Origin of the sequence: Streptomyces sp. NPDC006925 (assembly GCF_042869575.1) — a bacterium.
In the GTDB taxonomy this organism is placed as follows: domain Bacteria; phylum Actinomycetota; class Actinomycetes; order Streptomycetales; family Streptomycetaceae; genus Streptomyces.
The window spans coordinates 89175-146845 of sequence record NZ_JBIAGB010000018.1 but is presented as its reverse complement, the minus strand read 5'-3'; the positions used below and the strand labels follow the sequence as shown (position 1 = coordinate 146845).

At 72.3% G+C, this 57671-nt stretch carries 43 protein-coding genes and 1 pseudogene (2 of these 44 cut by a window edge); 29 read left to right on the top strand and 15 right to left on the bottom strand.

All coding sequences use genetic code 11. From position 1 onward, the window contains the following. The 6 genes from ACFYNS_RS23045 to ACFYNS_RS23020 all read left to right on the top strand — a co-directional run. Positions 1-2689 carry the 3' portion of a DNA translocase FtsK gene (locus tag ACFYNS_RS23045; RefSeq protein ID WP_360297522.1) on the top strand. The gene continues 74 nt to the left of window position 1, outside the view, so 2689 of the gene's 2763 nt are visible here — the last part of the coding sequence; the start codon falls outside the window, past its left edge; it ends in the stop codon at positions 2687-2689. Between the two features lie 361 nt (positions 2690-3050). Beyond that, positions 3051-3857, top strand: coding sequence for a RodZ domain-containing protein (locus ACFYNS_RS23040; RefSeq protein ID WP_360297520.1), 807 nt, complete (start codon positions 3051-3053; stop codon positions 3855-3857). Between the two features lie 126 nt (positions 3858-3983). Continuing rightward, entirely contained in the window at positions 3984-5606 is a 1623-nt protein-coding gene (rimO, locus tag ACFYNS_RS23035) for a 30S ribosomal protein S12 methylthiotransferase RimO (RefSeq protein WP_360297517.1), read from the top strand. Then, on the top strand, positions 5603-6424 hold the full coding sequence (gene pgsA, locus ACFYNS_RS23030) for a CDP-diacylglycerol--glycerol-3-phosphate 3-phosphatidyltransferase (RefSeq protein WP_360297514.1): 822 nt from the start codon (positions 5603-5605) through the stop codon (positions 6422-6424). Before rimO ends, pgsA begins: the two co-directional genes overlap by 4 nt. Before the next feature lie 26 nt (positions 6425-6450). Continuing rightward, positions 6451-7005, top strand: coding sequence for a CinA family protein (locus ACFYNS_RS23025; protein WP_388604831.1), 555 nt, complete (start codon positions 6451-6453; stop codon positions 7003-7005). A 130-nt stretch (positions 7006-7135) separates the two neighbouring features. After that, entirely contained in the window at positions 7136-7516 is a 381-nt protein-coding gene (locus ACFYNS_RS23020) for a helix-turn-helix domain-containing protein (RefSeq protein WP_019360111.1), read from the top strand. A 1157-nt stretch (positions 7517-8673) separates the two neighbouring features. Here the strand turns inward: ACFYNS_RS23020 and ACFYNS_RS23015 are convergent. Beyond that, positions 8674-9519 carry an Fpg/Nei family DNA glycosylase gene (locus tag ACFYNS_RS23015; RefSeq protein ID WP_388604829.1) on the bottom strand — a complete coding sequence of 282 codons (846 nt, stop codon included), beginning with the start codon at positions 9517-9519 and terminating at the stop codon, positions 8674-8676. A 162-nt stretch (positions 9520-9681) separates the two neighbouring features. Between ACFYNS_RS23015 and ACFYNS_RS23010 the strand changes: the two genes are divergently transcribed. Next, positions 9682-10278 carry a MarR family winged helix-turn-helix transcriptional regulator gene (locus ACFYNS_RS23010; RefSeq protein WP_388604827.1) on the top strand — a complete coding sequence of 199 codons (597 nt, stop codon included), beginning with the start codon at positions 9682-9684 and terminating at the stop codon, positions 10276-10278. Positions 10279-10360: 82 nt separating this feature from the next. On the opposite strand, the gene ACFYNS_RS23005 is transcribed toward ACFYNS_RS23010, so the two are convergent. Next, on the bottom strand, positions 10361-15163 hold the full coding sequence (locus ACFYNS_RS23005; protein WP_388604825.1) for a DEAD/DEAH box helicase: 4803 nt from the start codon (positions 15161-15163) through the stop codon (positions 10361-10363). 127 nt (positions 15164-15290) lie between these two features. Here ACFYNS_RS23005 and ACFYNS_RS23000 point away from each other — a divergent pair, with 127 nt between their 5' ends. Genes ACFYNS_RS23000 through ACFYNS_RS22990 form a run of 3 tightly spaced genes read left to right on the top strand, consistent with a single transcriptional unit; the run spans position 15291 to position 17284 of the window. Continuing rightward, a complete protein-coding gene (locus ACFYNS_RS23000; RefSeq protein ID WP_360301009.1) occupies positions 15291-16127 on the top strand; it encodes an AraC family transcriptional regulator in 837 nt (278 codons plus the stop codon). 24 nt (positions 16128-16151) lie between these two features. Then, positions 16152-16982, top strand: coding sequence for an AzlC family ABC transporter permease (locus tag ACFYNS_RS22995; protein WP_388604823.1), 831 nt, complete (start codon positions 16152-16154; stop codon positions 16980-16982). Further along, positions 16979-17284, top strand: a complete 306-nt coding sequence (locus ACFYNS_RS22990; RefSeq protein ID WP_360301007.1) for an AzlD domain-containing protein — start codon at positions 16979-16981, stop codon at positions 17282-17284. Before ACFYNS_RS22995 ends, ACFYNS_RS22990 begins: the two co-directional genes overlap by 4 nt. Positions 17285-17438: 154 nt before the next feature. On the opposite strand, the gene ACFYNS_RS22985 is transcribed toward ACFYNS_RS22990, so the two are convergent. Continuing rightward, positions 17439-18344: a hypothetical protein gene (locus ACFYNS_RS22985; protein ID WP_360301004.1), complete on the bottom strand. Its 906-nt coding sequence runs from the start codon at positions 18342-18344 to the stop codon at positions 17439-17441. A 78-nt stretch (positions 18345-18422) separates the two neighbouring features. Here ACFYNS_RS22985 and ACFYNS_RS22980 point away from each other — a divergent pair, with 78 nt between their 5' ends. From ACFYNS_RS22980 to recX, 4 genes are all read left to right on the top strand, one after another. After that, positions 18423-18617, top strand: coding sequence for a DUF3046 domain-containing protein (locus ACFYNS_RS22980; RefSeq protein ID WP_360301001.1), 195 nt, complete (start codon positions 18423-18425; stop codon positions 18615-18617). 178 nt (positions 18618-18795) lie between these two features. After that, entirely contained in the window at positions 18796-19953 is a 1158-nt protein-coding gene (locus ACFYNS_RS22975) for an AI-2E family transporter (RefSeq protein ID WP_360300999.1), read from the top strand. Between the two features lie 256 nt (positions 19954-20209). Further along, positions 20210-21367, top strand: coding sequence for a recombinase RecA (gene recA, locus ACFYNS_RS22970; protein ID WP_360300996.1), 1158 nt, complete (start codon positions 20210-20212; stop codon positions 21365-21367). Positions 21368-21370: 3 nt separating this feature from the next. Beyond that, entirely contained in the window at positions 21371-22096 is a 726-nt protein-coding gene (recX, locus tag ACFYNS_RS22965; protein ID WP_360300993.1) for a recombination regulator RecX, read from the top strand. Between the two features lie 139 nt (positions 22097-22235). Here recX and ACFYNS_RS22960 read toward each other — a convergent pair whose 3' ends face one another. The 5 genes from ACFYNS_RS22960 to ACFYNS_RS22940 form a co-directional block, all read right to left on the bottom strand. Then, positions 22236-23918: an FAD-dependent monooxygenase gene (locus ACFYNS_RS22960; RefSeq protein ID WP_388604819.1), complete on the bottom strand. Its 1683-nt coding sequence runs from the start codon at positions 23916-23918 to the stop codon at positions 22236-22238. Between the two features lie 214 nt (positions 23919-24132). After that, positions 24133-25038 (bottom strand): amino acid ABC transporter permease, encoded by a 906-nt coding sequence (locus ACFYNS_RS22955; protein WP_388604817.1) that lies wholly within the window; start codon positions 25036-25038, stop codon positions 24133-24135. Further along, positions 25035-25682 carry an amino acid ABC transporter permease gene (locus ACFYNS_RS22950; RefSeq protein WP_360298738.1) on the bottom strand — a complete coding sequence of 216 codons (648 nt, stop codon included), beginning with the start codon at positions 25680-25682 and terminating at the stop codon, positions 25035-25037. The genes ACFYNS_RS22955 and ACFYNS_RS22950 overlap by 4 nt, the downstream gene beginning before the upstream one ends. A 159-nt stretch (positions 25683-25841) precedes the next feature. Beyond that, positions 25842-26753: a glutamate ABC transporter substrate-binding protein gene (locus ACFYNS_RS22945; RefSeq protein WP_360298735.1), complete on the bottom strand. Its 912-nt coding sequence runs from the start codon at positions 26751-26753 to the stop codon at positions 25842-25844. Between the two features lie 129 nt (positions 26754-26882). Then, a complete protein-coding gene (locus ACFYNS_RS22940; RefSeq protein WP_360298732.1) occupies positions 26883-27668 on the bottom strand; it encodes an amino acid ABC transporter ATP-binding protein in 786 nt (261 codons plus the stop codon). Positions 27669-28049: 381 nt separating this feature from the next. On the opposite strand from ACFYNS_RS22940, the gene ACFYNS_RS22935 reads away from it, so the two are divergent. After that, positions 28050-28775 carry a response regulator transcription factor gene (locus ACFYNS_RS22935; RefSeq protein WP_360298729.1) on the top strand — a complete coding sequence of 242 codons (726 nt, stop codon included), beginning with the start codon at positions 28050-28052 and terminating at the stop codon, positions 28773-28775. 22 nt (positions 28776-28797) lie between these two features. Beyond that, the gene (locus ACFYNS_RS22930) at positions 28798-30225 is read left to right on the top strand and encodes a HAMP domain-containing sensor histidine kinase (protein WP_360298727.1); all 1428 of its coding nucleotides are present in this window, start codon (positions 28798-28800) and stop codon (positions 30223-30225) included. Here ACFYNS_RS22930 and ACFYNS_RS22925 read toward each other — a convergent pair. Further along, positions 30191-33262, bottom strand: coding sequence for an alpha-mannosidase (locus ACFYNS_RS22925; RefSeq protein ID WP_388604814.1), 3072 nt, complete (start codon positions 33260-33262; stop codon positions 30191-30193). The two genes, ACFYNS_RS22930 and ACFYNS_RS22925, sit on opposite strands and share 35 nt — an antisense overlap. A gap of 52 nt (positions 33263-33314) precedes the next feature. After that, a complete protein-coding gene (locus ACFYNS_RS22920; RefSeq protein ID WP_388604812.1) occupies positions 33315-34349 on the bottom strand; it encodes a TAXI family TRAP transporter solute-binding subunit in 1035 nt (344 codons plus the stop codon). 321 nt (positions 34350-34670) lie between these two features. Between ACFYNS_RS22920 and ACFYNS_RS22915 the strand changes: the two genes are divergently transcribed. From ACFYNS_RS22915 to ACFYNS_RS22905, 3 genes are all read left to right on the top strand, one after another. Continuing rightward, positions 34671-35120, top strand: coding sequence for an ATP-binding protein (locus ACFYNS_RS22915; protein WP_388604810.1), 450 nt, complete (start codon positions 34671-34673; stop codon positions 35118-35120). A gap of 82 nt (positions 35121-35202) precedes the next feature. Beyond that, positions 35203-36720 (top strand): tRNA (N6-isopentenyl adenosine(37)-C2)-methylthiotransferase MiaB, encoded by a 1518-nt coding sequence (miaB, locus tag ACFYNS_RS22910; protein ID WP_388604808.1) that lies wholly within the window; start codon positions 35203-35205, stop codon positions 36718-36720. Positions 36721-36917: 197 nt separating this feature from the next. Next, complete coding sequence (locus tag ACFYNS_RS22905; RefSeq protein ID WP_388604805.1) at positions 36918-37625, top strand: class III extradiol dioxygenase subunit B-like domain-containing protein; 708 nt, start codon at positions 36918-36920, stop codon at positions 37623-37625. A gap of 379 nt (positions 37626-38004) precedes the next feature. Here ACFYNS_RS22905 and ACFYNS_RS22900 read toward each other — a convergent pair whose 3' ends face one another. Both ACFYNS_RS22900 and ACFYNS_RS22895 read right to left on the bottom strand, forming a co-directional pair. Beyond that, positions 38005-38253 (bottom strand): antitoxin, encoded by a 249-nt coding sequence (locus ACFYNS_RS22900; protein ID WP_360298714.1) that lies wholly within the window; start codon positions 38251-38253, stop codon positions 38005-38007. Positions 38254-38299: 46 nt separating this feature from the next. Further along, positions 38300-38626, bottom strand: a complete 327-nt coding sequence (locus tag ACFYNS_RS22895; protein WP_360298711.1) for a hypothetical protein — start codon at positions 38624-38626, stop codon at positions 38300-38302. A 253-nt stretch (positions 38627-38879) separates the two neighbouring features. Between ACFYNS_RS22895 and miaA the strand changes: the two genes are divergently transcribed. The 6 genes from miaA to hflX all read left to right on the top strand — a co-directional run bounded on the left by miaA (position 38880) and on the right by hflX (position 47218). Continuing rightward, positions 38880-39839 (top strand): tRNA (adenosine(37)-N6)-dimethylallyltransferase MiaA, encoded by a 960-nt coding sequence (miaA, locus tag ACFYNS_RS22890; RefSeq protein WP_360298708.1) that lies wholly within the window; start codon positions 38880-38882, stop codon positions 39837-39839. Positions 39840-39947: 108 nt separating this feature from the next. Then, positions 39948-40466 (top strand): hypothetical protein, encoded by a 519-nt coding sequence (locus ACFYNS_RS22885; RefSeq protein ID WP_388604802.1) that lies wholly within the window; start codon positions 39948-39950, stop codon positions 40464-40466. 67 nt (positions 40467-40533) lie between these two features. After that, positions 40534-41424 carry a diaminopimelate epimerase gene (gene dapF, locus ACFYNS_RS22880; protein ID WP_388604840.1) on the top strand — a complete coding sequence of 297 codons (891 nt, stop codon included), beginning with the start codon at positions 40534-40536 and terminating at the stop codon, positions 41422-41424. Positions 41425-41571: 147 nt separating this feature from the next. Then, positions 41572-43845: an HD domain-containing protein gene (locus ACFYNS_RS22875; protein ID WP_360303326.1), complete on the top strand. Its 2274-nt coding sequence runs from the start codon at positions 41572-41574 to the stop codon at positions 43843-43845. Positions 43846-43963: 118 nt separating this feature from the next. Next, positions 43964-45499 carry a M1 family metallopeptidase gene (locus tag ACFYNS_RS22870; RefSeq protein WP_388604799.1) on the top strand — a complete coding sequence of 512 codons (1536 nt, stop codon included), beginning with the start codon at positions 43964-43966 and terminating at the stop codon, positions 45497-45499. A gap of 219 nt (positions 45500-45718) precedes the next feature. Further along, a complete protein-coding gene (gene hflX, locus ACFYNS_RS22865; protein ID WP_360303272.1) occupies positions 45719-47218 on the top strand; it encodes a GTPase HflX in 1500 nt (499 codons plus the stop codon). A gap of 105 nt (positions 47219-47323) precedes the next feature. Here the strand turns inward: hflX and ACFYNS_RS22860 are convergent, their stop codons facing one another. Next, positions 47324-48526 carry a trypsin-like serine peptidase gene (locus tag ACFYNS_RS22860; RefSeq protein WP_388604797.1) on the bottom strand — a complete coding sequence of 401 codons (1203 nt, stop codon included), beginning with the start codon at positions 48524-48526 and terminating at the stop codon, positions 47324-47326. Between the two features lie 75 nt (positions 48527-48601). Then, the gene (locus ACFYNS_RS22855; protein ID WP_360303276.1) at positions 48602-49819 is read right to left on the bottom strand and encodes a trypsin-like peptidase domain-containing protein; all 1218 of its coding nucleotides are present in this window, start codon (positions 49817-49819) and stop codon (positions 48602-48604) included. Between the two features lie 290 nt (positions 49820-50109). On the opposite strand from ACFYNS_RS22855, the gene ACFYNS_RS22850 reads away from it, so the two are divergent. From ACFYNS_RS22850 to ACFYNS_RS22835, 4 genes are all read left to right on the top strand, one after another. Further along, positions 50110-52068: an IucA/IucC family protein gene (locus tag ACFYNS_RS22850; RefSeq protein WP_388604795.1), complete on the top strand. Its 1959-nt coding sequence runs from the start codon at positions 50110-50112 to the stop codon at positions 52066-52068. 343 nt (positions 52069-52411) lie between these two features. Then, entirely contained in the window at positions 52412-53053 is a 642-nt protein-coding gene (locus ACFYNS_RS22845) for a GNAT family N-acetyltransferase (protein ID WP_388604838.1), read from the top strand. Between the two features lie 72 nt (positions 53054-53125). Next, positions 53126-54928 carry an IucA/IucC family protein gene (locus ACFYNS_RS22840; RefSeq protein WP_388604793.1) on the top strand — a complete coding sequence of 601 codons (1803 nt, stop codon included), beginning with the start codon at positions 53126-53128 and terminating at the stop codon, positions 54926-54928. Positions 54929-55078: 150 nt separating this feature from the next. Beyond that, positions 55079-57067 (top strand): ATP-dependent DNA helicase, encoded by a 1989-nt coding sequence (locus tag ACFYNS_RS22835; RefSeq protein WP_360290247.1) that lies wholly within the window; start codon positions 55079-55081, stop codon positions 57065-57067. 212 nt (positions 57068-57279) lie between these two features. On the opposite strand, the pseudogene lexA reads toward ACFYNS_RS22835, so the two are convergent. Beyond that, positions 57280-57671: pseudogene (gene lexA / locus ACFYNS_RS22830) on the bottom strand (transcriptional repressor LexA); its annotated part runs 286 nt beyond the window's last position; the annotation flags it as partial.

Here is a 57671-nt window from a genome sequence, read left to right as displayed (position 1 = left end):
GAAGGCGGCCCCGGCGAAGAAGGCGCCGCCCAAGAAGGCGCCCGCCAAGAAGCCCGCGGCCAAGGGTGGCAAGGGCACGGCGGCGCCGTCCCCGACCAGCGGCGTGCTCAAGGTGCTGAAGGCGTGCTGGCTCGGCCTGGCGCACACTCTCGGCGCGCTCCTGCGGGGCATAGGGCGCAGCGGGAAGGCGCTGGACCCGGCCCATCGCAAGGACGGTCTCGCGCTGCTGCTGATCGGTCTCGCACTGATCGTCGCGGCCGGTACCTGGTCCAACCTCCAGGGACCGGTCGGAGATCTGGTGGAGATGCTGGTGACCGGCGCGTTCGGCAGGCTGGATCTGCTGGTACCGATACTGCTGGCCGTCATCGCCGTGCGGCTGATCCGCCACCCGGAGAAGCCCGAGGCCAACGGCCGGATCGTGATCGGGCTTTCGGCCCTCCTGGTCGGGGTGCTGGGGCTCGTCCACATCGGTTGCGGCGCGCCCGGCAGGGGCGAGGGCGACGACGCGCTGCGGGACGCGGGCGGCCTGGTCGGGTGGGGCGTCTCCCGGCCGCTGATCTTCACGTTGGGGGACATGCTCGCGGTGGCGCTGCTCGCCCTCGTCACCGTCTTCGGGCTGCTGGTGGTGACGGCCACCCCGGTCAACGCCATCCCGCAGCGGCTCCGGGCCGCCGGGGTCAGGCTGGGCGTCGTCCAGCCGGTGGCCGGCTACGACTACGACCTGGAGCCGGACCAGGAGGAGCCGGTCGCCGGACGCCGTGCGCACAGTATGCGCAAGGACCGGATCGCTCCCGCGCTCGCCGAGAAGGAGGCCCTGGACCGCCGTCGGCGGACCGGGGCCCGGGAGGCGCTGCCGGCGGACGGTGAGATCGGCGCGCTCGGCGCGAGTGCCGGGGAGAGCGAGCGGACGCGGGACGCGGTGGATGTGGCCGCTGCCGCTGCCGCCTCGCTGGACGGGGCCGTCGTCAACGGGGTCCAGCCGTCGCCGGTGGTCGCCGATCTGACCACCTCGGTCGCCAGGTCGCGCGGCGGGAAGCGCAAGGGTGATGCGAGCGGGTCGGCCGTGCCGGGCGCGCGGGGCCGGGGCGGTGCGCAGGGAGGGCCCCAGGGGGACGAGGCCACCGAGCGCACCCCGGTCCCCGACCTGACCAAGGCCGCGGCGCCGCCGGAACCCGCCGACCTGCCCGCGCGTGCCGAACAACTCACCCTCTCCGGAGACATCACCTACGCGCTGCCGTCGCTGGACCTGATGGAACGCGGCGGTCCCGGGCGTTCCCGCAGCGCCGCCAACGATCAGGTGGTGCAGTCGCTGACCACCGTTTTCACCGAGTTCAAGGTGAACGCCGCCGTCACCGGCTTCACCCGCGGTCCGACGGTCACCCGCTACGAGGTCGAGCTGGGGCCGGGGGTGAAGGTCGAGAAGATCACGGCTCTGGCCAAGAACATCGCCTACGCCGTGGCCAGTCCCGACGTCCGCATCATCAATCCGATCCCCGGCAAGTCCGCGGTGGGGATCGAGATCCCCAACAGCGACCGGGAGATGGTCAATCTCGGTGACGTGCTGCGGTCCGCCGACGCCGCCGGCGAGGAGCATCCGCTGCTGGTCGGGCTCGGCAAGGACGTCGAGGGGGGGTACGTCTCGGCCAACCTCGCGAAGATGCCGCACATCCTCGTCGCGGGCGCCACCGGCTCCGGCAAGTCCTCCTGCATCAACTGCCTCATCACCTCGGTGATGGCCCGTGCCACGCCGGAGGAGGTGCGGATGGTGCTCGTCGACCCCAAGCGGGTCGAGCTGACCGCCTATGAGGGCATCCCGCATCTGATCACCCCGATCATCACCAACCCCAAGAAGGCGGCCGAAGCCCTCCAGTGGGTCGTGCGCGAGATGGATCTGCGCTATGACGACCTGGCGGCGTTCGGGTTCCGCCACATCGACGACTTCAACGAGGCGGTACGGGCCGGACGGGTGTCCGCTCCCGAGGGCAGCGAGCGGGAGCTGACGCCGTACCCCTATCTGCTGGTGATCGTGGACGAGCTGGCCGACCTGATGATGGTGGCGCCGCGCGACGTGGAGGACGCCATCGTGCGGATCACCCAGCTCGCGCGGGCCGCCGGCATCCATTTGGTGCTGGCGACCCAGCGGCCGTCGGTGGACGTCGTCACCGGTCTCATCAAGGCGAATGTCCCCTCCCGGCTCGGCTTCTCCACCTCGTCTTTGGCCGACAGCCGCGTCATCCTCGACCAGGGCGGTGCCGAGAAGCTCATCGGCAAGGGCGACGGGCTGTTCCTGCCGATGGGCGCGGGAAAACCGACCCGGATGCAGGGTGCCTACGTCAATGAGCAGGAGGTCCAGGCGGTCGTCGCGCACTGCAAGGCGCAGATGACGCCCGTCTTCCGGGAGGACGTGACCGGGGCGCAGGGCAAGAAGAAGGAGATCGACGAGGAGATCGGCGACGACATGGATCTGCTCTGCCAGGCGGCGGAGCTGGTCGTCTCCACCCAGTTCGGGTCGACCTCGATGCTCCAGCGGAAGCTGCGGGTCGGGTTCGCCAAGGCGGGGCGGCTGATGGACCTGATGGAGTCGCGCGGCGTGGTGGGTCCCAGCGAGGGCTCCAAGGCACGGGATGTCCTGGTCAAGCCCGACGAGCTGGACGAGGTGCTCACGGTCATCAGAGGCGGCGGACAGTAGTCCCCGTGCGGAGGCCCGGGCGCCGCTCTCGCCGGCCCCGCTTCGGGGAGGGACGGCCCGGTGCCGGCCGCCGGACGGCGTCCAGGGTGCCTGCGGGGCGCCCCGCACCGGCTGCACGGCGGTACGGCTCACTCGAAAGGGCGGTCGAGGCAACCGTTTCCGTGGTCTGTACGTCAAGTTGAGGGAAGGGACGGCAGAGACGTCGGCGTACTCGACTCCGCGCGGGCGCCCCCGGCGCAGCTCGGTCATACGTACGACATACATATGGCGTACAAACTTGCTCCGCCCGCTTGCCCCACCCTTTTGCTCCGCCCCTAGACTGAACCTCCAGCAGGTGGCTACACGCTCGAAAGGCGCCCCCGTGTCCATCGGCAACTCCCCCGAAGAGGACCGGCCCCCGGTCGGTCGAGCCCTCCAGCAGGCCCGTATCGACGCACGGCTGACCGTGGAAGAGGTCAGTACCGCCACCCGGGTGCGCGTCCCGATCGTCCAGGCGATCGAACAGGACGACTACTCCCGATGCGGCGGAGACGTGTACGCGCGCGGCCACCTCCGCACTCTGGCACGGGCGGTCGGCCTCGACGGCGACGCGCTGGTCGCGCAGTACGACGAGGAACACGGCGGCCGTCCCGAGCCCACGCCGCCCGCCACCTTGTTCGAGGCGGAGCGCATCCGCCCCGAGCCCCGCAGACCGAACTGGACGGCCGCGATGGTCGCCGCCATCGTCGCGGTGATCGGTTTCGTCGGTTTCACTCTCGTCGGTGGCGGCGGTGCCGAGGACTCCGGCAAGCAGGCCGCGGAGGAGGCCCCGTCGGGGAAGCCCTCGACGGAGACATCCGCCGACCCCTCGCCCTCCAGGAAGAGTGACCCCAAGCCGTCCGAGAGCGCCATCGCCGGAGCACCCGCCGACAAGGTCACCGTCCGGATGACCGCGGAGAAGGGCAACAGCTGGGTCTCCGCGAAGGACCACAACGGACGGCTGATCCACGAAGGCGTGCTCAAGGAGGGGCAGTCCAAGACCCTCACCGACGACAAGCGGCTCGACCTCGTGCTGGGCAACGCCGGGGGCGTGAAGCTGTACGTCAACGGCAAGCAGGTGGAGCACGCGGGCGAGGTCGGCCAGGTGCAGCGGCTCAGCTACACCCGGGGCGATCCCGAAGCGGGCTGACCAGCACCCGCGTACCGGGGCCCGGCGCGGGCCCGCCGCCGAGTGGGGCGCCGCGCCCGTATCGGTGAGCTGCGCGGTCGCAACCTGGCGGCGGATGGTGCCGGAGGGACGAAGTAGGCTGAGCCCATGCCCGAACGCCGTACCGTCGCCCTTGTCACTCTCGGCTGCGCCCGTAACGAGGTGGACTCGGAAGAGCTCGCAGGCCGCCTGGCGGCGGATGGCTGGGATCTCGTCGAGGATGCCGCCGCCGCCGATGTCGCCGTCGTCAACACCTGCGGTTTCGTCGAAGCCGCCAAGAAGGATTCCGTCGACGCACTGCTGGAGGCCAACGACCTCAAGAACGCAGCCAAGGAGGGCGAGGGCAGAACCCAGGCCGTGGTGGCCGTCGGCTGTATGGCCGAGCGGTACGGCAAGGAACTGGCCGAGGCGCTCCCCGAGGCGGACGGGGTCCTCGGGTTCGACGACTACACGGACATCTCCGACCGGCTCAGCACCATCCTGGGCGGCGGGGTGCACGCGCCGCACGTCCCGCGCGACCGGCGCAAGCTGCTGCCCGTGAGCCCGGCCGAGCGCCAGGGCGCCGCGGTCGCACTGCCCGGACACGGGGCCGCGGGTGCCGCCGGGGCGACCGCGGAGCAGGGCGCCGCCGAGGCGGCCGAGTCCGCTCCCGCGGACCTTCCTGAGGGCGTCGCGCCGGCCTCGGGACCGCGCGCGCCGCTCCGGCGGCGGCTGGGCAGCAGCCCCGTCGCCTCCGTCAAGCTCGCTTCCGGCTGCGACCGCCGGTGCTCCTTCTGCGCCATTCCGTCCTTCCGCGGCTCGTTCATCTCGCGCCGCCCGGCGGACGTGCTCACCGAGACCAGATGGCTCGCCGAGCAGGGCGTTCGGGAGATCATGCTCGTCTCCGAGAACAACACCTCCTACGGGAAGGACCTGGGGGACATCAGGCTGCTGGAGACGCTGCTGCCCGAGCTGGCCGCCGTCGACGGCATCGAGCGGGTGCGGGTGAGCTACCTCCAGCCGGCCGAGATGCGGCCCGGGCTGATCGACGTGCTCACCGGCACCGAGAAGGTCGCTCCCTACTTCGACCTGTCCTTCCAGCACTCGGCACCGGGTGTGCTGCGCGCGATGCGGCGCTTCGGCGACACCGAGCGCTTCCTCGGGCTGCTGGAGGAGATCCGCACGAGGGCTCCGCAGGCGGGCGCCCGGTCGAACTTCATCGTCGGCTTCCCCGGCGAGAGCGAGCAGGACGTGGCGGAGCTGGAGCGCTTTCTGACCGAAGCGCGCCTCGACGCGATCGGGGTGTTCGGGTACTCGGACGAGGACGGCACCGAGGCCGCCGGGTACGCGGACAAGGTGGATCCGGACGAGGTCGCCGAGCGGCTCGCACGCATGTCCAGGCTCGCCGAGGAGCTGACCGCCCAGCGCGCCGAGGAGCGGGTGGGCGAGACCGTCCGGGTGCTGGTCGAGACCCACGACGAGGAGGACGGGCCGCTCGGGCGCGGCGCCCACCAGGCGCCGGAGACCGACGGCCAGGTGCGGCTGGTGCAGCCGGAGGCCTCCGGGTCGGCTCGGGAAGCGGGCCAGGTCCTGCCGGTGGGCCGGATGGTCGAGGCGCGGGTCGTGGCGGCCGAGGGCGTGGATCTGATCGCGGAGCCCCGCAGCGCTGCCTCCGCGGGGAACGGCACCGCCCCGGCCGCCCGCACGGTGGGCGACGACCTGCTCCGCGTACGGGAGGAGGCCGGCAGATGACCGGAGTCCCGGCCTCCGCGGCCCGGCGTGGCACCGTACCCAAACCGGCGGCGGCGAGCACGGTACGCCCTGTGAGCCTGTGGAACATCGCGAACATCCTGACCATGGTGCGGCTCCTGCTGGTGCCCGCTTTCGTGCTGCTCATGGTCGCGAACGGCGGTCACGACCCGGTCTGGCGCTCGTTCGCCTGGGCCGCGTTCACCATCGCCATGATCACTGACCTGTTCGACGGGGAGCTGGCGCGCCGCTACAACCTCGTCACCGACTTCGGGAAGATCGCCGACCCCATAGCGGACAAGGCGATCATGGGAGCGGCGCTCATCTGCCTCTCCGCTCTTTCGGACCTGCCGTGGTGGGTCACCGGGGTGATCCTCTTCCGTGAGCTGGGCATCACCCTGATGCGCTTCTGGGTGATCAGACACGGGGTCATCCCGGCCAGCCGCGGCGGGAAGGTGAAGACGCTCGCCCAGGGCGTCGCCGTCGGCATGTACGTGCTGGCACTGACCGGTCCGCTGGCCACTGCGCGCTGGTGGGTGATGGGGGTGGCCGTGGTCCTCACCGTCGTCACCGGTCTCGACTACGTACGCCAGGCCGTCGTGCTGCGCCGGTCCGGACTGGCCGCGGAGGCGGCCGGGGCCGCGCCGCCCCCGGCGGGCGGTGGACCGTCCTCGGCCGGGGGCGGGCCGGAGGCCCGCGGCGACGCCGCGCATGGCGAGAGTGCGGCGAGCGCCGACGCGGATGACGGGCGTAGCCTCGGGAACCCGGGGAAGGCGCAGGCCACCGGGAGCGACGAGGACACAGGGGGTGAGCGGCCCTGACACAGGCGGATTCCACGGCCGGCGGCGTGCTGGCACTGCTCGCCGAGCGGGGCCAGACGCTCGCTGTGGCGGAGTCGCTGACCGGAGGACTGGTCGCGGCCGAGATCACTGGTGTCCCGGGCGCCTCACGAGTCTTCCGTGGTTCTGTGACTGCGTATGCGACCGCACTCAAGAGGGATGTACTCGGTGTGGACGGGGCACTCCTTGAGGAGCGGGGTGCTGTCGACGCGGAGGTCGCGCGTCGGATGGCGCAGGGTGTACGCACGGTGCTCGGTGCCGACTGGGGCCTCGCCACCACGGGCGTGGCCGGGCCCGAGCCCCAGGACGGGCACCCGGTCGGAACGGTGTACGTCGCCGTCGCCGCTCCCGGGGCGACGCCGGTGGCGCGGAAGCTGCGGTCGGCGGTCGGCCGGAGCGGTGAGTCGGCCGGTAACGGTGCGGCAGCCGGGGAACGTGAGCGTGCCGAGATCCGTACGGAGAGTGTTCGAGGAGCGCTGGAGCTGCTCCACGACGAACTGATCGAAAATGCCGGAGGACAGGATAGGGAACAGACCGGGGGGAATGGATGTTTGCAGCCCTGAGTGAACACGACATCGCTCCCCGCACGGCCGCCTGCCGAGGCGGTACGGTGGAGCCTGAAGGAGTCGGGGCCAACTGGCCGTCCCGATACAGGCTGTGGAAGACGCCGCGCGTTGAGAGGGAGGAGCACCGATGATTCTGCTCCGTCGCCTGTTGGGTGACGTGCTGCGTCGGCAGCGCCAACGCCAGGGTCGCACCCTGCGCGAAGTCTCATCGTCCGCCCGGGTCTCGCTCGGATACCTCTCCGAGGTAGAGCGCGGCCAGAAGGAAGCCTCGTCCGAGCTGCTCTCATCGATCTGTGACGCCCTCGATGTGCGGATGTCCGAGCTGATGCGGGAGGTCAGCGACGAGCTGGCGCTCGCCGAGCTGGCCGAGTCCGCTGCGAGCGACGCCGTGCCCGCCCCGATGCGGCCGGTGCTCAATCCGCTGTCCGTCACCTCGGTCACCGGAGTGCCCGAGGAGCGCGTCACCATCAAGGCACCGACGGAGGCTGTGGACGTGGTCGCGGCCTGACGCCGGGAGGCGATCGTGGCCGCGTACGCCGCTGCTGCGGTTCCGCGCGGTGCGCGGGACGCGGCAGCCGGGTGAGATGTGGACGACAGGCCCCGCCGGACCCTTCCGGCGGGGCCTTCGTGTATGTGGAGCCGGCCGCGTCCGGCACCATTCCCCGGTACTCCGCCACCGGCGGGAGAGAGCCGGGGCCGGAGATGCTCCCGGGCCCGTGTGCTGCCGGAGCGGGGCCGCGCGAGAGGCTCTCGTGGCGAGCGCGACGGAAGTCCCCGTGCGTCCCGGCGCGACGTGCTGTGGTCGCGGGGTCGCCCGGGGTGCGGGACGATGACGATGTTCTCGATTTCGTCGACGGCCGGTCCTCTCCGCCGCACGCGGTGCTCCGCCCGATGCGGCCAGGGCTCCGTCGCGGGAGGTGGCGGCATGTCGGCTGTGCGCCCGTTGCTGCGGTGCCGGTGGGCACTCGGGAGTGCCTGTGCCCTCGGCTGGCTGTGCGCGATATGGCGGGTGGCCGCAGGGGAGGGCGGTCCGGTGGAGGCGTCGGTGACAGCGGGGGGATGGGGGTTGAGCGTACTGCCCGTGCACGTGGCGCGAGGACGCCCGGCACGGAAGGGGGAGGGCACCCGGCGGGCTGCCATGGCAGGGCGACCCGGCCGTGGGAACGGGCAATCCGACCGGTCGTGAGAGGCGGGAAGCCGGATAAGCCGGCTACCGGAAGAAGGACCCTGCGCGGCAGAGTCCGATCACCCGGCCCGCTTCGCGGCCGGAGCACGGAGGTCGGTGCAGCCGCGGCGCGGAGGTGGCCGACGCGGTCCGGTTCCTCCGCGGTCTCCCGATGGTGTCGCACCGTGTCCTCGGCGTGGCGGTGCGAAGCCGTTCCGGCCTCCGGAGGACAGGGCTGTCGCCGCGGCTTCGGCGCTCTCTCGACGGTCCGCGGCGAACAGGAAGGTGTGCCACGGGGGACCGCCCTCTCGCGTGACCTGTTCCGCTGGGTGCGCGCGCTGTTTCTCGCCGCGGCCGCACGGTGCGCTGAGGCGCCGGTGCGGCGCTGCAGCCGGAACGGAGGTCACCCGGGGCAGTCCTGCAGTCCTGGTCCTCCGTCAGGGACCGTGCGACGCCGGACGTGCTCAGTCCGACGCCGCCGCCCGCGAGCTGATGGCATGTCAAGTCTCGGTGGGTTGCGCTCCTTCTCCGGCGCCCCCGCGCGTCGGCTGGCAGTGCGGGCAGTACCAGACGGTGCGGACGCGTTCGGGCGGCCCGTGGGATCCGGTGCGAATCGGGGTGCCGCAGCGGTGGCACGGGCGGTTCCCGCGGCCGTAGACCGCCAGACCGCGGTCCGGCCGCGGGCTGTTGGTGGTACGGCGGCGGGACCGGTCCTTGTTCGCCTCCAGCAGCCGCTTGGCCGCGCCGACCAAGCGGGTCGCCAGCCCGGCGGGGAGCGAGCCCACCGGAGTCCAGGGCGAAGTGCGGGCCAGAAAGCACAACTCGGTTGCGTAGACGTTGCCGATACCGGCCAGGTTGCGCTGGTCGAGCAGAGCCTCGACCAGCGGCCGAGCCGGATCCTGGAGCAACCGCCGTTCGGCTTCGGCCGCGTCCCAGTCGGGGCCGAGCAGGTCGGGACCCAGGTGGCCGACCACGGTGAACTCCGCCGAGGTGCGCACCAGTTCCAATACGGGGAGCCGGATCCCGGCAGCGGTGTGCGACCCGGTGGACAGGAGCGCGCGGATCTGATGGCCGGGCCCGAAGCCCCGGAGCGGGTCGGTGTTCCCCGGCGGGTCCGCCCTGATCCGCCACGCACCCTCCATGCCCAGGTGGGAGTGCACCGTCAAGCCGCCCTCGACACGCATCAGCAGGTGTTTGCCGCGCGGAGAGACATCCAGCAGTATCCGGCCCGACAGATCGACCGTTGCCATCCTGGGCACCCGGAAGTCCGTGCGGACCAGCGCCTGCCCGGCCAGCGCCGAGTGCAGTGCGTGCGCGGTACGCCAGACGGTGTCCCCCTCGGGCATCGGCCGTCACCCCTTCCCCGACTTGCGCGACATCCCCGGCCTTCCGGCATCCTGCGCCATCCCGGCTCCCCGGGACATATGCCCATGGTTGCAGGAGCCACCGACGGAAGCGGGGGAGAGCGGCGGGAAGTGCCGGACGATCACGGGATACGATCCGGAGCCATGGGGCAGTGGGGATACCAACGACAGCACGACGCGCTCGACGTGGACGGAGAGGCCGAGGCCGAGCAGAGGGACGCGCTCGAAGGCGCGCGGGACTGGGTCGAGGACCATCTGGACCGCTGGCAGCCGGTGCTGCCCGCACTCAACCGCCACGTCGAAGGCGCCGTCACCCGGATGCAGTACCTCGCCGACCACCTGCGGCGGTCGGGGGAGCGGGCGCTGGCGGAGTGCGGACTGCGGCGGGAAGAGCACGAAGTCCTGCACCTGCTGACCGGGAACGGCGGGCGGGCGGACCTCACCGGGCTCGCCGTCGAACTCGGAACGGCGCCCAACGCCCTGTCCGAGCTGTTGGACGTGCTGGAGCAGCGGGACCTCGTGGCATGCACGGCCACCGGCGGCGCCTCCCCGGAAATCGTCCTCACCGACGAGGGGCGCTCCGTGTGGCTGGCCGCCATCGAGACGGCCGCCGAAGAAGAGCGTCGCCTGTTCGGCGTCCTGGACTGGCACGAACAGCGGCTGCTCGCCGGCCTTCTCCGGCAGATCATGCTGGCGACCAGCTCCGACAGCGAGTCCTCCGGGGCGTCCGGGCAGGAGTGACCGCCACCGCGCGGCTTCCGGGGCGGCCGGCGGCCGCACAGGGGGCCGGGGTGGACAGCGTCGTCCTGCCGAGGGCACTCGGCTATCTCGCGCGCAGCCGCAGCCCACGCGGGGTCGGATGGAACCCCGCGGCCTCCAGGGTGGCGCTCAACGGTGACGACAGCGCCGCAGTGCCGTTGACCCGCTCCACCGTGACGGTACCGAGCGCGCCCCGGCGTGCTGCCTCGGCGAGCGCCTCGACGGCCGCGACCACCTGCGCCGAGTCCGGCCGGTCCGCGGCTCCCGCGGCCGACGCGCCCTCGGGTTCCCCCGCGGCGCCCTCCGGTGCCGCGGGAGCCCGCGCCCAGGCCAGCAGCGTCTTCCCGCCCCGCTCGACATAGAGCGTCAGCGCGCCGTCGACCAGCACCACCAGCGCGCCCGCCTTTCGCCCCGGCTTGTGGGTGGCGCCGGGCGGAGGCGGCGGCCAGGGCAGGGCGGCACCATAGGCGTTCGCCGGGTCGGCGGCCGCCAGCACCAGCGCACCCGATCCCGCAGGGGCACCGCTCCTGTGCGGCCCGCCGTACGCGCCGGGGACGCCGCCCTCCCGCTCGCGGGCCGTGCTGACCGCGCGCAGTCTGTCCACCGCGCCGTCCATGGCGAACTGCGCGGCCCCCAGTCCCTCGACCACGTAGCCCCGCCGTGCCTGCCCGCTCTCCTCGAAGGCGGACAACACCCGGTAGGCGGCCGAGAATCCGCCCTCCACGCCTTCGGCGGCCACCGCGCCACGCGTCACCACGCCGTGCCGGTCCAGCAGGGTGCGGGCCAGCGCGTGCGCCCGGTGCGTCGGTTCGCCCTCCGCGGCGGGCAGCAGCGACCAGCGTCCGGCAACGGTCGGTGGCGCGGCGGCCGGCGCGCGCCCCGGACCGCGGCGGCCCGCACCGCTGCCCGCGGCGACTGCCGCCGCCGTGAACGAGCCGTAGCGCCCCCGCGGGGCGGGCCGCTTCGCGCGGTGCGCCGTCGAGCCCGCCGTACGCCCCGAGCCCAGCAGCGCGCGCAGCGGCGCGAGTGTGTCCCCGGTGACCCTGCCCGACCACACGAGATCCCACAGCGCCTCGGTGAGCTGCGGGTCGGTCGACTCCGGATACGCGGCCCGCGCGCGCTCGGCGATCTGCCGGAAGAACAGCCCGTAGCCCCCTTCCAGCGCTGTCAGCACCGCCTGGTGCACCGGAGTCAGTTCCAGCGGATGCGGAGAGGGCAGCAGCAGCGGGGCGGCGTCGGCCAACAGGAGTGAGATCCAGCCGTCCTTGCCGGGCAGCGCCCCGGCGCCCGCCCAGACGACCTCGCCCGAGGCGGTCAGCTCATCCAGCATGGGCGGCGCGTAGTCCGCGACTCTGCCGGGCAGTACCAGCTTCTCCAGCGCGGACGCCGGAACGGGCGCCCCCTGCAACTGCTCCACCGTGCGCAGCAGCCCTTCCACACCCCGCAGGCTGTTGGTGCGCACATGCTGCCACTGCGGCAGAAAGGCGGCCAGCGACTGCGGGGCGACCGGTTCCAACTCCTGGCGCAGCGCGGCCAGCGATCGGCGCCGCAGCCTGCGCAGCACCCCCGCGTCACACCACTCCTGGCCGATTCCCGAGGGGTGGAACTCGCCCTGTACCAGCCGCCCACCGGCCGCCAGCCGGTGCAGCGCACCGTCCGCGACAGCGGTCCCGAGCCCGAAGCGGTCCGCCGCCTCGGTGGAGGTGAACGGGCCGTGCGTGCGGGCGTAGCGCGAGAGCAGGTCGCCCAGCGGGTCCGCCACCGGCTCGGTGAAGGCTTCGGGAACCCCGACGGGCAGCGCCACCCCGAGCGCGTCCCGCAGCCGCCCAGCGTCCTCGATCGCCGCCCAGTGGTCCCGGCCCGCGATCCGCACCCGGACGGCGCGGCGAGCCGCCTCCAGCTCTGCCGCCCAGCCCGGCTCGGCGCCGCGCTCCGCCAACTCGTCCGGAGTGAGCGGGCCCAGCAGCCGCAGCAGGTCGGCCACGCCCTCCACGTCCTTGAGGCGGCGGTCCTCGGTACGCCACTGGAGTTCGCGCTCCAGCTCCGTCAGCACGTCGGCGTCCAGCAACTCCCGCAGCTCGGCCTGGCCCAGCAGCTCCGACAGCAGCCGCGAGTCCAGGGAGAGCGCGGCGGCCCGCCGCTCGGCCAGGGGCGAGTCGCCCTCGTACAGATACTGCGCGACGTAGCCGAACAGCAGCGACCGGGCGAACGGCGACGGCTCCGGCGTGGTGACCTCGACCACGCGCACCCGGCGGGACTCGATGTCGCCCATCAGCTCCGTGAGCCCCGGCACGTCGAACACGTCCTGCAGGCACTCGCGCACGGCCTCCAGAACGATCGGGAACGAGCCGAACTCGCTGGCCACCTGGAGGAGCTGGGACGCCCGCTGGCGCTGCTGCCACAACGGGGTGCGCTTGCCCGGGCTGCGGCGCGGCAGCAGCAGCGCGCGCGAGGCGCACTCCCGGAAGCGAGCCGCGAACAGTGCCGAATTGCCCACCTGGTCGGTGACGGTCTGCTCGACCTCGCCCTTGTCGAAGAGGACGTCGCCGACGCCCAGCGGAGGCTCGTCCCGGTCGCCCGGGGCCTCCTGCGCGGGTGTGCGCGGCGGGCGCGCCTCCCCGTCGAACAGGTCGAGGTCCATCAGCTCCGCGTCCGGCAGCCGCAGCACCAGGCCGTCGTCGGCGTGCATCACCTGCGCGTCCATGCCGTATCGCTCTGTCAGCCGGGCGCCGATGGCCAGCGCCCAGGGCGCGTGTACCTGGGCGCCGAACGGGGAGTGCACCACGATCCGCCAGTCGCCCAGCTCGTCGCGGAAGCGTTCGACGACGATCGTCCTGTCGTCCGGGACGTGCCCGGCGGCCTCGCGCTGCTCGCTCAGATAGGCCAGCAGATTGCCGATCGCCAGCGCGTCCATCCCGGAGGCCGCCAGTCGCTGCTCCGCCTGCTCGCGGGAGAGCGAGCCGATCTCCCGCAGAAAGGCGCCCAGCGCCCGGCCCAGCTCCAGCGGTCTGCCCAGCTGATCGCCCCGCCAGAACGGCAGCCGGCCCGGCACCCCGGGCGCGGGAGTGACCAGGACACGGTCCCGGGTGATGTCCTCGATCCGCCATGTCGTGGTCCCCAGAGTGAAGACATCACCCACCCGGGACTCGTAGACCATCTCCTCGTCCAGTTCCCCGACGCGGCCGCCGCCCTTCTTCGGGTCGGCTCCGGCCAGGAACACCCCGAACAGCCCCCGGTCCGGGATGGTGCCGCCGGAGGTGACGGCCAGCCGCTGCGCGCCGGGGCGGCCGCTGAGCGTCTCGGCCACCCGGTCCCACACCAGCCGCGGGCGCAGCTCCGCGAAGGCGTCCGAGGGATACCGCCCGGCCAGCATGTCCAGCACCGAGGTGTAGGCGGACTCCGGAAGCGCGGCGAACGGCGCCGCCCGCCGCACCAGGGCCAGCAGCTCGTCCACGTTCCAGGTGTCCACCGAGGCCATCGCGACGATCTGCTGGGCGAGGACGTCCAGGGGATTGGCGGGGATGCGCAGCGCCTCGATGGCGCCCTCGCGCATCCGCTCGGTGACCACGGCGGACTGCACCAGATCGCCCCGGTACTTGGGGAAGACCACTCCCGCCGAGACCGCGCCCACCTGGTGGCCAGCCCGGCCCACACGCTGCAGTCCCGAAGCCACCGAGGGCGGCGACTCCACCTGGATCACGAGATCGACGGCTCCCATGTCGATCCCCAGCTCCAGACTGGAGGTGGCCACCACGGCCGGCAGCCTGCCCGCCTTCAGGTCCTCCTCGACCTGGGAGCGCTGCTCCTTGGAGACCGAGCCGTGGTGCGCCCGGGCGAGCAGCGCTGGTGCCCCGGTGACCGCGCCCGCGTTGCCCATCAGCTCGGCCGGCGAGTGGTCCTCGGGCATGGGCTCGCCCGTGGCACGTTCGTAGGCGATCTCGTTCAGCCGGTTGCACAGCCGCTCGGCCAGCCGCCGGGAGTTGGCGAAGACGATGGTCGAGCGGTGCTCCTGGATGAGGTCGGTGATCCGCTCCTCCACCGAGGGCCAGATCGACGGCGTGTCCCCACCGCCCGGACCACCGCCCGCGGCCCCCGAGGCGTCCTGCGCTGGGGAGCCGCCCAGCTCGCCCATGTCCTCGACGGGCACCACGACCGAGAGATCGAACCGCTTGCCCGAGGGCGGCTGCACGATCGCGGCGTTCCTGCGGGGCGAGAGGAAGCGGGCCACCTCGTCCACCGGCCGCACGGTGGCCGACAGACCGATCCGGCGCGCCGGGCCGTCCAGCAGCTCGTCCAGCCGCTCCAGCGAGAGCGCCAGATGTGCGCCCCGCTTCGTGCCCGCCACGGCGTGCACCTCGTCGAGGATCACCGTCTCGACGCCGGAGAGCGCCTCCCGGGCGCCGGAGGTCAGCATCAGGAAAAGCGACTCGGGGGTGGTGATCAGGATGTCCGGCGGGCGCCGGGCGATCGACCTGCGCTCGGTCGCGGGGGTGTCGCCGGAGCGGATCCCGACCCTGATCTCCGGCTCGGGCAGCCCCAGCCGCAGCGACTCCTGCCGGATACCCGTGAGGGGGCTGCGCAGGTTGCGTTCGACATCGACGGCGAGCGCCTTCAGCGGCGACACGTACAGCACACGGCAGCGCTTGAGCGGGTCGGCGGGTGGCGGGGCGGCGGCCAGCGCGTCCAGCGAGGCGAGGAAGGCGGCCAGCGTCTTGCCCGAGCCGGTCGGTGCCACCACGAGCGCGTCCGACTCCTCCGCCAGCGCGCGCCAGGCGCCCTCCTGCGCGGCCGTGGGCTCGCTGAAGGCACCCGTGAACCATGCACGGGTCGCCGGTGAGAAGGCGTCCAGCGCCGATGTCCGACCCATGGTTCCCATCGTGCAGCACGGCACTGACACCGGCCCGGGACCGCGACCGGCGCGGCACGCGAGAGCGGCGGCCGAGTCGACACAGCCCCCGCTCGTCGGATCATCGGAGCGGAGGATACTGGGGGACATGACGCGGGAGGAGAGGGCGCACTACTGGCAGTCGCCGAAGCTGCCGGGAGTGGACCTGCTGCGAGCCCGCTACATCCGCAAGACCTTCGCCCGGCACACACACGAGACGTATGTGCTCGCCGCGATCACCGACGGGGTGGAGGCCTTCCACCACGGCGGCCGCATACACCGGGTGGGCGCCGGAGGAATGGCGCTGATCAACCCGGACACGATGCACACCGGGCACGCCGGGACGCCCGAGGGCTGGACCTACGAAGTGCTCTACCCCGACACCGCCCTGGTCGCCCGGATCGCGGCCGAGACCACCAGCCTCCGGGGCACCCCCGGGTTCACCGTCGCGGCTGCCGACGACCCGGTCTCCGCCCGCCAGGTGCGGGCCGTGCACCGGGCGCTCGACGAGGGCAACGCGCTCGCCGCCGACACCCACCTGCACGCGGTGGTCGCCCGGCTGCTGAAGCTGCACGGCGGCGTGCTGCCCGAACGCCCCGTCCGCCTCGCGGGTGCCCGGTACGCGCTGCGGGCCCGCGCGATGCTGGAGGAGCGGATGGCCGATCCGCCTTCCCTGGAGAGCCTCGCCGCCGAACTGGGGACCAGCCCCTTCGCCCTGCTGCGCGCCTTCCGCCGGATGTACGGGATGCCGCCGCACACCTGGCTGACGGACGCGCGCGTGCACCGGGCGCGCGCCCTGCTGGACGCGGGGCTGCCGGTCGCGGAAACGGCCACGGCCGTCGGCTTCACCGACCAGTCCCACCTGACGCGGCACTTCGGCCGGATCGTCGGCGTACCGCCCGGCGCCTACCGGCGGGGACGTGCAAGAACGTACAAGAACGGATGAGATCCGGTTCCCTAACGTGACCGCGTGCCACAGCGGAGAGAAACCCTCGAGCAACCGGAGGCGCAGAGCGCCTCCGCGCCCCCGGAAACCACCGGCAGACCCAGTGCGCCGGGCGATGCCGCAGCGGAGAGCCCGCCGCGCGACGACCGCGCCGTCATACGCGACGCACTGGGCGTCGGCGTCGCTGTCGGACTCTCCGGCTTCGCCTTCGGCGTGACGGCCGCCGGTGCGGGCGTCTCCCTCGCCCAGACCTGCGCCCTGAGCCTGTTCGTCTTCACCGGCGCTTCGCAGTTCGCCCTCGTCGGCGCGCTCGCTGCCGGGGGCGGTCCCCTGACCGCCGCTGCCGGTGCCTTCTTCCTGAGCTTCCGGAACGCCTTCTACGGGCTGCGGCTCTCCCGGCTGCTCGGGCTGCGCGGCAGTGTGCGGCTGGCCGCCGCACACTGGGTGATCGACGAGACCTCGGCCGTCGCCCTGGCGCAGCGCGGACAGCACGCCGTCCGGCTCGGTTTCACCGTCACCGGAGCGACGCTGTTCGTGCTGTGGAACCTCACCACCCTGATCGGCGCGCTGGGCGCCGGAGCCCTGGGGGACACGGACACCTGGGGCCTGGACGCGGCCGGCCCCGCGGCCTTTCTCGCCCTGCTGGCGCCCATGCTCCGCACCGGTCAGGAGCGAACGACAGCAGCTGTGGCCGTCGTCCTGGGGCTCGGGCTGCTGCCGCTGCTGCCGGCCGGGGTGCCGGTGCTGGCGGCCGCACTGGCGGCACCTCTCGTGCTGCTGGTGCACGGCAGAGTGCTGCCCCGTCGGCGGGCGGCAGGGGAAGCGGAGCGGACCGCGAGCGAGGAGACACGATGAGCGTGTGGATCGCCATAGGGACCACAGCCCTCGGCTGCTACCTGGTGAAGCTGCTCGGCCTCTCGGTACCCGCGGGGGTGCTGGAGCGGCCCCTGGTCCAGCGGCTGGCCGCGCTGCTGCCCGTCGCGCTGCTCGCGGCACTGATCGCGCAGCAGACTTTCGCCGACGAGGTGTCGCTGGTGCTCGACGCCCGCGCCGCGGGGCTTGCCGCAGCCGCCGCAACGCTGGCGCTGCGGGCGCCGTTCCTGGTGGTCGTCGCCGCCGCGGTGCTGGTCACGGCCGGCGTACGGGCGCTGGGCTAGGGCCCCGTCCGTATCCCGCCGGGCTCGTGTGGTCCGGGCAGCACTCGGGGCGCCGTCGCCGGTCGTCCGCTCCGCGGAGCGGACGACCGTGCGGCCCCGCACGGACCGGCCGCAGGTGCCGCTTCGGAGGACGTCTGCCCGGAGCGCAGTGTGCTCACAGCCGGCCGTAGGCCCGCAGCGTGTGCAGGGCCTCCAGCGTGACCTGCGGACGCCCCTCCAGCGCTGTTCCCGGTGCCCAGTGGCGCCGGTTGACGTCCCAGCCGCCGTCGTCCCGCTGTCGGCTGACCAGGTGGTCGAGTGCGCGCTCCAGCTCCACGTCGGAGAACCAGCGCCGGGCTGGCGAGCTGGGGGCACGCGCGAAGTCGGTCGGGTAGTGGTACTCGGCCGGTGCGTACCCTTCGGGAAGCGGGACGTCCCTCCTGCGGGCCGGGTCCGTCACGACGAGGCGCTGCTCGCGCACCAGCGTCCCCAGGCGCTCCGCGGCGGCCTCGGCGCGAGGCCGGTCGGGGACGCCTTCCAGGAAGGCGAGCGCCGCCCGCACCTCGTACGGATGGGTCTTGCCCAGGGACTCGATGACGCTCCAGCAGTAGTCCGTCGCGCGGAACAGCCAGGCGTGCCACACGTTGTTGCGGTGCAGGGCGCCGACCACCGGGCCGGTGGCCAGCAGGTCACCCGGCGGCGTGTCCACGACCGGGAACCAGGGCGCTGCCGGGCAGCCGCGCAGCGAGGGATGCACGGCGGGCAGCGCGCCCTCCGGGGTGGAGACTGCTGTCAGATAGCGGCCGATGCGCTCCACCCGCTGCCCGGCGCAGCGCCCGATGCTGTCCAGGACCCGCACGGCGGCGGCAGTGTGCAGCGGCTGGCTCACCGGGCCGCGCAGATCGGGGTCGAGAGCGTGGCCGTAGCCGCCGTCGCTGTTGCGGTAGGCGTCGAGAGCCGTCTCGACGGCGCCCGGATCGCCGTCCAGGAAGTCGTGCGCGAATCGGCGCTGCTCCAGGACGCGCGCCGTCAGCCAGATGAAGTTCTCCGCACGGGAGAGGACCGATCCACAGGGAGCCATTCCCCGACGGTAGGCCCGCGCGCCCCCGGGGGTCGGCCGGTCGGGGAGAGCCGCCCCCGAGGGCTGGATACTGGAGTCATGCGGTTGACGGATTTCTGGCAGCGGATGGCGGAGCACTTCGGTGAGTCCTACGCCGACTCCTTCGCGCACGACCATGTGATGTCCGGTCTGGGCGGCCGGACGGTGCACGGCGCACTCGCCGCGGGCTGGGACGCGAAGGACATCTGGCGCGTGGTGTGCGACGTCATGGAGGTCCCCGCGCACAAGAGGTGAGTCGTTTACCTGACGGCGTCTCCGCGGGCGCGAAACTTGCCCGGTGGGTGCACCAGGCGACGGCGACGGGCAGCGGGACGGTCGCGCCGGAGGCGGAGTCGGCCGTGGCGGTCCGGCGGCCGGGGGAGCCGGCTCTGGGGAGCCGCCCGGACCGCGTCCCGGGGCGCGGGCCTCCGGCATGCCGCGCTGGCTGCCCCGGGCCTTCGTGCTCGCCTTCGGCCTCCTCGCCGCGTACCAGATCCTCACCTGGGCCTTCCTGCGTGTTCTCGGTCTGCTGCTGAACGTGCTGATCGCGTTCTTCCTGGCGCTGGCCATGGAACCCGCGGTCGCCGGTCTGTCCCGGCGCGGTGTGCGCCGCGGCCCGGCCACGGCGCTGGTCTCCGTCGTCCTCCTGGCCGCCGCGGCGGGGTTCTTCGGGGCGCTCGGCTCGCTCTTCGTCGAGCAGGTCAGCCGCATTGTGGAGAACCTGCCCCGGTACGTCTCCGACGTGCTCAGCTGGAGCAACGCCCACTTCCACACCGACCTGGACGTCGACAGGCTCCGCTCGCGGGTCGTCCACTCCGACTGGGCGCGCGGATTCCTGCGCAGCGGGGCGCGGAACGTGTGGGGGATCTCCGCCACCCTGCTGGGCGGGGTCTTCCAGCTCCTGACGGTTGCCCTGTTCACCTTCTATTTCGCCGCCGAGGCGCCCCGGCTGCGGGTGGCACTGTGCTCGGTGCTGCCGCCCGCGCGGCAGGCGGAGGTGCTGCGGGCTTGGGAGATCGCCGTGGCCAAGACCGGGGGGTACCTCTACTCGCGGGCCCTGATGGCGCTGATCTCCGGGGGTGCGCACTACGTCTTCCTCGAACTGCTCGGCGTGCCCTACGCCGCCGCGCTGGCGATCTGGGTCGGGGTGGTCTCGCAGTTCGTGCCCACCGTCGGCACCTACATCGGCGGAGCGCTGCCGCTGCTGATCGCGTTCACCGTGGACCCCTGGACGGCCCTGTGGGTCCTGGTGTTCATCGTCCTCTACCAGCAGCTGGAGAACTACGTCCTGCAGCCGCGGATCACGGCGCGGACCGTGGACATCCACCCGGCCGTCGCCTTCGGCTCGGTGGTCGCCGGGACCTCGCTGCTGGGGGTCGTGGGTGCGCTGGTCGCGATCCCCGCCACGGCGACACTCCAGGGGTTCCTCAGCGCGTACGTGAAGCGCTACGACGTACCGGGCGACGCTGACGGGCCCCGTCCGCGGCGGTGGAAGGGCCGCGGGGGACGTGAGGGGCGTGAGAGACACGCAGGGCGTAAGAGCCGCGAGGGTCGTGACGGAAGCAGCCAGTGGTGGCGCCGCGGCCGGTGAACGCGGCGGATCCTCGACGGCGCCTGGCTCGGTTCACCTTCGTCTCGACGTCCTCATCTGCGGTTCTGCGGGTTTTCCACAGGCATGCGGGGCGACTTGACGCAAAAATCGAACATCGATTCTTATGGAGGCTCCGGCGAGCACGCCCGCTCAGGCCATGGCCCAGTGAGCGCGGGTCCGGACCGATTGTCAGTGGCAGCCGCTAGCGTCGTGAGACGTGAAGCGATCGACTCAAGCAAACAACCGGGTGGCACCCATGGCAGGAACCGACCGCGAGAAGGCGCTCGACGCCGCGCTCGCACAGATTGAACGGCAATTCGGCAAGGGCGCCGTGATGCGCATGGGCGAGCGGCCGAACGAGCCGATCGAGGTCATCCCCACCGGGTCGACCGCCCTGGACGTGGCCCTCGGCGTCGGCGGCCTGCCGCGCGGTCGTGTGGTCGAGGTCTACGGCCCGGAGTCCTCCGGCAAGACGACCCTGACCCTGCACGCGGTGGCCAACGCGCAGAAGGCGGGCGGCACGGTGGCCTTCGTGGACGCCGAGCACGCGCTGGACCCCGAGTACGCCAAGCGCCTCGGCGTCGACACCGACGCGCTGATCCTCTCGCAGCCGGACAACGGCGAGCAGGCCCTCGAGATCACCGACATGCTGATCCGCTCCGGCGCGCTGGACCTGATCATCGTGGACTCGGTCGCGGCGCTGGTGCCCCGGGCCGAGATCGAGGGCGAGATGGGCGACTCCCACGTAGGCCTCCAGGCCCGGCTGATGAGCCAGGCGCTGCGGAAGATCGCCGGTGCGCTGAACCAGTCCAAGACCACCGCGATCTTCATCAACCAGCTCCGCGAGAAGGTCGGCGTGATGTTCGGTTCGCCGGAGACCACCACGGGCGGCCGCGCACTGAAGTTCTACGCCTCGGTGCGGCTCGACATCCGCCGCATCGAGACCCTGAAGGACGGCACCGACGCCGTCGGCAACCGCACCCGCGTCAAGGTCGTCAAGAACAAGGTCGCGCCGCCCTTCAAGCAGGCCGAGTTCGACATCCTCTACGGCATGGGCATCAGCCGCGAGGGCGGCCTGATCGACATGGGCGTGGAGAACGGCTTCATCCGCAAGTCCGGAGCCTGGTACACCTACGAGGGCGATCAGCTCGGCCAGGGCAAGGAGAACGCCCGCAACTTCCTGCGGGACAATCCCGACCTCGCCAACGAGATCGAGAAGAAGATCAAGGAGAAGCTGGGCATCGGCGTACAGCCGCAGGACCCGGCCGGCGAGCCCGGCACCGATGCTGCGGACAGCAGTCCGGCAGCCCCCGCGGCGGACAGCGGCACGGACCCGGCCAAGAGCGTTCCGGCTCCGGCGGCCAAGGCGGCCAGGACGAGTAAGGCGTCCAAGGCCGCTGCGGCCAAGAGCTAGTCCGTGACACGGCGCAGTGACTGGCCGGAGTACACACCTTCCACACCTTCCCCGGAGCCGCCCCCGGCCTCCGCCCGCTGGGGCGAGGGCCTGTCGGCGGACATCCAGGACAGCGATGGTCCCGCTCCGTCGAGGGCCGAAGCGGGACCATCGCGTGCGTCGTCCCGGAACCGGGGGCGAGGCTCGGACGGGGAGCGGGGACCCGGGGCGGAGGCCGAGCCGAAGGACCCGGTGGAGCGGGCCAGGGCCATCTGTCTCCGACTGCTCACCGGCACGCCCAGGACGCGACGGCAGCTCGCCGACGCGCTCCGCAAGCGAGAGGTGCCCGAGGAGGCGGCGGAGGAGGTGCTGGCCAGATTCGAGGACGTCGGTCTCATCGACGACGCCGCGTTCGCCGCAGCCTGGGTGGATTCCCGGCACCACAGCAGAGGTCTGGCCCGCAGAGCGCTCGCCCGCGAACTGCGCACCAAGGGCGTGGATTCCACAGTGATCGACGAGGCTGTCGGCCGGCTCGACTCCGACTCCGAGGAGGAGACGGCCCGTGCCCTGGTGGCGCGCAAACTGCGCTCCACCCGGGGGCTCGACCGGGAGAAGCGCCTTCGGCGGCTCGTCGGCATGCTGGCCCGCAAGGGGTACTCCGAGGGCCTCGCGCTCCGCGTGGTCCGGCGTGCGCTCGAGGAGGAGGGCGAGGACCCGGAGATGCTCGACGAGCATCTCCACGGCCTGTGACGGCGGTGAGCGGGCCGGACAGCGAGTCGGCCGGCGGTCCGGCAGCCCACCGCGACCGGGTGCTGCCGCACCCGCCACGCCCGGTCCGGGCAGCGCACCGCGCGCCACCCGCTCCCGCGCGGCCGGAGCGGCCCCGGGGTCATGTGTGCGCGCCCCCGCGCACCGCCTCCGCGCAGGCCCGCAGCGCGTGCGGACGTCCCGCGGGGAAGGCCGCCGCGAGATGGCCGTCCGCGCGGATCGCCAGCACCGTGTGCGCCGCCGCCTCCGGGTAGCTCTCGGCGACCAGCAGCGTCGCGCGCAGCGGCAGCTCTGCCACGGCGGACGCCAGCTCGGGCATCATGCCCGCCGACAGCCAGTGCCTGCTGTCCCATACGCCGGTGCCCGGAGCCACCAGCAGCACCAGCAGCTCTCCGCCGGGCCCGCCCAGCCAGTCGTGCAGCGCGCCGCGGGAGCCGTCCGCCGCCGTGACCGGGACGTCGGACACCGGAGCCCCGGGGGCCGTTCCCACCGACACCGTTTCAGCACTCAGACGCGCAGATGTCAACGGCGTGCGGGCGTAGGTAGGGGGCGCGCCCAGCAGGCCGCGCCCCAAGTGGCCGTCGGTGAGCAGCCCCAGACGGGAGCGCGCACCCCCGCCCGGGAGCAGCGCGCGCAGCCCGCCGCCGCGCCGCACCACGGGCAGCGTCTGGTCGACGGCGCGCAGTCGGGCGGCCACGGCACCCCGTCGTTCCGTCTCGTAGCTGTCCAGCAAGGTGTCCGCCGCCGCGCCGTGACCGTGGTGCCAGGCCAGTGCGAGCTTCCAGGCGAGGTTGGCCGCGTCCCGCAGTCCCTCGTCGACGGACTGCACCCCCAGCGCGCCGGTCAGATGCGCGGCGTCCCCGGCGAGGAAGACGCGCTGGACGCGCCAGTGCCGGGCCAGCCGCTGGTGGGCGGTGTGCACACCGGTGTCCACGAGTTCGTAGGGTCCGATACCGCCGCGGCCGGGGTCCTGCGGTCCAGAACCGTGTCCGCGCCCGCTCGCGGACTCGCCGCGGCCGGGCGCCGCGGAGCTCACCGACTCCTCGGACCAGATCGCGAGGGTCTCCGCCACCCGCTCCAGCATCTCCTCGGGGGTGACCAGCTCACCGCGCGGCGGCAGCAGCCAGTCCAGCCGCCAACGCTCGTCGGCGAGCGGGCGGGCGGTCACCTCTCCCGGTGCTCCGTCCGGGTCGCGGTGCAGCAGTGCGCTGCCCACGTCGGCGGCGCCGCGCCGGCCGTCCGCTTCGTGGGCCCCCTCCTCCCACGGCAGTCGCACCCGCAGTGTGGCGACCGCGTGCCGTTCGACCGAGGTACGTCCGGGGAAGCGCACCCCGAGCAGCTTGCGGACGGTCGAGCGTGCGCCGTCGCAGCCCACGGCGTAGCTGCCGCGCCACCAGGTGCCGGAGGGTCCCCGGGTGTGCGCGGTGACCCCGTCGGGGTCCTGTTCCAGCAGGTCCACATGGCTGCCGCTGACGATCCGCGCCAGCTTCTCGTCCGCCAGAGCGCTGCGCAGTGTCCGCTCCAGCGCGTGCTGCTCGATGTGCAGCGGTGCCTGTTCCGGGGGAAGGTCGACCCGCTCGACCGGCTGCGCGCGGCGCCGGGTGCGCCAGGAGCGCCAGCGCAGTCCGGGCAGTGCGGGCAGGATGGCGGCGGTGTCCGGACGCAGCAGGCAGGTGCGGGCCGCGCGGGCCGCGGGGACACCGTCGGTGGAGTCCAGGACCAGGGAGGGGACGGCGTGCCGGGCGAGGGCGAGGGACAGGGCGAGGCCGGCCGGGCCCGCCCCGACGACGATCACCGGGTCCACGGTGCGGAGACCTCACTGCCCTGATGGTGCTGACGGGGGCCGGGGTTCTCCGATGGTGGAGCCTGGTGCGCGATCACGCTGGTATGCAACCCATTGCCTGAGCATGCGTCAAGTGAGGCCTTGGGACGCCGAGACGGCCTGTGGCTCGGGCGGGTGCCCTCGCCACAGGCCGTCGTGGGCCGGTGCCGTGCGGATCAGCCGGTCGAGCCGCGGGTCACTTCGACGGCGGTGCGGTGCCGTCCGGACCCTTCGTCTCGGGCGCTGCGGGGGCTGCGGCCTCCTCCAGCTCCTTCGCCTCGGCAGGCACGATTCCTGCCTTGGAGCGGCTGCCGCGCTGCTCGACGAACTTCGCGAGCCATGCCAGGGCGAGACACAGCGAGATGTAGATGGCGCCGAAGACGATGACTGTCTGCACCGTCGGATAGACGCCGCCGACCGGGGTGTTGTTGGCGATCAGGCGGGCCGAGTACAGCAGCTCCGGGTAGAGGATGATGTAGCCCAGCGAGGTGTCCTTGAGGGTGACCACCAACTGGCTGATGATGGACGGCAGCATGGCGCGTACGGCCTGCGGGAACAGCACCGAGGCGGTCACCTGCGTCTTGCGCAGTCCGAGTGCGTAGGCCGCCTCGACCTGGCCCTTGGGCACCGAGTTGACACCGGCGCGCAGCACCTCGGCCTGGACGCAGCCGTTGTAGATGGTCAGGCCCAGCACGAGCGCCCACATGGAGGTCATGTGGCCGAGGATGCCCACCCACAGCGCGAAGATCGTGATGAGCAGGGGGATCGACCGGAACAGGTCGATGAAGACGACCGCCACCCAGCGCACCGGCTTGTGGTCGGACAGCCGGGCCACGCACAGCAGCACCGCGAAGACCAGGGAGAAGACGCCCGCCAGGGCGAACACCTTCAGGGTGGACATCAGGGCGTCGAGGATGTTCTCCCGGATGCCCGCGTAGTTGAAGATGTCCCACAGCTCGCCCTCGAACTGCCCCTTGTTGTAGAGCCGGTAGCAGACCCAGGCGATCAGGGCGGCGAGGCCGATGCTGCCGACGATCGAGTAGACGAGGTTGCGGAAGCGCGCCTTCGGGCCGGGCGCGTCGAACAGGACGCTCGCGCTCATCGGGCGACCTCCAGACCCTTCTCCAGCAGCCGGAAGAGGCCGTTGATGGCGTAGGTGATGACCAGATAGCCCAGAGTGATCCAGATGAAGATCACGGCGATGTCGTAGCCGTCGTTGCTCAGTGTCTTCTGGATGTTGAACAGGTCGACGTTGTCGAAGGCACCGGCGACCGCGGTGTTCTTCGTCAACGCGATGAATATGCTGCTCAGCGGGGGTACGACCGAGCGCGTGGCCTGGGGGAGCACCACGATGCGCATGGTCTGGGTGAACGTCATTCCGATGGCGCGGGCGGCCTCGGCCTGGCCCATCGGCACGGTGTTGATGCCGGAGCGGACGGCCTCGGCGACGAAGGACGAGGTGTAGAAGCCGCAGGCGCAGACGGCCAGCACGAAGGAGTTGACGCCGGGGAAGAGCACCTTGGGCACCACGAAGAACGCCACCAGGAACAGCAGCGTGAGCGGGGTGTTCCGCAGCACGTTCACCCAGAGGGTGCCGAAGATGCGCAGCGGAGGAACCGGCGAGACGCGGAAGCCGGCGATCAGCAGTCCGAGTACGACGGCGAGCAGCGCGCTGACCACCGTCAGCCACAGAGTGCCGAGGAATCCCTCGCGGAACAGCGCCAGGTTGTCGAGCAGTACGTTCATGAATTCTCCGCGAGGAGTCGCGTAGGGACGGCGGGAAGGGCCGGGCCGGTCACCCGGCGGTCACCCGCCGGGTGCGAGGCACCGGGAAGGGCGGGCGGCGCCCGCAACACCACGCCCCGCCCCGCGCGGCACCGGTGCCGGGGAGCGGGGCGTGCGGCATCACTTCTCGGTGATCTCGGGCGGCGTCTTGAACTTGGAGCCGGACTTGCCCAGCGTCGCGTCGTACGCCTTCTTGTAGTCGCCGTTGTCCTCGTGCTTCTTGATCGAGTCGGCGACGGCCTTCTGCAGCGCCGCGTCGCCCTTCTTCAGGCCGACGCCGTAGGGCTCGTCGGAGAAGGGCTTGCCGACGACCTTGAGCTTGCCGGGGTTCTGCGCGGCGTAGCCCATCAGGATCGCGTCGTCCGTGGTGACCGCGTCGACCTGGCCGTCCAGGAGCTGCGAGACGCACTCGGAGTACTTGCTCAGCTCGGTGACCTTGGCGCCGTACTTGGGCTTCTTGATGACCTGCAGCGGCGTCGAGCCGACGATGGAGCAGACCTTCTTGTCCTTGACCGACTCCGGTCCGGTGACCTCCTTCTCGTCCTTGCGGACGAGCAGCGAGGCGCCGGCGTGGAAGTAGGGGCCGGCGAAGTCGATCTGCTTCTTGCGCTCGTCGTTGATCGTGTAGGTGCCGATCATCAGATCGACGTCGCCCTTGGAGACCGTGGTCTCGCGGGCGCCGGAGTCGACGGTCTTCCACTCGATCTGCTTGGGCGCGAAGCCCAGGTCGGCCGCGACCATCTTGGCCATCTCGATGTCGAAGCCGGAGTACTTCTTGGTCGACTGGTCCTGGAAGCCGAGGTAGGGCTGGTCGGCCTTGGCGCCGATGACGATCTTCCCGCGCTTCTGGGCCTTCTTCAGGACGGCCGAGTCGACCGTGACGTCCTTGGCGACCTCGTAGGTGGGGAGCGCCTTCTCGTCCGTCTGGTCCTTGGGCTTGTCGCCCGCGGAGCCCTCCTTGCCACCGCAGGCCGCGGTGGCGGCGAGGGCCAGGACGGCGGCTGCCGCCGCTGCGGTCTTGTGGAACTTCATGGTGAACATCCCTTGCTCGGAAAGTCGTTGGCCCGGTGTGCCGAAGCGCTGCCCGTCCGACTGCGCGGGGCTGCCGGGCCGGGCGGTGGATACGGGGTCATACGGGGTCACATGGCAAGCGGCGAAAGCTCAGTGGTGCAGGATCTTCGAGAGGAAGTCCTTGGCGCGGTCGCTGCGCGGGTTGCTGAAGAACTGCTCCGGGGTGGCTTCCTCCACGATCCGGCCGTCCGCCATGAAGACCACGCGGTTCGCCGCCGAGCGCGCGAAGCCCATCTCATGGGTGACGACGACCATGGTCATGCCGTCCCGGGCCAGTTGCTGCATGACCTCCAGGACTTCATTGATCATCTCGGGGTCGAGGGCCGAGGTCGGCTCGTCGAAGAGCATCACCTTCGGGTCCATCGCCAGGGCCCGGGCGATCGCGACGCGCTGCTGCTGGCCGCCGGAGAGCTGCGCGGGGTACTTGTCGGCCTGGTTGCCGACGCCGACCCGGTCCAGCAGCGCGCGGCCCTTCTGCTCCGCGGTCTGCTTGTCCGTCCTGCGGACCTTTGTCTGGCCCAGCGTGACGTTCTCGAGCACCGTCTTGTGCGCGAAGAGGTTGAAGGACTGGAAGACCATGCCGACGTCGGCACGGAGCTTCGCCAGTTCCCTGCCCTCCTCGGGCAGCGGCTTCTCGTCGATCGTGATGCTGCCCGAGTCGACCGTCTCCAGCCGGTTGATGGTGCGGCACAGTGTGGACTTGCCCGACCCCGAGGGGCCGATGACGACGACGACCTCGCCGCGCGCGATGGTCAGGTCAATGTCCTGGAGGACGTGCAGCGCACCGAAGTGCTTGTTGATGTTGTCCAGTACGACCAGCTTGTCGGTCGCGGGCTCGGGACCGCCTGCGTCCTTGGTCACCGATACTTCGCTCATCGACGTCCAGCTCCGTCCTCGTCGGTTGCGAGGACCTTAGTGAGCGGCTGCGAGGAGCGTCATTACATCTGAGCTGAAATTGAGCATAACGATCCGGCCGCAACCCGGCAGAGTGGGTATAGAGGGCAAGGGGGGACCGATCGGTCCCCCGGTCCCGCAACGGCTGCTCTCCCCGGCCCGCCCCGGTCCGGCCGGACCCGGCCCGGTCCGGTGGGCGGTCCGAGGCGGCAGCCGGCGCAGCGGCCGCCTGACGGCCGTCGTACCGGCTGTATAACGGATGTCCGTTCGGTCCGGGTGAGCCCTTGACTCACCTGCGCCGATCAGCGTGGATGCACTGTTGGACTCGTTCGCCGGAGGCGGTGGGAGAACAGGAGGTGCCCGGTGAAACTGCTGCTCGTCGAGGACGACGACCGCGTCGCCGCGGCGCTCTCCGCGGTGCTGGCGCGGCACGGCTTCGAGGTCACCCATGTACGCAGCGGCGCCGAGGCGCTCCAGGAGCTCCTCGTGGGCGGTCAGGAGGGGCCCGGCTTCGCCGTCGTCCTGCTCGACCTGGGCCTGCCCGACCAGGACGGCTTCGAGGTGTGCGGCCGTATCCGCCGCACCAGCTCCACCCCGGTGATCATGGTGACCGCACGGGCCGATGTGCGCTCCCGCATACACGGCCTCAATCTCGGCGCGGACGACTACGTCGTCAAGCCCTACGACATGGGGGAGCTGCTGGCCCGGATCCATGCCGTGAGCCGCCGTACGGCAGTCGAAGAGGCGTCCCCGCCCGGCGAGCGGGCCGCCTCCCAGGGCCCGGACGAGAGCGGCATCCTGCGGCTGGGCGCGGTGACCATCGAGCTGCCCACCCGCCGGGTCAGCGTGGACGGCGCACCCGTATCGCTCACCCGCAAGGAGTTCGACCTGCTGGCGCTGCTGGCCCAGCGCCCCGGTGTCGTCTTCCGGCGCGAGCAGATCATCAGCGAGGTCTGGCGGACGAGCTGGGAGGGGACCGGGCGCACCCTGGAGGTGCACGTGGCCTCGCTCCGCTCGAAACTGCGGCAGCCGACCCTCATCGAGACGGTGCGCGGGGTGGGCTACCGCATGACCACCCGGGCCGACTGACCCGGCCGGCCGGAACCCCGACGTGCGCACCCGCCTCCTCCCCCTTCTCATCGTCCTGCTGGCCGGGGTCCTGCTCGCCCTGGGCTTCCCGCTGGCGTTGAGCCAGGCGCAGGCCGAGCAGCAGCGGGTGGTGGTCGACCGGATCGACGACACCGCACGCTTCGCCTCGCTCGCGCAGTTCGTCACCTCCACCAGCGCACCGGACGAACGCCGCGCCACCCTCCAGCACGAGCTGGACCGCTACCACGACCTCTACGGCATCCGCGCTGGTGTCTTCTACCGCGACGGCCGCACCATGGCGGCTTCCCCCGCCACCTGGCGGATACCGGGCGAGGACAAGGCGGCCGGACCGGAGGGACGCCCCGACGGCGCACGCGCCTTCGCCGAGGCACTGGCCGGGCGCCGCAGCCACGACCCGCCCCAGGTCTGGCCCTGGCAGAGCGACGGCCGGATCGCTGTCGCCTCTCCCGTCATCCGGGACGGCGACGTGGCCGCGGTGGTGCTGACCGACTCGCCCACCGGACCGATGCGGTCGCGGACCCTGCGCGGCTGGCTGGCCATCGCCGTCGGGGAGGCGGCAGCCATGCTGCTGGCCCTCGGCGCCGCGCTGCGCCTGACCGGGTGGGTGCTCAAGCCGGTACGCACCCTGGACCGGGCCGCCCACGAGATCGCCACCGGAAAGCTCACCTCCCGCGTCGTCGCCTCGGTGGGGCCGCCGGAGCTGCGCAGGCTGGCGCACTCCTTCAACGAGATGGCCGGCAACCTGGAGAGCGTGCTGGAGCAGCAGCGCGCCTTCGTCGCCGACGCCTCGCACCAGTTGCGCAACCCGCTCTCGGCGCTGCTGCTGCGTATCGAACTGCTCGCGCTGGAGCTGCCCGAGGGCAACGAGGAGATGGCGTCCGTGCGGGCGGAGGGCAAGCGGCTGGCGCGGGTGCTGGACGACCTGCTCGACCTGGCGCTGGCCGAGCACGCGGGCAGCGCGCACGTGCAGCTCACCGACGTCGCCGAGATCGCTGCCGAGCGGGCCGCCGCCTGGCGGCCCACCGCGGAGCACAGCGGAGTGGAACTGAGGCTGGAGGGGCAGACGGCGGCGACCGGGTGGGCCGATCCGGTGGCGCTCTCCAGCGGGCTGGACGCCGTGGTCGACAACGCGGTGAAGTTCACCCCCCGGGGCGGCACCGTCACGGTCACCGTCCGCGCCGAGGGCGACAGCGTGACCGTCGAGACGGCCGACGGCGGCCCCGGGCTGACCGACGAGGAACTGGAGCGCGTGGGCGACCGTTTCTGGCGCAGCGGCCGCCACCAGAACGTCTCCGGCTCGGGGCTCGGCCTCTCCATCACCCGCGCCCTGCTCGCGGGGGGCGGTGCCGGACTGTCCTTCGCGCACCACGAGCCGCGGGGGCTGCGGGTGCTGATCACCGTTCCCCGGAACGCCCCAGACGCAGCGTGAGGATCTGGAAGGGCCGCAGTGCCACCCGCACCCCGGCCTCCTCCACCGTGTGGTGTGCCCGCGGCTCGGCCAGCGGCCGCTCCAGCAGGTCCGTCTCGGTCACCGACGTGACGGGGAAGCCGGGCGCCAGCAGTGCGCGGGCCCGGCCGCCCAGCGACTCGTAGAGGCGCACGACCACGTCGCCGCTGCCGTCGTCCGCCAGTTTCACCGTCTCGGCGACGATCTGTTCGCCCTGTTCGCCGTCGAGCGCGACCAGCGGCGCGACGGGGCTGCCGTCCCCCGGCACGGTCCGCTGGGGCAGGTTGATCCAGTGCCCCTCGCGCACCGCGTCCCGCAGGGTCGCGCCCGGCACCAGCCCGTAGCGCAGCCGGTGGCGGCCCTGGTCCGTCTCCGGGTCCGGGTAGCGGGGCGCACGCAGCAGCGACAGCCGAACCGTGGTGGTCTGGCCCCCGTCGGCGCGGATGTCCCGGGTGACGTCGTGCCCGTAGGTGGAGTCGTTGACCAGCGCCGCACCCCAGCCCGGTTCCTCCACGTGCAGCCAGCGGTGCGCGCAGATCTCGAACTTGGCCGCCTCCCATGTGGTGTTGGTGTGGGTGGGCCGGAAGACGTGCCCGAACTGGGTCTCGGCAGCGGACCGGTCGGCCTTCACATCCAGCGGGAACGCCGCCTTGAGCAGCTTCTCGCTCTCGTGCCAGTCGACGTCGGCCTCCATCAGCAGCAGCGGACTGCCCGCGCGCAGGGTCACCGACTGCACCGCGGTCGAGCTGCCGAAGGACCGGCGGGCCCGGACGGTGGCGCTGCGGCCGTCCGCCGCGGAGAGGGTCACCTCGTCGGCGTGCGTCAGATCGGTGGCCGTGTGCCGGTAGAACGCGTCGACGTCCCAGGCGTCCCAGTGGTTGGGCAGGTCGGGGTGGAGCTGGAGGAGGTTGGCCGGGCAGCCGGGGGCCACGGCCTCCCGCCCGGCGCGCCGGTCGTACGCCGAGACGACCAGCCCGCGGCCGTCCACCTCCACCCGCACCAGGCCGTTGTCCAGCGTCCAGCCGCCGCGGCGCCGCTCGGTCACGGTCACCGTCTCCTCGTCCCCGGCGCCCGCCCCGTGCGCGGCGCTGTCGGCGGCGGGCCGTCCGCCGCCTGCCGGGACGCCGCGTCGGGCGTGCGGGGAGCCGTTGAAGACGACTCCGCGCTCCCCGCGCCCGGCGAGCGCCCGCTGGGCCTCCTCGACGATCTCCGTCAGCTCCTCGGTGACCCGCGCATACGTCCGGCGGGCTTCGCGGTGCACCCAGGCGATGGACGACCCCGGCAGGATGTCGTGGAACTGGTGCAGCAGCACCGTCTTCCACAGCTCCTCCAGCCGCGCGTACGGATAGGCGTACCCGGTGCGCACGGCAGCTGTGGCCGCCCACAGCTCGGCCTCGTGCAGCAGGGACTCCGCGCGCCGGTTGCCCTGCTTGGTGGCGGCCTGCGAGGTGTAGGTGCCCCGGTGCAGCTCCAGATAGAGCTCGCCCTGCCACACCGGTGCGTCCGGATACTCCGCGCGTGCCTTCTCGAAGAACGCGGCGGGCTTCTCGACCGTGACCCGCGGCGAGCCGTCCAGATCACGCGTACGCGCCGCGCGCCCCAGCATCTCGCGGGTCGCACCCCCGCCGCCGTCGCCGTGGCCGAACGGGACCAGGGAGCGCGAGGCGGCGCCCTTCTCGCGGAAGTTGCGCGCCGCGTGCGCCAGCTCTTCGCCGCTGAGTGTCGCGTTGTAGGTGTCGACCGGTGGGAAGTGGGTGAAGACCCGGGTGCCGTCGATGCCCTCCCACCAGAAGGTGTGGTGCGGAAAGGGGTTGGTGCTGCTCCAGGAGATCTTCTGGGTCAGGAACCAGTCGGAGCCGGAGAGCTTCACCAGCTGCGGCAGCGCCGCGGTGTATCCGAAGGAGTCGGGCAGCCACACCTCCTTCGTCTCGATGCCGAACTCCTCCAGGAAGAACTTCTTCCCGTAGCCGAGCTGCCGCGCCATGGCCTCCCCACCCACCATGTTGGTGTCCGACTCGACCCACATCCCGCCCACCGGGACGAACCGGCCCTCGGCGACCTTGCGCGCGACCTTCGCGTAGACCTCGGGCCGGTGCTCCTTGAGCCAGGCGAACTGCTGGGCCTGCGACATGGCGAAGACGAAATCGGGATGCTCGTCCATCAGCGCGACCATGTTGGAGGAGGTCCTGGCCACCTTGCGCACCGTCTCGCGCAGCGGCCACAGCCACGCCGAGTCGATGTGCGCGTGCCCCACCGCGCTGATCCGGTGCGCGGAGGCCCGTGCGGGAGCGCCCAGTGCCGCCGTCAGCCGCTGCCGCGCCCGCTCCGCGCTGCCGGGCACGTCGGCGAGATCCAGCGCGTCCAGCGCCCGCTCCAGGGCGCGCAGCAGCTCCCAGCGGCGGGCGTCCTCCAGTGGCAGCTCACGCATCAGGGAGCCCGCCACCTCCAGGTCCAGGGTCAGCTCCCACACCTGCGGCTCGAAGACCGCCAGATCCATCCGCGCCAGCCGGTACAGCGGGGCGCTGTCGGCCGTGCGGACGTCGCCCTGGCGGGTCGGAGTCTGTGGCGTGTTGAGGATCGGATTGGAGGCGGCCTCGATGTACAGCTCGACCTTCTCACCGCCGGCTGCCGGCTCCGCGAGCCGCACCCAGGAGTTGCGCGGATGCAGTCCCTTGACGGGTTCGCCGTCCGCCCGGTGCACCAGTCCCTCGCACTGGAACCCCGGCATGTCCCGCTCGAAGCCCAGGTCCAGCACGGCCTCCACGGTGCGCCCCGCCCAGCTGTGCGGCACCTGGCCCGTCACCCGGAACCAGGTGGTGCCCCAGGCCGGCCCCCAGGTCTCGCCCACCGCCGAGGGCCGGTAGGGCGCCGAGATGCCGTCCGCCGCGGGCACGGGCTCCCCCGGTGCGTCCCAGCGTGCGACGGTCAGCGGCAGCGCGCAGGTGTGGACGGCGGGCCGTACGCGCTCCTCCAGTACCCGGTGCAGCCGGTCCTCGACGGTGCGGTGGTCGTCATGCATCGGGCGGCTCCTCGGTGGGGGTCGGGGCCTGGTGGCGACGGCGGCGTTCCGGTCAGGGTTTGGCCGAGCGGTAGTAGCGGCGGGCTCCCTCGTGCAGCGGCACGGGGTCGGTGTAGATGGCGCTCCGCAGGTCGACCTTCTGCGCTGCGTGCACCTCGCGTCCGATCTGGTCCCTGCTCTTGATGACGGAGCGGGTGATGCCCTCCGTGAGTGCCGCGTCCGTGCGGTCCATGGTCACCAGCAGGTTGGCGATCGCCACCGTCTTGACGGACCGGCCGCGCTGCACGGTGGGATAGGCGTCGGGTGCCATCACGGCCGCGCGGTAGTAGCGCATGTCGGGGCGCTGCTCGTGCAGCCGGGGGAGCAGGTCGCCGAGCTGCACCAGCCGGATGTCCGTCCGCTCCGCCAGGCGCTCGATCGCCCCCGTCGGCAGCCCGCCCGACCAGAAGAACGCGTCCAGCTCGCCCGCGGAGAGCAGGTCGGGCATGCGGTCGATGCCCTTGCGTACGGCGTGCACGTCGTGGTCCATGTCGAGCCCCGCTGCCTTCAGCAGTCTGCGGGTCACCAGGGCGACCCCGGAGCGCTTCTCACCCACACCGACGCGCAGCCCCTTGAGGTCCTCGGCACTGTCGACCGGTGAGTCCCGGGGCACGACCAGGTGCATGTAGTCGTCGTAGAGCCGGGCGCAGGCCCGGATGTGGGAGGCGTCCTTGCCGCCCTTCTCCCGGTAGGCGGCGAGCGCGTCGGAGGCGGTGATCGTGAAGTCGGCCTCTCCGGAGACGATCCGGCCGAGGTTCTGCACCGACCCCTCGCTGTGCTGCAGCGTCAGGTCGACCCGGGGCAGATCCCGGGCCAGCCGCTTCTTGAACAGGGTGCCGTAGCGCTCGTACACGCCGGTGCGCACCCCGGTGGCGAAAGTGATCTTTCCGTCGGGGGCGGGCGAGGGCGCCGGGCGCAGCCACCACACCAGCAGCCCGCACACCACGAGCACCGCTGTCGCAGCCCACAGCAGGCGTCGCCGACCGGTGCCGGAGCCGCCCGGGCGGCGCATCGGACGGGACACCGTTCGCGGACGCAGGCTGGCCATGGAAGGGGATACTGCCAGGCCCGGTGCCGGGAAGGGAGTGGCGGGAGTCACCCCGGTCCGCCTCGCGGCCCAACTGCCGTGTGCGAACACGCCGATTCGCGAACTGCAAATTTCACACTGTCGCTTGCTGAGTGGAACTGCAGGGGCCATAGTGACGGTCAGACCACGCGCGTCACGGCCCTTCCGCGGGGCCGGGACCAGCTCGACGGAAGGCGCCTCCACGTGTACGCCGCCCCCGCTCGCAGGGATCCCGCAGCAGCCCCCACGCCGGCGTCTCCAGCGTCCGCCGGCAGCCCCTCTCCGGCGGCGCCACCGGGGTACGTGGAGGACCCGACCTGGCAGTTGCGCCTCCCCGCAGGGGAGCAGCACATCGCCCGTGCACGCCTGGCCTTCACCGGCTGGCTGCGGGAGCGGGGGGACCCGCCGATATCCGCCGACGCCGTGGACGACGCCGTGCTGCTGCTGTCCGAGCTGACCACCAACGCCGTCGTGCACACCCGCTGCCTGCCCGACGCCGAACTCCTGTGCCGGGCCACCCTGGCGTCCCGCGAGACGCCCGCTGCCGCGCTGCTGCGGATCGAGGTGCACGACCACGCGGAGGGTGACGACCGCCCCAGGCTGAAGAACGGCGAGGCCGCGGACGAGAGTGGCCGGGGTCTGTGCATCGTGGCGGCTCTGGCGGCCGACTGGGGTGTCCGGCCCTCGTCCGCGACCGGCGGCAACGCGGTGTGGGCGACGCTCCGCCTCTCCGCCGGACCCGACCCCGGGTGAGGTGCGTCACATGGTCGGGTCGACGCGTGGGACGTACCCCCGCACGGCCGGGACCGCCCGTACGAACGCCTACCCTTGTCGCATGAGCAGTAGCGACCGGAGTCAGGCAGCGGACGTCAAGGGGACGTACGAGGTGCGCACCTTCGGGTGTCAGATGAACGTCCACGACTCCGAGCGGATGGCGGGACTGCTGGAGGGTGCCGGCTATGTCCGTGCCCCCCAGGGCGCCGACGCGGCGGACGTCGTCGTCTTCAACACCTGCGCCGTGCGCGAGAACGCCGACAACCGGCTCTACGGCAATCTCGGCCAGCTCGCCCCCAAGAAGGCCGCGCGCCCGGGTATGCAGATCGCGGTCGGCGGCTGCCTCGCCCAGAAGGACCGGGACACCATCGTCGAGAAGGCCCCCTGGGTCGACGTCGTCTTCGGCACCCACAACGTCGGCAAGCTGCCCGTGCTGCTGGAACGCGCCCGGTTGCAGAACGAGGCGCAGGTCGAGATCGCCGAGTCGCTCGAGGCCTTCCCCTCCACCCTCCCCACCCGCCGCGAGAACGCCTACGCGGCGTGGGTCTCGGTCTCGGTGGGCTGCAACAACACCTGCACCTTCTGCATCGTCCCGCAGCTGCGCGGCAAGGAGAAGGACCGCCGCCCCGGCGACATCCTGGCCGAGATCGAAGCGCTGGTCGACGAAGGCGTCAGCGAGATCACCCTGCTCGGCCAGAACGTCAACGCCTACGGCTCCGACATCGGCGACCGCGAGGCGTTCAGCAAGCTGCTGCGCGCGTGCGGCCGGATCGACGGACTCGAGCGCGTGCGCTTCACCTCGCCCCACCCCCGCGACTTCACCGACGACGTGATCGCCGCCATGGCGGAGACCCCCAACGTGATGCCGCAGCTGCACATGCCCCTGCAGTCCGGATCCTCCCGGGTTCTCAAGGCGATGCGCCGCTCCTACCGGCAGGAGCGCTTCCTCGGGATCATCGAGAAGGTCCGCGCCGCCATCCCACAGGCCGCGCTCTCGACCGACATCATCGTCGGCTTCCCCGGTGAGACCGAGGAGGACTTCGCCGAGACGCTGCACGTGGTGCGCGAAGCCCGGTTCGCGCAGGCGTTCACCTTCCAGTACAGCAAGCGCCCCGGCACCCCCGCCGCCGAGATGCCCGACCAGATCCCCAAGAAGGTCGTGCAGGAGCGCTACGAGCGTCTGGTGGCCCTCCAGGAGGAGATCTCCTGGGAGGAGAACAAGAAGCAGGTCGGCCGCACGCTGGAGCTGATGGTCGCCGAGGGCGAGGGCCGCAAGGACGACGCCACCCGCCGGCTGTCCGGACGTGCACCCGACAACCGGCTGGTGCACTTCACCCGGCCCGAGGAGCCCGTGCGGCCCGGTGACGTCGTCACCGTCGACATCACCTACGCGGCCCCCCACCACCTGCTCGCCGAGGGGCCCGCCAGGGCTGTCCGCCGCACGCGCGCCGGTGACGCGTGGGAGCGACGCACCTCCGCGCCGCAGGAGCAGCAGGGCAGCGGCGTCATGCTCGGACTGCCCACCGTCGGCGCCCCCGACCCGCTTCCCGCCGCCACCGGCGGCTGCGGACTGGGCTGACCGGCAGCGGTCTGCGCCCAGCGGCCGCCGACCGTCCGCACCGAGTGGCCGCCGGACCGGTCGGGACCGTCGGCCTGCCCCGGGGCGGCCGGCTCTCGTCGGGCGGCGTCACCTGTTTCAGCCGATCTCGCACGGGCGGGTGAGTCCCGGCGCGGGCAGGGTGGGAAGAGGCGTGCGGGGCACTTAAGCTGCGCGCCATGCTTGTCGCCGCAGCCGTATGCCCTTGCCCCCCGCTGCTCGTGCCCGAGGTCGCGGGTGGAGCCGCCGCCGAGATGGATCAGGCGCGGGCCGCCTGCTACGACGCCCTCGGTGTCCTGGCGGCCGCCCGCCCGGACCTGTTGTGCGTGCTCGGCCCCGCGGATCCGGCCGGACGTGGTCCCCACCCGCAGGGAGCGCGGGGAACGCTCGCCGGGTTCGGCGTGCCCCTCGAGGTGAGCCTCGGCAAGGGCGAGCCCGCCCGCCGCGAACTGCCCCCCTCGCTGACCGTCGGCGCCTGGCTCCTGGAGCGCACGGACTGGACCGGCTGCCCGGTCGAGGGCCTGGGCATCGGGGAACCCCTGTCGCGGGACCGCTGCCAGGAGGCGGGCCGCGAGCTGGCGGCCCGTGCCGACCGGGTGGCGCTGCTGGTGATGGGCGACGGCAGCAACTGCCGCACGCTCAAGGCACCCGGCTACTTCGACGAGCGGGCCGCGGCCTTCGACGCGGAGGCCGCCCGCGCGCTGGCCGAGGCCGACACCGCCGCGCTGCTCGCACTGGACGAGGAGCTGGCGTACGAACTGAAGGCCGCCGGGCGGTCCTCCTGGCAGGTGCTCGCGGGCGCCGGGCAGGGCAGCGACCTGGCCGGAAAGCTGCTCTACGACGAAGCGCCCTACGGTGTGGGCTACATGGTCGCCAGCTGGTCCTGACCGCCCGCTCGGAGTGTGCCGCGGGCGCGGGCTGTGCCGCGGGCGGATCCCGCGGCGGACGGCAAAGCGGGGGTGTGCGGCGCCGGTGCGCCGTACACCCCCGCTTGCGTGCCGAGAGGTGCTGCCGGGAGGTCCGCCGGGGAGGTGCCGGACACGGCACAGTCCTCGGGACCTCGAAGAGACCGCCGCTGACCGTGTGTGCCTACCGGCCCACCAGCGGGCCGTCGGAGGAGGGCCCGCGGTGAAGGCGCCCCGGGAGGCGCCGACCGGTGTCGCCGGTGTCCGGCACGATGCCGGAGCGGTCCCGGGGCCTCCTGTCCCGGTGCTCGGCCGTGCCCCTCCACCGCATGGGGGAGGTGTCAGCTCCCGGCCGGAAGGGTCAGGAGCCGGTACCGCTGCCGCCGGTGGGGCCGGATCCGGACTGCCCACCGCCCGCCCCGCTGCCGCCGCGTCCTTCGTCGCTCAGCTTCCGGGCTGTGTCCTTGGCCTTCCGGGCGCCGGAATCGATCTTGTCGCTGTACTTGCCCTTGGTCTTGGAGTCCGCGACCTGCGCGGCCTTGTCCACACCCTGCTGGACCTTGTCGCCGTGCTGGCCGAGCATGCCCTTGACCTTGTCCATGAAGCCCATCGCGGTTTCACCTTTCTCCCACGCCGAGCGGACCTCGCCGCGCGGCCTACTTGCGGGCGTTCTCTCCCGTCTCGCTGTCGGCGGCCTCATCCGCGGACGGTTGCTTGGGGATGCCGACACCCGCTTCGCCGGGCCCGGAACCGGCCGTCGCGGCGGTCCCGGTGTCGGGCGCCTCCTCGGAATTCTCGCGGCCAGGTGCATCCGCCGACGGGACGTCCGTGGCCGCAGGGGCCTTTTCCGAGGACACATCCTCCCGGCCCCGGGTGCCCGCTCCGCCCGATTCCACGCCCTCCGGTTCGCCGCTTTCCGGTTCCGTCGCGACCGGCTGGCCGTCCGGCTCGGTCGGCAGCTCCCGGGCTTCGGAGTCCCCCACGGGAGTGGACTCTCGGGCCTCCTGTGTTGACGTGCTGGACGAACGACCGAAAAGCTTGGCAAAAACGCCCATAACTACTCCAGATCCTACGCGTGTGGGCGAAATCCCGCGCCTCACGGAGCGTCCCATTGCGCCGCCCCGGGGCACCGGCGGAAAACCGGCTGTCGGAACCTCGCAACGGGCAACGACCCCATGAGCGCTCCGTCACGTCGCTCGTTCGAGAAGGGAGAGGCAGGTTTGCGAGACTTGACCTGTGAATGACGCAGCCGCCTCCCCGCCCCGCCCCTCGGATGCCCCACCGGTCGTCGCCGTGGTGGGTCCCACCGCGGCCGGCAAGTCGGACCTGGGGGTCTTCCTCGCCCGTGAGCTGGGCGGCGAAGTCGTCAACGCCGACTCGATGCAGCTCTACCGGGGTATGGACATCGGAACCGCCAAGCTGACCGTCCAGGAGCGGCAGGGCATCCCGCACCACCTGCTCGACATCTGGGACGTCACCGTCGCCGCGAGTGTCGCGGAGTACCAGCGGCTGGCCCGTGCGGAGATAGACAGGCTGCGCGCACTGGGCAGGGTGCCCGTGCTGGTCGGCGGCTCAGGGCTGTACGTCCGCGGCGCACTGGACGCCATGGAGTTCCCCGGCACGGACCCCGGGGTCCGCGCCCGGCTGGAGGCGGAGCTGGCGGAGCACGGCCCCGGCCCGCTGCACGCACGGCTCGCGGCAGCGGACCCGGAGGCGGCCCGTGCGATTCTCCCCAGCAACGGCAGACGCGTCGTACGGGCCCTGGAGGTCATCGAGATCACAGGGCGCCCCTTCACCGCGAACCTGCCCGGCCACGAAGCCGTCTACGAGACCGTGCAGATCGGCGTGGACGTGGCACGGCCCGAGCTGGACGAGCGGATCGCCCGCCGGGTGGACCGGATGTGGGAGGGCGGCCTGGTGGAGGAGGTCCGGGAGCTGGAGCGGCAGGGGCTGCGAGAGGGGCGCACGGCCCCCCGCGCCCTCGGATACCAGCAGGTCCTCGCGGCACTCGCGGGGGAGTGCACGCTGGACGAGGCCCGCACGGAGACCGTCCGCGCCACCAAGCGCTTCGCGCGCCGTCAGGACTCCTGGTTCCGCCGCGATCCGCGGGTGAACTGGCTGAGCGGTGCGGCCGCCGACCGGCGGGAACTGCCGGGGGCGGCGCTGGCGTTGCTCACGGAGGCGGTTACAGCCTGATCACGTGATGGCATCGGGAAGCCCTGAGCGACCGTCCCGTCACCCCCGACGTGCCATCATCGAGCAACGTCGGGTGCCGTGAAGCCGGAGTTGGGAGGGCGCGTGGCAATGGAGGCCAGCCCTCGGGACGATTCCACTCCCGCGGACGCGGAGCTCTCGCCGGAGCGCGAGCTGACGGGGCCTGCGGCCATGGAGGACCGTGAGCCGCTGCCGGGGCACGAGCTCGCAGCGGACGCGGACCCGGACGAGCCGGTTGCCGAGGAGCCCGAAGCGGAGCAGGGACCGCCGGTGGAGCCGCACGAGCTGCGCCCGCAGCGCAAGCTGCGGCTGTGGCAGCTCGCACCGATCGTGGTGCTCGGTGCTCTCGGCTCGCTGATGTTCGCCTTCCCGCTCGCCTTCGAGCCCGGCGACAGCGCCGGAGCGGTGGTCGCGATGCTCGGGCTGCTGCTGTGCGGCTGCTCGGCCGGCTGGAGCGTGATGGCGGCCCGCCGGGTGGGGCACACCTGGCCGGGGCTCCCGGCCCGCGGCTCCGGCGGACGCCCCGACTGGCGGGTCGTCCTGATCTACGCCGTGGTGGTCTGCACCGTCGTGGTGCTGGCCGTCTGGCGGGTGGCCCGGCTCCGCTGAGCCGCCTGCCGCCGTGACCTGCCCGCAGGCGGGATGCGCCCGTGCCTCCCGTACGATCGGCAGCGTGATCAGCACACCAGGAGTGCCGTTCCTCAAGGGGCACGGCACGGAGAACGACTTCGTGATCATTCCGGACCCGGACGGTCTGCTGGAGCTGCCGCCCGAGACGGTGGCCCGGCTGTGCGACCGGCGCGCGGGCATCGGCGGGGACGGCCTGCTGCGCGTCGTCCGCTCGGCGGCGCACCCGGAAGCCGCGTCCATGGCCGCCGAGGCGGAGTGGTTCATGGACTACCGCAACGGCGACGGATCCGTCGCCGAGATGTGCGGCAACGGCACCCGCGTCTTCGCGCGCTACCTGGAGCGTGCCGGGCTGGCCGGGGCCGGTGAGCTGCCCATCGCGACCCGTGCGGGGGTGCGCAGGGTGCACATCACCGAGGACGGCGGTGACATCACCGTGGGCATGGGCGCGGCCGAGCTGGCGGCACCGGACAGCGAGGCGGACGGCGGCGGAGGCGGGATCACGGTCAGTGTTCCCGGGCACACCTGGCCGGCCCGCAAGGTCGGCATGGGGAACCCGCACGCCGTGGTGTTCGTCCCGGACCTGGCCGAGGCGGGCACCCTGCACGAGGCCCCGCAGGTACTGCCTGCCACCGCGTACCCGGACGGCGTCAACGTCGAGTTCGTGGTCGCGCGCGGCCCCCGGCATGTCGCGCTGCGGGTGCACGAGCGCGGCGCGGGCGAGACCCGGTCCTGCGGCACCGGTGCCTGCGCGGTGATGGTCGCGGCGGCCCGCAGGGACGGTGCCGATCCGCGCCGGGACGGCGCGGCCGTGACCTACACCGTGGAGGTGCCCGGAGGCCGGCTGGAGATCACCGAGCGACCCGACGGGGAGATCGAGATGGCCGGCCCGGCCGAGATCGTCGCAGAGGGCGCTGTCGAACCGGCACTGCTCTCCTGACGGCACTGCGGCCCGTTGACGGCCCACCACCCCGGCGTCGCACGATGGGGTGATCCCCCTCACGCTCGACAGGACCCGGTCGGCGGCACGTGATGGGGTCGGTACCATCGCACCCCCGGCCCGGGGTGCGCAGGAGCGGGAGGTGCCATGAGCGCGGTGCGCAGTCTGCGGAAGCTCAGCAGAGCGGCACTGCTGGGCGCCACGCCACGCGACTCCCTGCCGGACGCCATCGAGCACGTCGCGAAGGTGCACAGGGCACACCACCCGCGGGCCGACCTGCGGCCGTTGCGCAGGGCCTACATGCTGGCCGAGTCCTCGCACCGGGGGCAGATGCGCAAGAGCGGCGAGCCGTACATCACACACCCCCTCGCGGTCACCCTGCTGCTGGCCCAGCTCGGCGCGGAGACGACCACGTTGACTGCCTCGCTGCTGCACGACACCGTCGAGGACACCGCCGTGACGCTCGAACAGGTGCGGCGGGAGTTCGGGGACCAGGTCTGCTACCTCGTCGACGGGGTCACCAAGCTGGAGAAGGTCGACCACGGCTCGGCCGCCGAGCCGGAGACCTTCCGCAAGATGCTCGTCGCCACCGGCAACGATGTACGCGTCATGTCGATCAAGCTTGCCGACCGGCTGCACAACATGCGCACCCTCGGCGTGATGCGCCGTGAGAAGCAGGTCCGGATCGCCCAGGTGACCAGGGACGTGCTGATCCCGCTCGCGGAACGGCTCGGTGTCCAGGCGCTCAAGAGCGAGCTGGAGGACCTCGTCTTCGCCGTGCTGCATCCTGAAGAGCACGCGGCGACCCGCGAGTTGATCCGCGAGCGGCACACCCGCCCCGACCCGCTGACCGCCTTCGCCTCCCGGGTGCGCCGCACGCTGCGCGAGGCGGGGATCGCGGCACAGGTGCTCATCCGTCCCCGGCACACCGTCTCCGTGCACCGCCTGCGGCTCAAACGTGGCCAGCTGAGCGACTGCGACTTCGCGCGCCTGCTGGTCCTCGTGGACGAGGACGCGGACTGCTACGCCGTGCTGGGCGAGCTGCACACCTGTTTCGCTCCGCTCGTCTCGGAGTTCAAGGACTTCATCGCGGCGCCCAAGTTCAACCTCTACCAGTCGCTGCACACCGCCATCGCCGACGACAGCGGCGAAGTGGCCGAGGTGCTCGTCCGCACCCGCCGCATGCACCAGGTCGCCGAGACCGGGGTCATCGCGCTCGGCGACCCACACGCCGCCGAGATGCCCGACCCCGCCGAGCCGGACGGCGGCGGAGCAGCACCGCCGACCGCCGACGGGGCAGGGGAGCGGACCGATCCCACCCGCCCCGGGTGGCTCTCGCGCCTGCTGGAGTGGCAGAGCCACGCTTCCGACCCGAACACCTTCTGGCAGGAACTGCGCGACGAACTGGCGCAGGACCTGGAGATCACCGTCTACTGCGCCGCCCCCGGCGGGGAGGGCCCCGCAGGAGGCGCGCTGCCGCTGCCGGCGGGTGCGACCTGCGTGGACGCCGCCTACGCCCGGCTGGGGGAGGCCGCCCACCGGTGCATCGGAGCGCGCGTCAACGGTCGGCTGGTGGCTCTCACCACCGTGCTGCGGGACGGTGACGCCCTCCAGCTCTTCCTCGAGCCCGGCCACGGCAGTCCCTCGGGCCCGTCACCGGAGTGGCTCGAGCATGTGCGCACCCCCGCGGCGCGGCTTGCCATCCGCGGATGGCTCGCCGCACCCGGCCGGGACGATTCCGACCCGCACGACCCGCACGAGAGCGCGGCCGCCGCCGACCGGGACGGCGCGCAGCGTGGACACGCCGCGGCGGCCTCCGAGAAGCCCCGGGGAGAGCTACGGCCCCCGCACCGGGGAGCGCGCCACCCCGAGCACCGTCCGGTGCCGCACGCATCGCAGGACACACGGCAGAACGGAGCGCACCGCACGGCCACGCACCGGGAGCAGCCGGTCGAGTACGGCGAGAACATCCCCGTCGTCCCCGGCCACCCCGGTACGCCGGTGCGGCTTGCCCGCTGCTGCACACCCGTGCCGACGGACGCCGTCACGGGATTCCCGGTGCGCGGCGGCGCCGTCACCGTGCACCGGGACAGCTGCCGATCGGTGGCGCGGATGGCCTCCGCGGGGCGTCTCACCCTCCCGGTGCGCTGGGAGCAGGGTGACGTGGGGTGCCGGGTCACCCTGCGGGCCGAGGCGTTCGGCCGCCCGCACCTGCTCGCGGATCTCACCGAGACCATCGCCGCCGAGGGCGCCGCCGTCGTCTCGGCCGACGTCGAGCCCCCGCGCGAGCAGCGCGTCCGCCACACCTACACCCTGCAGCTCCCCGACGCCGCCGGACTGCCCGCGCTGATGCGCGCCATGCGGCAGGTGCCGGGCGTCTACGACGTCACCCGCTCCGTCCGCCGGACCGCAGCGAACTGACGCACTGTCCGCTCGGACAGCCATCGGGCCGCGCGGGCGGAGGCGCGGCACGACCCCTTTCGGGTGGCGACGCCCCGAGCCCGGGGGCAACGGGCCCGCTCGCTGGTAGCGATCCTGCATGGCCCTCACAGCCCTCACCCGCGCATCGGCCGGACGGCGCCTCGCCGTGGCCGGCACGGTCGCGGCCACCGCGTTCGCCCTGGTCGGCGCAGCCCTTCCGGCGCCCCGGCCGGTCGGCATCGGCGACCATCTCTTTCCGCAGCTCGGCAACCCCGGCTACGACGTCCGCAGCTACGACATCTCCTTCGACTACAGCGGTGACAACAGCAAACCGCTCAGGACCCGCACCGTGATCGACGCACAGGTCACCGACGGGCCGCTGGAACGGTTCAACCTGGACTTCGCCGCCGGCGACGTACGGTCCGTGCACGTCAACGGGCAGTCAGCGGAGTACGCGCGGGCGGGCGAGGACCTGGTGGTCACCCCGGGGGCGCTGCTGCACCACGGTTCCTGGCTGCACATCGAGGTCCGCCACACCAGCGACCCCACCCGGAAGAACGGCGGCTGGGTGCGCACCGCGGACGGCCTCGCCATGGCCAACCAGGCCGATGCCGCACACCGGGTGTTCCCCTCCAACGACCACCCGTCGGACAAGGCGATGTTCACCTTCCGGGTGCGGGCCCCGCACGGGCTGACCGTCATGGCCGGCGGGCTGCCCGCCGGCCGCACCCGGGCGGCGCGCGAGACGGTCTGGACGTACCGCTCGGGGCACCCGATGGCCACCGAACTGGCGCAGGTGTCGATCGGCCGCTCCGCTGTCGTGCGTTCCACGGGACCGCACGGGCTGGCCCTGCGACACGTCGTCCCCGCCCGGCAGCGCAAGGCTCTGGAGCCCGTACTGCACGAGACCTCCCGGCAGATCTCATGGATGGAGCGGCGCGCCGGGCAGTACCCGTTCGAGACCTACGGGGTGCTGGCCGCCGACGCGGACTTCGGCTTCGCGCTGGAGACGCAGACTCTCTCGCTCTTCGAGCAGAACCTGCTCTCCTCCCGGCAGGTCCCGGACTGGTACCGGGAGTCACTGATGGTGCACGAACTGGCGCACCAGTGGTATGGCGACAGCGTCTCCCCGCACCGCTGGACCGACCTGTGGCTGAACGAGGGGCACGCGACCTGGTACGAGTGGGCCTATGCGGAGAAGCGCGGCGGCATCCCGGTGGAGAAGCGGATGCGGGCGTCCTACGAGCAGTCCGACACCTGGCGCGAACGCTACGGCGCGCCCGCTGCGCTCCTCCCCGCGCGCACGAGCGGGAAGATCGAGCTCTTCACCCCGATCGTGTACAACGGCGCCGCCGTGGTGCTGTATGCGCTGCGTGAACACATGGGCGAGCAGGCGTTCGCCCGGCTGCAGCGCGCCTGGCCCACCCGGTACCGCGACTCCAGCGCCACCACCGCCGACTTCATCGCGCTGGCCGGCGAGGTGTCCGGCCAGGACCAGAGCGCGTTCCTGAAGAAATGGCTCTACGGGAAGACCACCCCGCCCATGCCCGGGCACCCGGACTGGAAGCAGCAGCCGCCGCCGAAGCGCCCGGCCGGAAAGGCGCGCGCGAGCACGGCGAGGTCTCTCGAGCGGGCGCGCGCGGGCGGACGGTAGCGCCCCCGCCGCCCCCTCACGGCCCCCGGGCCGGTCCGTCCGCGCCCACCGGCCCGTGCGAGGGACGGCAAATACGGGTGACGCCGCTGCTGCGCCGTGCGACCATCCTTGTGTCCGTGTGGCGCGGCGCCGCAGGCCGAGGGCCTGCTCGCGCCGGGAATCTTCCGCGCCGCTGCGGCGTTGTTCCGTAGGCAACAGTCCGCCGACCTAAGGATCCACTTGACCCACTCCTCTTCCCTTCCACAGAACGGCCAGCGCACCGCCAAGACGAACCGCCGAGCCGGCGCCCTGATGGAAGAGGACGTCGCTCTCGGTCATGGGTTGGACGAAAACCGTGACGGTGAGCAGTTCGACCGCTCGGAGCGTGCGGCACTGCGCCGCGTGGCGGGTCTCTCCACCGAGCTGGAGGACGTCACCGAGGTCGAGTACCGGCAGCTGCGCCTCGAGCGCGTGGTGCTGGTCGGCGTCTGGACATCCGGCACGGCGGACGACGCGGAGAACTCCCTCGCCGAGCTGGCGGCTCTCGCCGAGACCGCGGGCGCGCTGGTGCTCGACGGAGTCGTCCAGCGCCGGGACAAGCCCGATGCGGCCACCTACATCGGCTCCGGCAAGGCCGCGGAGCTGCGGGACATCGTCCTGGAGACCGGCGCCGACACCGTGGTGTGCGACGGCGAACTCACTCCCGGCCAGCTCATCCACCTCGAGGACGTCGTCAAGGTCAAGGTCGTGGACCGCACGGCACTGATCCTGGACATCTTCGCCCAGCACGCCAAGTCCCGGGAGGGCAAGGCGCAGGTGGCACTGGCGCAGATGAACTACATGCTGCCCAGGCTGCGGGGCTGGGGACAGTCGCTCTCGCGGCAGATGGGTGGCGGTGGCTCCGGCTCGGCGGGTGGCGGCATGGCCACGCGTGGTCCCGGTGAGACCAAGATCGAGACCGACCGGCGGCGAATCCGCGAGAAGATGGCGAAGATGCGCCGGGAGATCGCGGAGATGAAGACCGGCCGCGACGTGCAGCGGCAGGACCGGCGGCGCAACAAGGTGCCGTCGGTCGCCATCGCCGGATACACCAACGCGGGCAAGTCCTCGCTGCTCAACCGCCTCACCGGCGCGGGCGTGCTGGTGGAGAACGCACTGTTCGCCACCCTGGACCCGACGGTGCGCAAGGCGGAGACCCCCACCGGCAGGGCCTACACGCTGGCCGACACGGTCGGTTTTGTCCGCCACCTCCCGCACCACCTGGTGGAGGCGTTCCGCTCCACCATGGAGGAGGTCGGTGACGCCGACCTGATCCTGCACGTGGTGGACGGGGCACACCCCGCACCGGAGGAGCAGCTGGCCGCAGTGCGCGAGGTCATCCGCGAGGTGGGCGCTGCCGAGGTGCCCGAGATCGTGGTCGTCAACAAGGCCGACGCCGCCGATCCACTGGTCCTGCAGCGGCTGCTGCGCACCGAGAAGCACGCCCTGGTCGTCTCCGCCCGCACCGGGCAGGGCGTCGACGAGCTGCGGGAGCTGATCGACAACGAGCTGCCGCATCCCTCCGTGGAGCTGGAGGTGCTGCTTCCCTACACCGAGGGCAAGCTGGTCTCCCGGGTGCACTCCCACGGCGAGGTCCTCTCCGAGGAGCACGTCGAAGAGGGCACTCTGCTCAAGGCACGGGTGCACGAGGAACTCGCGGCGGAGCTGCGCGGGTTCCAGCCGCTGGCCGCTCGGCCGTAGCAGCGCGTACCGCACGAGAGCGAGGGCCGTCCCTCCCGGAGACCGGGAGGGACGGCCCTCGTCCGATGTGCGCCGGGCGCGCCGGTCCCGGCGCGCCCGACAGAGTCAGCCTTTCTTGCTCGCGGCGTCGAGGACCGCCTTGGCGGTCGCCCCCAGCCGCGGTCCCGCCAGCCAGGTGGCCGGGTGCGGGCCGATGGAGTTGACCGAGATCAGCTCGGGCTTGCCGCCGGAGCCCTTGATCAGCCAGGCACCGCCGGAGGAACCGCCCGTCATGGTGCAGCCGATGCGGTACAGCGCGGGCTGCTGCGGGTCGATCGTCAGCGCGCCCGGACGGTCGGTGCAGGAGTACATCCTGGCCCCGTCGAAGGGCGGAGCCGCCGGGTAGCCGTAGTTGCTGACCCCCTTGATACGGGAGGACGAGGGCGCGTGGAAGTTGACCTTGATGGCGTTGCCGACGGTCTCCTCCAGCGACTTGCCCGACTTGTTCACCGGTTCCACTCGCAGCACCGCGAAGTCCTGCTGGGAGCCCCCGCCGCCGGACTTGGCGCCCTTCTGGATCCAGTAGTTGCTGGTCTGGGCCCACTTCACCCACCACTGGCCGTACGGCGCGACTTCCTGCGGCGGTGCGCTGTTGACCGCCGGCATGGAGCGGCCCTTGTCGTTGAAGGCCGGGACGAAGGTGATGTTGCGCAGCCAGCCGCCGCTCCTGCCGGAGTGGACGCAGTGCCCGGCGGTGGCCACCAGGTTGGACTTGCCCGGGTGCCGCGGGTCCTTGACGACCGTGCCGGAGCAGACCATCGGGCCCTCCGGAGTGTCCATGAAGACCTTGCCGGCCGGGGCCGCGTTCCGCGTGTACGGAGTCTTCACGGCCTGCGCCTTGACCGGGCGCGGTTCCGCCGTGTTCGCGGCGCCGGAGGTGCTCTCGACGTCCTTCGGGACGTTCTTCTCGTTGTCCTCGGCCTTCTTCATCCGCCCCAGGTCCCAGTGGCCCTTGATGTAGGGGTTGGCGAAGTCCTCGGCCTCACGCACCCACTGGTCCTTGTCCCAGTCCTTCCAGGCGCCCTTCTTCCACCCGTCCAGGTCCTTCATCGACGTGGGCAGGTCCTTGGGCAGCTTGTCGGGGAGGCCGATCCTGTCCTTCCCGCCGTCGCCGCCCTGAGCGGATTCGGAAGCGGCGGGCTTGGCGTCCGCCTTCTTGCCGGAGTCGTCGCCCCCCGAGCAGGCGGTGGCGGTGAGGGCGAGCGTCGCCGCGAGCGCGGCGGTGACCAGCACCGGACGCCCGCGTCCGGCCCTGCGTATGCGTGGCATGATCCGGGGTCCCCCTGAGGATCCGTACGAGAGGTGCGCCTGGGGCGCACGGCGTTCTTCCGGTCGCATCGGCGCTCAGGCCTCCTTGCTGACCGTGTCGAAGACGGCCTTGGCCTCCTTGCCGAGGCGGGCACCGGCCAGCCAGTCGGCGGTGATCGGACCGATGGAGGTCACCGAGAGCAGCCGGGTGCCCGAGGAGTCCAGCCAGGGGCCGCCGGACGAACCCGCCGTCATGGTGCAGCCGATGCGGTACATCGAGGGCTGCTGCGGGTCGATCGTCAGCCGGCCCGGCTTGTCGTCGCAGCGGTACATCCGGGAGCCGTCGAAGGGCGGTGCGGCCGGGTAGCCCACGGCGCCGAGGCTCTTGATGGACTTGACCCGCGGTGTGGTGAAGGTGGCCTGCAGCGCGCCACCGGCCTTCTCCTCCAGCGAGGCGCTGCTCTTGTCCTCGGGCTGGACCTGGAGCACGGCGAAGTCCTGCTGGGCGCCCTTGCCGCCGCGCTCGGCGCCGTTCTGGATCCAGTGCTTGGTCGTACGGGCGCGCTTGGCCCACCAGATGCCGTCCGGGGCGACCTGGCTCTGCGACGCGGTGGCGAGTTGCTTGTTCGACAGCCCGGTGGGGTTGTAGTCGGGCACGAAGACCACGTTGCGGTACCAGCCCTTGCCCGCCCCGCCGTGCACGCAGTGTCCCGCGGTGGCGACCAGGTTGGACTTGCCCGGATGGCGCGGGTCCTTCAGCACGGAGCCGGAGCAGACCATGGCTCCCTTCGGCGTGTCCATGAACACCTTGCCGACGGGCAGATCGTCCTTGGTGTAGGGCGTCTTGACCCCGGTGGCCTTGACCGCCTCCGGCTTCGGGTCTGTGACACCCTCGTCCTCACCGGTGCCGTCGCTGCCGCCGCTCGGGCGGTCGTCGAGGTCCGAGTCGTCGACCTTGCGGTCGTTCCCGTCCGCGTCCTTCATACGGTCCGGGTCCCACAGGTCGTCGATGATCGGGTTGAAGAACTCCTTGGCTTCCTTGAGCCACTTGTCCCGGTCCCAGTTCTTCCAGGCGCCGTTCTTCCAGGCGTCCAGATCGTCCAGGGAGGTCGGGAGGTCCTTCGGGAGGTCGTCGGGGAGCCCCAGGTCCTTCTTGGCGTCGCGGCTCGCCTCCTGCGAGGAGGCCGAGTCGGCCTTGGCGTCGGCTTTGTCGTCCTCCGGGCCGCAGGCAGTGGCAGTGACCGCCAGCACGGCGGCGACCGCTGCCGCGGCCAGCGCCGGACGGCGCCGCGCGGACCTGGCTATCGATGGCATCGCTGAACTCCCCCTGAAGTGGATCTCGTGCCTGTTGACTTGTCATGCACCTCGCCGGGTGAGGGCGGCCCCCACTATGCCCGGTGGTGTTCGGGACGGGCACAGCAGGGTCCGCGGTTCCCCGGGGCGCATGACCTCCACACGCGCCCCCGAGTGCTCCGCATTCCACAGCGACCGTCGAGGGAACGTCACGCAGGCCGTGATCGAGGGTCCTTCACCTCGTTGGTACGTACGGGGGACAGTGGCTCGCTGCCCGGCGCGCCCGGTCGACACCAGCGGAGGAGACTTCAGTGAACGCGCGCTCCGGAGCCGACGAGCCGACGGAACAGGTCCGTCGGAGGCTCGCCGACCTGATCGAGCCGACGGTCCCCCAGCAGGAGCGGCGTCTCGCGCCTTCCGACCAGGAGCCCCCGGAGCACCACGCATGTCGGCCGCGCCGCGATCCGCTGGAACACCCGGATCCCCGCGCGGCGGCCGACGCGGCCGCAGTGGAGAACCTGCTGCGCTGCTGGGTCCGCGAGACCGCCCCCGAGGCCCCCCGGGACGGAGTGCTGCGCATCCCGCTGTCCGCCAGCGGCACCGCGCTGCTGATTCCGGTACGGCACTGGTCGCCCGTCGGCTGGCACCGTTTCGACCCGCCGCACCTGGAGGGTGCGCCGGATGCCGCCGCCCCGCTGCAGGCCGTCGCGGTCGCCGCCCTGATCGGACGCGAGGCCGCGCACCCCGACCGCGACCCCGGCTCCGCCGGGGAGGTGGCCGAGGGCGCGGGAGCCGCGGAGAACGCCGCGCTGGTCGGCCGGGTCGCCGACTCCGTGCAGCGCACCGCGCGGTTCCTCGCGGACAGGCGCGACCATCCCGCGCCCCCACCCGGCACCGGCCCGTTCCTCGACGGCGAGCAGGCGCTGCTCTTCGGCCACCCCCTGCACCCCACCCCCAAGAGCCGCGAGGGCCTCTCCGACGCGGAGGAGGGCGCCTACTCGCCCGAACTGCGCGGCAGTTTCCCCCTGCACTGGATGGCGGTGCACCGTTCGGTGCTCGCGGGGGACTCCGCCTGGACCGACCGCGGCAAGCCCGTCCCCGTCACCCAGCTCGCGCTGCGCCTGAGCGGGCGCGCACTGGCCGGCCGCCTCCCCGAGGAATGCGTACCGGTACCCCTGCACCCGTGGCAGGCCCGGGAAGTACAGCACAGCCGCGTGGTCCGGGCTCTGCTGGACGTCGGACTCCTGCACGACCTCGGCCGGACGGGGGAGAGCTGGAGCCCCACCTCCTCGGTGCGCACCGTTTTCCGGGCGGACAGCAGTGCGATGCTCAAGCTCTCGGTGGGGCTGCGCATCACCAACTCGCGCCGCGAGAACCTCCGCAAGGAACTGCTGCGCGGCGTGGAGATGCACCGGCTGCTCCGCGGCGGTCTCGGCCGCGCCTGGCGCGCCGCCCACCCCTGCTTCGACATCGTGCGCGACCCGGCCTGGCTCGGCGTCGACGTCCCCGGTGAGGGACGCGTGCCCGGATTCGACACCGTCGTACGGCACAATCCCTTCGGCGCGGGCGAGGACGCCGTCTGCGTCGCCGGACTGACCGCGCCCGTCCCCGCCCCGCACGCATCCGGAAACCCAGGCTCGTCCAGTGCGTTGCTCTCCCGGCTCGGCGCCGTGGTGCACGCGCTCGCCCGGCGCACCAGGCGGCCGGTCGGCGCGGTGGCTGCCGAATGGTTCCTGCGCTATCTGGACACGGTGGTGGGGCCGATCCTCTGGCTGGACGCACACGGGGGCATCGCCCTGGAAGCCCACCAGCAGAACACCCTCGTACTGCTGGACGCACACGGCTGGCCCACGGGCGGACGCTACCGGGACAACCAGGGGTACTACTTCCGCACGTCGCACCGGGACGCACTCACCCGCCAGCTGCCCGGCCTGCAGCTGGGAGTGGAGAGCGACACCTTCGTCGCGGACGATGTCACCGACGAACGCTTCGCCTACTACCTGGGCATCAACAACATCCTCGGCCTCATCGGCGCGTTCGGTGCCCAGCAGCTCGCCGACGAAACGGTGCTGCTCGCGGCGCTCCGTCGCTTTCTGCAGGACGCGGCACGTCAGGACCCCGCCTCTCCGCTGCCCGCGCTGCTCCTCGACTCCCCGACGCTGCGCTGCAAGGCGAACCTGCTCACCCGCTTGCACGGCATGGACGAACTCGTGGGTCCGGTCGACACCCAGTCCGTCTACGTCACCCTCGACAACCCGCTAGCCCCCTGACCCCCCGGCCTCCGGCCCCCGCAGGAGAGGAGACGTCGTCATGCCGCACCCTCAGCCGGGCTCCGCGCCGCCTGCCGGTACCGCCGAAGCGGAACCGGTGGAGCCAGGCTCCGGAACCCGCAGCGACGATCCCCTCACCGCCTCCTACCGGGACCCTGACGCCGCCGCGCACCGCTCAGGTCGGCCGCGGCCGCACCGCGCCGCGGCCGCACCGGACCGGACCGCTGCCGCGTCCCACGCCGCTGCCGGCGGTTCGGAAGCGCATACTGACGCCGAGGCGGACGGCCCCGCACCGCCCCCCGCCGCACGAGGCGCGGGAGCACCCGCCGGCGTCCGCGTCGAGGTGGACGCCGCAGGTCCGGCCGCTCCGGCCACGGAACCCCGCACCGACGGGAACACCGTCCCTCGGCGTGCGGATCTGCTCGACGCCCCCGGAAGCTGGCCCGCGGTCCCGACCCGGGCCGGCCTCTTCCGGCTCGTGCCGGTCGGGCTCCCCGGCGACCTGCCGCTGCTCACCGGCTGGATGAACGACCCGGTGGTGGCCGCCTTCTGGGAGCTCGCCGGACCCGAACGGGTGACCGAGGCGCATGTGCGGCCCCAGCTGGACGGCGATGGGCGCAGTGTTCCCTGTCTCGGGATCCTCGACGGCGTTCCCATGAGCTACTGGGAGCTCTACCGTGCCGACCTCGACCCGCTCGCGCGGTACTGCCGGGTGCGGCCGCACGACACCGGGGTGCACCTGCTCCTCGGCGGAGCGGCGCACCGCGGAAGGGGCCTGGGCACGCTGCTGCTGCGCACGGTCGCCGACCTCGTCCTGGTGCAGCGTCCCCGGTGCACGCGCGTCCTGGCCGAGCCCGACGTGCGCAACGCCCCCTCACTCGCCGCGTTCCTCGGCGCAGGGTTCCGGCGAAGCGCCGAGATCGCGCTCCCCGGCAAGCGCGCGGCCCTGATGGTGCGGGACCGCGAGCCGCGCCGCGCGCTCTGACCCGGTGGCCGCTGCCGTGTGCCGTGTGGCCACCGCCATCTGAATCCACGCCTCCCGCAAGGAGCAACCTCCGTGTCCCGAACCTCCTCCTCGTCCTCCTCACATGACGTAGCCCCGCTATCCGTCCCCGCCGGCCTCGAGAGAGGGCCGGATCACTGGACCCGCGCCTCCCGGCAGCTGCTGGCCAAGCTGATCGCCGAGTTCTCCTACGAGGAGATCCTCCAGCCGCAGGCCGCGCCCGGTGGCGCGCCCGGCTGCTACGCCCTCCCGGTGGACGAGGAGCTCACCGTCCGCTTCCGGGCCCGCCGTGGCGCCTACGGGCACTGGAGCGTCGACGCCTCCTCCCTGGAGCCCGCTCCGGATCCGCTGACCTTCGTCTCCCGGGCCAGGTCCCTGCTGGGGCTCAGCGGCGAGACGGCCGGCCACTACCTTCGCGAGCTGACCGCCACACTCACCGCGGACGCGGCGCTGCTGTCCTCCGAACTGCCCGCCGCCGCTCTCGCCTCGCTGGGCTACGCCGAGCTGGAGGGGCACATGACGGGACACCCCTGGCTGGTGGCCAACAAGGGACGGCTCGGCTTCTCCGGCCGCGACGCCGCGCACTGGGCGCCCGAGGCCCGCACGGCGCAGCCGCTGCCCTGGCTCGCCGTGCACCGGCGGCTTGCGCAGTACCGCGGTACGCCGCGGCTCGCCGACGCGGGGGAGCTGTACGCACGCGAGCTGGGCCAGGAGACGCTCACCGCGTTCCGGGAGCGGTTGATCTCGCGCGGACTGGCGCCCCAGGACTACCTCTGCATGCCCGTGCACCCCTGGCAGTGGGACGAGACCGTCGTGCCGCTGTTCGCCGCGCAGGTGGCGGCGCAGGAGATCCTTCCGCTGCCGACCGACGGGGACATGCGGCTGCCCCAGCAGTCCATCCGTACGTTCCTCAACGTCAGCAGGCCCGACAGGCACACCGTCAAGCTGCCGCTCGCCATCCTCAACACGCTCGTCTGGCGCGGCCTGCCGACCGACCGCACACTCGCCGCGCCGTCCGTCACCGGCTGGGTGCAGGGACTGCGGGACCAGGATCCCTTCCTCGCCGAGGAGTGCCGGGTCATTCTGCTGGGCGAGGTCGCCTCGGTGGGTGTCCCGCACCCGGTGTACGAGCCGCTCGGCGACGTGCCCTACCAGTACCGCGAACTGCTCGGCTGCATCTGGCGCGAACCCCTCGCTCCGCTGCTCGACTCCGACGAGCGGGCCCGCACGCTCGCCTCGCTGATCCACACCGACGCGGACGGCAACTCCGTCACCGGCGAGCTGGTGGCGCGCTCGGGCCTGGAGCCCCGGATCTGGCTCAGGCATCTGTTCGCGGCGCTGCTGCCGCCGCTGCTGCACTTCCTGTACCGCTACGGCACCGTTTTCTCGCCGCACGGGGAGAACGCCATCGTCGTCTTCGACGAGCGCGACGTCCCGACCCGGCTGGCGATGAAGGACTTCGTGGACGACGTCAACGTCAGCGCCGAGCCGGTTCCCGAGCTCGACTCCATGCCGGTGGACGTCCGGGGGGTCCTGTTGAGCGAACCTCCCACATTCCTGACGCAGTTCATCCACTCCGCGCTCTTCGTGGGGGTCTTCCGCTATCTCGCCCCGCTGTGCGAGGTCCAGCTCGGGGTGAGCGAGCGCGATTTCTGGTCACTCGTACGGTCCGAGATCGACCGCTATCACGCCCGCTTCCCGGTGCTGAAACCCCGGTTCGAGACGTTCGACCTGCTGACGCCGCGCATCGAACGCCTCTGCCTCAACCGCAACCGTCTGCACGCCGACGGCTACCGCGACAGGTCCGAGCGCCCGCACGCGGCCGTGCACGGGACGGTGCGCAATCCGCTGCACTGAGGACGGATCCTCTCGCCGACCGGACCCGGCGTCCCCATCCGGACACGGAGCGCTCTCGCTCGGGCCGACCCGGTCGTGGCCGGAAGGAATCGTGCAGGCAGGGAAGCAGCCGAGCGGAGTGTCGGTGGCGCCGCGTAAGGTGTCGGGTCTATGAGCAAGCCCGCCGTCACCGAACTCCTCCAGGCCGCCGTCATCGCCGTCAAAGGCACGGAACGCCCAGGTCAGGCCGCCATGGCCGAGGCAGTGGCCGAGGCTGTCGAAGACGGCCGCCATCTCCTCGTGCAGGCGGGCACCGGGACCGGGAAATCCCTCGGCTACCTGGTCCCCGCACTGGCCCACGGGGAGCGGGTGGTGGTGGCCACCGCCACACTCGCGCTGCAGCGGCAGCTGGTCGAGCGCGACCTGCCGCGCACCGTCGAGGCCCTCCAGCCGCTGCTGCGACGCCGCCCGGAGTTCGCCATGCTCAAGGGGCGGTCGAACTACTTGTGCCTGCACCGGCTCCATGAGGGAGTGCCGCAGGAAGAGGAGGACGGCCTCTTCGACCCATTCGAGAGCGCGACCCCCACCTCCAAGCTCGGCAAGGACCTGCTGCGGCTGCGCGACTGGTCGGACGAGACGGAGACGGGCGACCGGGACGACCTCAAGCCCGGTGTCTCCGACCGCGCCTGGGGCCAGGTCTCCGTCTCCTCCCGCGAGTGCCTCGGAGCGTCCAAGTGCGCCTACGGTGCCGAATGCTTCGCGGAGGCCGCCCGGGAGCGGGCCAAGCTGGCCGACGTGATCGTCACCAACCACGCACTCTTGGCCATCGACGCCATCGAGGGCGCCCCCGTGCTCCCCGGCCACGAGGTGCTGATCGTCGACGAGGCGCACGAGCTGGTCTCCCGCGTCACGGGTGTGGCCACCGGCGAGCTCACTCCCGGCAGCGTCAACCGCGCGGTGCGCCGCGTCGCCAAGCTGGTGGACGAGAAGATTGCCGATCAGCTCCAGACCGCCTCCGAGACCTTCGAACGGCTGATGGAGCTCGCCCTGCCGGGCCGACTGGAAGCCGTGCCGGAGGACCTGGAGTACGCCCTGATGGCGCTGCGTGATGCCGGGCGCAGCTGTCTCAGCGCACTGGGCAACACACGTGACTCCTCGGTCCAGGACGAGGACGCGGTCCGCAAGCAGGCCAAGGCGGCGATCGAGAACATCCACGATGTCGCCGAACGCATTCTGGAGCACTCCGAGTTCGACGTCCTCTGGTATGAGCGGCACGAGCGGTACGGAGCGTCACTGCGGGTGGCACCGCTCTCCGTCTCCGGGCTGCTGCGCGAGAAGCTCTTCACCGACCGTTCTGTCATCCTGACCTCCGCCACGCTCAAACTGGGCGGGGACTTCAACGGGGTCGGCGCCTCACTCGGCCTCGCACCGGAGGGGATCAGGGGGACCGATGCGGAAGGGAAGAGCGACGACCAGGTACCCGTGTGGAGCGGGCTGGATGTCGGCTCCCCGTTCGACTACCGCAAGCAGGGCATCCTCTACGTCGCCGGACATCTGAATCCCCCCGGCCGGGACGTCCAGCGCAGCGACATGCTCGACGAGCTCGCGGAGCTGGTGGAAGCGGCGGGCGGGCGCACTCTGGGGCTCTTCTCCTCCATGCGGGGCGCGCGGGCTGCAGCCGAGGAACTGCGCGGCAGGCTGGGGCTCCCGATCCTGCTCCAGGGCGAGGAGACGCTCGGCGAGCTCATCAGACGTTTCGCCGACGATGCGGAGACCTGCCTGTTCGGGACCCTGTCCCTGTGGCAGGGCGTGGACGTCCCGGGGCCCAACTGCCAACTGGTGGTGATGGACAGGGTGCCGTTCCCGCGCCCTGACGATCCACTGATGAGCGCCCGGCAGAAGGCCGTGGAGGAGTCCGGCGGCAACGGCTTCATGGCGGTGGCGGCCACGCACGCGGCGCTGCTGATGGCCCAGGGCGCCGGCCGGCTGGTCCGCGCGACGGGGGATCGAGGTGTGGTCGCGGTGCTGGACCCGCGGCTGGAGCGAGCGCGCTACGGCGGCTTTCTGCGGACTTCCATGCCCGATTTCTGGTACACGACGGACCGCAACCAGGTCCGCCGCTCCCTGTCGGCCATCGACGAGGCAGCCAAGAAGGCGTAGGCGAGTCGCCGGACTGCGCGAGTTGCGGGAGCGGAGCGCGTGGGCCGGGGTTCTGGTGCCGTTTCAACGTGCTCTGCGCCGGCACGACGGCGGGCCGCCGGTCCCGGGGGTGGAGGGAACCAGCGGCCCGTAGCCTTCGGTCGGCGGCGAGGTGGCGCAGTGCCCGAGCTTCCGGCCGCCTCGCCCCTGTCGGTCGTACGCCGGTGCGGTGTTCAGACTCGGCGGAGGACGGCGACGACCTTGCCGAGGATCGTCGCGTCGTCGCCGGGGATCGGCTGGTACGAGGAGTTGTGCGGGAGCAGCCACACATGCCCGTCCTCGCGCTTGAAGCGCTTCACGGTGGCCTCGCCGTCCAGCATCGCGGCGACGATGTCGCCGTTCTCCGCGACGGGCTGGCGCCGGACGGTGACCCAGTCGCCGTCGCAGATCGCGGCCTCGACCATGGAGTCACCGATGACCTTCAGGACGAAGAGCTCGCCGTCGCCGACCAGCTGGCGCGGCAGCGGGAAGACGTCCTCGACCGACTCCTCGGCGAGGATCGGACCGCCCGCGGCGATACGTCCCACCAGCGGGACGTAGGAGGCGGACGGCTTTCCGGCGGTGT

Bases quoted from the DNA above. Each gene is read 5' to 3' on its own strand.
- ACFYNS_RS23010 (WP_388604827.1), top strand. From the start codon at position 9,682: ATGGGGCAGTGGGGATACCAACGACAGCACGACGCGCTCGACGTGGAC.
- ACFYNS_RS22945 (WP_360298735.1), bottom strand. From the start codon at position 26,753: ATGAAGTTCCACAAGACCGCAGCGGCGGCAGCCGCCGTCCTGGCCCTC.
- ACFYNS_RS22855 (WP_360303276.1), bottom strand. From the start codon at position 49,819: ATGCCATCGATAGCCAGGTCCGCGCGGCGCCGTCCGGCGCTGGCCGCG.
- ACFYNS_RS22975 (WP_360300999.1), top strand. From the start codon at position 18,796: ATGCCGCGCTGGCTGCCCCGGGCCTTCGTGCTCGCCTTCGGCCTCCTC.
- ACFYNS_RS23005 (WP_388604825.1), bottom strand. From the start codon at position 15,163: ATGGGTCGGACATCGGCGCTGGACGCCTTCTCACCGGCGACCCGTGCA.
- ACFYNS_RS23020 (WP_019360111.1), top strand. From the start codon at position 7,136: ATGATTCTGCTCCGTCGCCTGTTGGGTGACGTGCTGCGTCGGCAGCGC.
- ACFYNS_RS23015 (WP_388604829.1), bottom strand. From the start codon at position 9,519: ATGCCCGAGGGGGACACCGTCTGGCGTACCGCGCACGCACTGCACTCG.
- ACFYNS_RS22990 (WP_360301007.1), top strand. From the start codon at position 16,979: ATGAGCGTGTGGATCGCCATAGGGACCACAGCCCTCGGCTGCTACCTG.
- ACFYNS_RS22905 (WP_388604805.1), top strand. From the start codon at position 36,918: ATGCTTGTCGCCGCAGCCGTATGCCCTTGCCCCCCGCTGCTCGTGCCC.
- ACFYNS_RS22870 (WP_388604799.1), top strand. From the start codon at position 43,964: ATGGCCCTCACAGCCCTCACCCGCGCATCGGCCGGACGGCGCCTCGCC.
- ACFYNS_RS22920 (WP_388604812.1), bottom strand. From the start codon at position 34,349: ATGGCCAGCCTGCGTCCGCGAACGGTGTCCCGTCCGATGCGCCGCCCG.
- ACFYNS_RS22950 (WP_360298738.1), bottom strand. From the start codon at position 25,682: ATGAACGTACTGCTCGACAACCTGGCGCTGTTCCGCGAGGGATTCCTC.
- ACFYNS_RS22885 (WP_388604802.1), top strand. From the start codon at position 39,948: ATGGAGGCCAGCCCTCGGGACGATTCCACTCCCGCGGACGCGGAGCTC.
- ACFYNS_RS22875 (WP_360303326.1), top strand. From the start codon at position 41,572: ATGAGCGCGGTGCGCAGTCTGCGGAAGCTCAGCAGAGCGGCACTGCTG.
- ACFYNS_RS22860 (WP_388604797.1), bottom strand. From the start codon at position 48,526: ATGCCACGCATACGCAGGGCCGGACGCGGGCGTCCGGTGCTGGTCACC.
- ACFYNS_RS22985 (WP_360301004.1), bottom strand. From the start codon at position 18,344: ATGGCTCCCTGTGGATCGGTCCTCTCCCGTGCGGAGAACTTCATCTGG.
- ACFYNS_RS22835 (WP_360290247.1), top strand. From the start codon at position 55,079: ATGAGCAAGCCCGCCGTCACCGAACTCCTCCAGGCCGCCGTCATCGCC.
- ACFYNS_RS23000 (WP_360301009.1), top strand. From the start codon at position 15,291: ATGACGCGGGAGGAGAGGGCGCACTACTGGCAGTCGCCGAAGCTGCCG.
- ACFYNS_RS22900 (WP_360298714.1), bottom strand. From the start codon at position 38,253: ATGGGCTTCATGGACAAGGTCAAGGGCATGCTCGGCCAGCACGGCGAC.
- ACFYNS_RS22925 (WP_388604814.1), bottom strand. From the start codon at position 33,262: ATGCATGACGACCACCGCACCGTCGAGGACCGGCTGCACCGGGTACTG.
- ACFYNS_RS22955 (WP_388604817.1), bottom strand. From the start codon at position 25,038: ATGAGCGCGAGCGTCCTGTTCGACGCGCCCGGCCCGAAGGCGCGCTTC.
- miaB (WP_388604808.1), top strand. From the start codon at position 35,203: ATGAGCAGTAGCGACCGGAGTCAGGCAGCGGACGTCAAGGGGACGTAC.
- rimO (WP_360297517.1), top strand. From the start codon at position 3,984: ATGCCCGAACGCCGTACCGTCGCCCTTGTCACTCTCGGCTGCGCCCGT.
- pgsA (WP_360297514.1), top strand. From the start codon at position 5,603: ATGACCGGAGTCCCGGCCTCCGCGGCCCGGCGTGGCACCGTACCCAAA.
- ACFYNS_RS22980 (WP_360301001.1), top strand. From the start codon at position 18,423: ATGCGGTTGACGGATTTCTGGCAGCGGATGGCGGAGCACTTCGGTGAG.
- recA (WP_360300996.1), top strand. From the start codon at position 20,210: ATGGCAGGAACCGACCGCGAGAAGGCGCTCGACGCCGCGCTCGCACAG.
- ACFYNS_RS22940 (WP_360298732.1), bottom strand. From the start codon at position 27,668: ATGAGCGAAGTATCGGTGACCAAGGACGCAGGCGGTCCCGAGCCCGCG.